The organism is Colwellia sp. SU-HH01217, assembly GCF_057543495.1.
In genome coordinates, this window is record NZ_BAAJLX010000004.1 from 173,014 (window position 1) to 230,684 (window position 57,671).

40 protein-coding genes and 1 tRNA gene (1 of these 41 running past the window's edge) are annotated in these 57,671 nt (G+C 37.9%); 16 read left to right on the forward strand and 25 right to left on the reverse strand.

Translation table 11 applies throughout. The annotated features are described in order from the left end of the window. Positions 1-649: 649 nt before the first annotated feature. Positions 650-725 (forward strand) — tRNA-Ile (locus AC27G3_RS07425). Between the two features lie 126 nt (positions 726-851). After that, complete coding sequence (locus AC27G3_RS07430) at positions 852-2,714, forward strand: group II intron reverse transcriptase/maturase (RefSeq protein WP_487120234.1); 1,863 nt, start codon at positions 852-854, stop codon at positions 2,712-2,714. Between the two features lie 486 nt (positions 2,715-3,200). Here AC27G3_RS07430 and AC27G3_RS07435 read toward each other — a convergent pair whose 3' ends face one another. The 5 genes from AC27G3_RS07435 to nhaC all read right to left on the reverse strand — a co-directional run bounded on the left by AC27G3_RS07435 (position 3,201) and on the right by nhaC (position 13,109). After that, a complete protein-coding gene (locus AC27G3_RS07435) occupies positions 3,201-4,313 on the reverse strand; it encodes a Fic family protein (protein ID WP_487120236.1) in 1,113 nt (370 codons plus the stop codon). 326 nt (positions 4,314-4,639) lie between these two features. Beyond that, a complete protein-coding gene (locus AC27G3_RS07440) occupies positions 4,640-5,935 on the reverse strand; it encodes a hypothetical protein (protein ID WP_487120238.1) in 1,296 nt (431 codons plus the stop codon). A gap of 46 nt (positions 5,936-5,981) precedes the next feature. Continuing rightward, positions 5,982-8,345, reverse strand: coding sequence for a TonB-dependent receptor (locus AC27G3_RS07445; protein WP_487120240.1), 2,364 nt, complete (start codon positions 8,343-8,345; stop codon positions 5,982-5,984). A 522-nt stretch (positions 8,346-8,867) separates the two neighbouring features. After that, entirely contained in the window at positions 8,868-11,432 is a 2,565-nt protein-coding gene (gene glnD, locus AC27G3_RS07450) for a [protein-PII] uridylyltransferase (RefSeq protein WP_487120242.1), read from the reverse strand. A gap of 213 nt (positions 11,433-11,645) precedes the next feature. Beyond that, positions 11,646-13,109, reverse strand: coding sequence for a Na+/H+ antiporter NhaC (gene nhaC / locus AC27G3_RS07455; RefSeq protein WP_487120244.1), 1,464 nt, complete (start codon positions 13,107-13,109; stop codon positions 11,646-11,648). A gap of 267 nt (positions 13,110-13,376) precedes the next feature. Here nhaC and lacZ point away from each other — a divergent pair, with 267 nt between their 5' ends. After that, entirely contained in the window at positions 13,377-16,601 is a 3,225-nt protein-coding gene (gene lacZ, locus AC27G3_RS07460) for a beta-galactosidase, LacZ type (protein ID WP_487120246.1), read from the forward strand. A 26-nt stretch (positions 16,602-16,627) separates the two neighbouring features. Then, on the forward strand, positions 16,628-18,955 hold the full coding sequence (locus AC27G3_RS07465) for an aminotransferase class III-fold pyridoxal phosphate-dependent enzyme (protein ID WP_487120248.1): 2,328 nt from the start codon (positions 16,628-16,630) through the stop codon (positions 18,953-18,955). A 111-nt stretch (positions 18,956-19,066) separates the two neighbouring features. On the opposite strand, the gene AC27G3_RS07470 is transcribed toward AC27G3_RS07465, so the two are convergent. Continuing rightward, on the reverse strand, positions 19,067-19,783 hold the full coding sequence (locus AC27G3_RS07470) for a FadR/GntR family transcriptional regulator (protein ID WP_487120250.1): 717 nt from the start codon (positions 19,781-19,783) through the stop codon (positions 19,067-19,069). A gap of 449 nt (positions 19,784-20,232) precedes the next feature. On the opposite strand from AC27G3_RS07470, the gene AC27G3_RS07475 reads away from it, so the two are divergent. Beyond that, positions 20,233-23,040, forward strand: a complete 2,808-nt coding sequence (locus AC27G3_RS07475; protein WP_487120252.1) for a bifunctional aconitate hydratase 2/2-methylisocitrate dehydratase — start codon at positions 20,233-20,235, stop codon at positions 23,038-23,040. Positions 23,041-23,170: 130 nt separating this feature from the next. Here the strand turns inward: AC27G3_RS07475 and AC27G3_RS07480 are convergent, their stop codons facing one another. From AC27G3_RS07480 to ampD, 7 genes are all read right to left on the reverse strand, one after another. Next, positions 23,171-23,554, reverse strand: coding sequence for a hypothetical protein (locus tag AC27G3_RS07480; protein WP_487120254.1), 384 nt, complete (start codon positions 23,552-23,554; stop codon positions 23,171-23,173). Positions 23,555-23,725: 171 nt separating this feature from the next. Next, positions 23,726-25,159, reverse strand: a complete 1,434-nt coding sequence (gene lpdA / locus AC27G3_RS07485; protein WP_487120256.1) for a dihydrolipoyl dehydrogenase — start codon at positions 25,157-25,159, stop codon at positions 23,726-23,728. A gap of 176 nt (positions 25,160-25,335) precedes the next feature. After that, positions 25,336-27,018 carry a dihydrolipoyllysine-residue acetyltransferase gene (gene aceF, locus AC27G3_RS07490; protein WP_487120258.1) on the reverse strand — a complete coding sequence of 561 codons (1,683 nt, stop codon included), beginning with the start codon at positions 27,016-27,018 and terminating at the stop codon, positions 25,336-25,338. Between the two features lie 17 nt (positions 27,019-27,035). Beyond that, entirely contained in the window at positions 27,036-29,714 is a 2,679-nt protein-coding gene (gene aceE, locus AC27G3_RS07495; RefSeq protein WP_487120260.1) for a pyruvate dehydrogenase (acetyl-transferring), homodimeric type, read from the reverse strand. Between the two features lie 196 nt (positions 29,715-29,910). Beyond that, positions 29,911-30,705 (reverse strand): pyruvate dehydrogenase complex transcriptional repressor PdhR, encoded by a 795-nt coding sequence (gene pdhR, locus AC27G3_RS07500; RefSeq protein WP_487120262.1) that lies wholly within the window; start codon positions 30,703-30,705, stop codon positions 29,911-29,913. A 601-nt stretch (positions 30,706-31,306) separates the two neighbouring features. Next, entirely contained in the window at positions 31,307-32,269 is a 963-nt protein-coding gene (gene ampE, locus AC27G3_RS07505) for a beta-lactamase regulator AmpE (RefSeq protein ID WP_487120264.1), read from the reverse strand. Between the two features lie 78 nt (positions 32,270-32,347). Then, complete coding sequence (gene ampD / locus AC27G3_RS07510) at positions 32,348-32,893, reverse strand: 1,6-anhydro-N-acetylmuramyl-L-alanine amidase AmpD (RefSeq protein ID WP_487120266.1); 546 nt, start codon at positions 32,891-32,893, stop codon at positions 32,348-32,350. Positions 32,894-33,003: 110 nt separating this feature from the next. On the opposite strand from ampD, the gene AC27G3_RS07515 reads away from it, so the two are divergent. The 10 genes from AC27G3_RS07515 (at position 33,004) to yacG (ending at position 41,899) form a co-directional block, all read left to right on the forward strand. Further along, positions 33,004-33,522 (forward strand): retropepsin-like aspartic protease family protein, encoded by a 519-nt coding sequence (locus AC27G3_RS07515; RefSeq protein ID WP_487120268.1) that lies wholly within the window; start codon positions 33,004-33,006, stop codon positions 33,520-33,522. A 101-nt stretch (positions 33,523-33,623) separates the two neighbouring features. After that, complete coding sequence (gene nadC / locus AC27G3_RS07520) at positions 33,624-34,532, forward strand: carboxylating nicotinate-nucleotide diphosphorylase (RefSeq protein ID WP_487120270.1); 909 nt, start codon at positions 33,624-33,626, stop codon at positions 34,530-34,532. 313 nt (positions 34,533-34,845) lie between these two features. Further along, positions 34,846-35,265, forward strand: coding sequence for a pilin (locus tag AC27G3_RS07525; protein WP_487120272.1), 420 nt, complete (start codon positions 34,846-34,848; stop codon positions 35,263-35,265). A 169-nt stretch (positions 35,266-35,434) separates the two neighbouring features. Next, positions 35,435-35,845 carry a pilin gene (locus AC27G3_RS07530; protein ID WP_487120273.1) on the forward strand — a complete coding sequence of 137 codons (411 nt, stop codon included), beginning with the start codon at positions 35,435-35,437 and terminating at the stop codon, positions 35,843-35,845. Positions 35,846-35,993: 148 nt separating this feature from the next. Then, entirely contained in the window at positions 35,994-37,700 is a 1,707-nt protein-coding gene (pilB, locus tag AC27G3_RS07535) for a type IV-A pilus assembly ATPase PilB (protein ID WP_487120275.1), read from the forward strand. Positions 37,701-37,857: 157 nt separating this feature from the next. Beyond that, on the forward strand, positions 37,858-39,132 hold the full coding sequence (locus tag AC27G3_RS07540) for a type II secretion system F family protein (protein ID WP_487120277.1): 1,275 nt from the start codon (positions 37,858-37,860) through the stop codon (positions 39,130-39,132). Positions 39,133-39,135: 3 nt separating this feature from the next. Beyond that, positions 39,136-40,026: a prepilin peptidase gene (locus AC27G3_RS07545; protein ID WP_487120279.1), complete on the forward strand. Its 891-nt coding sequence runs from the start codon at positions 39,136-39,138 to the stop codon at positions 40,024-40,026. Between the two features lie 50 nt (positions 40,027-40,076). Beyond that, positions 40,077-40,700, forward strand: a complete 624-nt coding sequence (gene coaE, locus AC27G3_RS07550; protein WP_487120281.1) for a dephospho-CoA kinase — start codon at positions 40,077-40,079, stop codon at positions 40,698-40,700. Positions 40,701-40,805: 105 nt separating this feature from the next. Beyond that, a complete protein-coding gene (gene zapD, locus AC27G3_RS07555) occupies positions 40,806-41,552 on the forward strand; it encodes a cell division protein ZapD (RefSeq protein ID WP_487120283.1) in 747 nt (248 codons plus the stop codon). A gap of 110 nt (positions 41,553-41,662) precedes the next feature. Next, positions 41,663-41,899, forward strand: a complete 237-nt coding sequence (gene yacG, locus AC27G3_RS07560; RefSeq protein ID WP_487120285.1) for a DNA gyrase inhibitor YacG — start codon at positions 41,663-41,665, stop codon at positions 41,897-41,899. Positions 41,900-42,202: 303 nt separating this feature from the next. Here the strand turns inward: yacG and mutT are convergent, their stop codons facing one another. From mutT to AC27G3_RS07575, 3 genes are all read right to left on the reverse strand, one after another. Beyond that, entirely contained in the window at positions 42,203-42,598 is a 396-nt protein-coding gene (gene mutT, locus AC27G3_RS07565; RefSeq protein ID WP_487120287.1) for an 8-oxo-dGTP diphosphatase MutT, read from the reverse strand. Positions 42,599-42,752: 154 nt separating this feature from the next. Then, complete coding sequence (gene secA, locus AC27G3_RS07570) at positions 42,753-45,428, reverse strand: preprotein translocase subunit SecA (RefSeq protein ID WP_487120289.1); 2,676 nt, start codon at positions 45,426-45,428, stop codon at positions 42,753-42,755. 143 nt (positions 45,429-45,571) lie between these two features. After that, complete coding sequence (locus tag AC27G3_RS07575; RefSeq protein WP_487120291.1) at positions 45,572-46,438, reverse strand: M23 family metallopeptidase; 867 nt, start codon at positions 46,436-46,438, stop codon at positions 45,572-45,574. An 84-nt stretch (positions 46,439-46,522) separates the two neighbouring features. Between AC27G3_RS07575 and AC27G3_RS07580 the strand changes: the two genes are divergently transcribed. Next, a complete protein-coding gene (locus AC27G3_RS07580; RefSeq protein ID WP_487120293.1) occupies positions 46,523-46,990 on the forward strand; it encodes a DUF721 domain-containing protein in 468 nt (155 codons plus the stop codon). A 310-nt stretch (positions 46,991-47,300) separates the two neighbouring features. Here the strand turns inward: AC27G3_RS07580 and lpxC are convergent, their stop codons facing one another. From lpxC to murD, 9 genes are all read right to left on the reverse strand, one after another. Further along, positions 47,301-48,218, reverse strand: coding sequence for a UDP-3-O-acyl-N-acetylglucosamine deacetylase (gene lpxC, locus AC27G3_RS07585; protein WP_487120295.1), 918 nt, complete (start codon positions 48,216-48,218; stop codon positions 47,301-47,303). Between the two features lie 239 nt (positions 48,219-48,457). Further along, positions 48,458-49,627: a cell division protein FtsZ gene (gene ftsZ / locus AC27G3_RS07590; protein WP_487120297.1), complete on the reverse strand. Its 1,170-nt coding sequence runs from the start codon at positions 49,625-49,627 to the stop codon at positions 48,458-48,460. 83 nt (positions 49,628-49,710) lie between these two features. Next, on the reverse strand, positions 49,711-50,946 hold the full coding sequence (gene ftsA / locus AC27G3_RS07595; RefSeq protein ID WP_487120299.1) for a cell division protein FtsA: 1,236 nt from the start codon (positions 50,944-50,946) through the stop codon (positions 49,711-49,713). A 32-nt stretch (positions 50,947-50,978) separates the two neighbouring features. After that, a complete protein-coding gene (locus tag AC27G3_RS07600; protein ID WP_487120301.1) occupies positions 50,979-51,752 on the reverse strand; it encodes a cell division protein FtsQ/DivIB in 774 nt (257 codons plus the stop codon). A gap of 1 nt (position 51,753) precedes the next feature. After that, positions 51,754-52,719 (reverse strand): D-alanine--D-alanine ligase, encoded by a 966-nt coding sequence (locus tag AC27G3_RS07605; RefSeq protein ID WP_487120303.1) that lies wholly within the window; start codon positions 52,717-52,719, stop codon positions 51,754-51,756. After that, positions 52,719-54,191: a UDP-N-acetylmuramate--L-alanine ligase gene (gene murC, locus AC27G3_RS07610; protein WP_487120417.1), complete on the reverse strand. Its 1,473-nt coding sequence runs from the start codon at positions 54,189-54,191 to the stop codon at positions 52,719-52,721. Before murC ends, AC27G3_RS07605 begins: the two co-directional genes overlap by 1 nt. Positions 54,192-54,199: 8 nt before the next feature. Then, a complete protein-coding gene (gene murG / locus AC27G3_RS07615; protein WP_487120305.1) occupies positions 54,200-55,300 on the reverse strand; it encodes an undecaprenyldiphospho-muramoylpentapeptide beta-N-acetylglucosaminyltransferase in 1,101 nt (366 codons plus the stop codon). Next, on the reverse strand, positions 55,293-56,561 hold the full coding sequence (gene ftsW / locus AC27G3_RS07620) for a cell division protein FtsW (RefSeq protein ID WP_487120307.1): 1,269 nt from the start codon (positions 56,559-56,561) through the stop codon (positions 55,293-55,295). The genes murG and ftsW overlap by 8 nt, the downstream gene beginning before the upstream one ends. Then, positions 56,561-57,671: the 3' portion of a UDP-N-acetylmuramoyl-L-alanine--D-glutamate ligase gene (gene murD, locus AC27G3_RS07625; RefSeq protein WP_487120309.1), read on the reverse strand. It continues 350 nt past the right edge of the window; the window shows 1,111 of its 1,461 coding nt (coding positions 351-1,461); its start codon lies off the right edge, out of view; the stop codon is at positions 56,561-56,563. Before murD ends, ftsW begins: the two co-directional genes overlap by 1 nt.

The following is a 57,671-nucleotide window of genomic DNA, read 5'->3' on the forward strand; positions in this document are numbered from 1 at the left end:
TATCAGCTCTTGATAACGTTAAAGCAATGGAAATGGCCCCTTAGCTCAGTTGGTTAGAGCGCCCGACTCATAAGTACGCCATTGTGGGCGTAACAACGTTGGTATCATTGGATACCCATCCTATAACTTCGGATGTAAAACCCTGACTTAGTTTTGATTTAATATGGAAGATATTATATCAAGGCGACACCCGAAAGCGAAAGTTCTAGGGGACAAGAGTATGTTAGGAAAAGGCTAGTGAAAGTTGGTCGCTCAACTTGATAGGTTAGTCAGTTAGAAAATATATGGTAAAAGCTTGATTGCTTGAATCCTAAACCGAGATGCTTATTAACGGCTTCGAATTGTCACAGCGAATAACGGCAATTTAAACTAGCATTAGTGTACGATTATGAGCCACTGATGAGTTATCTAGTTTACATCGCTTCCAAGTAGGAAGTTAAAAGGTTGAAAGGGATACCTAAGTATTTTAATCACGTTGTTATTGTCAACTATGGGATCGCCTAAGGCAAGTAATTGCTAATTAGGGATTGACATGACATACGGTGTGTTTTAAAATGCGCACCCAGTAAATAGTTGAAGCAATTCATATATTTACAACCAATTCATGAAGGTCTCGGTGACAGAGTTATCGTAGTACCCCACATATATTGGGCCTATAGCATAACGGTTAATGCATACGACTCATAATCGTCAGAGTCTTGGTTCGAATCCAAGTAGGCCCACCATCTTCAGTTCTATCAGGTCTAATTAACCGCAAAACTATTACCCTACTATGAATACGCTTGTCGTAACTGACAAGGAAGGGAAAGGATAGCAGGTAATCTGTTTCTAAGGAAAGGATAGTTATTCGTATGAATAGTAAAGGTATCCACAGAATTGAAACAATCAGAAAGTTAAATAGTGATAATCCTGATTGGGTCAACCAAGATTTATACCGCCTACTGTATAGCCATGAGTTATACGTAATCGCTTACGAGCGCATTAAAAGTAAAGCGGGAAATATGACGGCTGGCTCTGACGGTACAACCATTGATGGTTTCTCTAATGATGCTATTTATAACATCATTGATAGTATGAGGAATCAGAGTTATAGATTTAACCCAGCCAAAAGGGTAGAAATACCTAAGGCAAATGGCAAGAAGCGTCCCCTTGGGATTGCTCCTCCAAGAGACAAAATTGTTCAAGAAATTATTAAGACAATTTTAGAAGCCATTTATGAACCTAGATTCTCGAAAGATAGTCATGGATTCAGGGAAAATCTAGGTTGCCATACAGCATTGAAGGAATTTAGAGCTAATTGGAGCGGAGTTAATTGGATAATTGAGGGTGATATTAAAGGTTTCTTTGATAATATCTCGCATGTAAAACTGATTAATATACTTCGCAAAAGAATTAATGATGAAAGATTCATCGATTTGATCCAAAAGGCGTTAAAAGCTGGATATCTGGAATTCGGTGTTTTGCACAATACAATTGTTGGTACACCTCAAGGAAGCATTGTCTCTCCTATTTTGGCTAACATATACTTACATGAATTCGATATTTTTGTGAATGAAGAGATTGTTAAGAAACACTCAAAGGGTGATAGTAAAAAACTTAATCCTAAGTATAGAAGTTTAGCTAGTAAAATTTCATATCGAAAGAAAAAACTAGAATGTACTGAAGGTGCTGAGAGGGATGATTTGCTCTATGAAATCAAAACACTTAGCAAAGAATTATACGATACACCTGCGTCAGCTAATGATGACTCTTACATAAGGGTTAAATATATCAGATATGCTGATGACTGGATGATTGGAGTGAATGGTTCTCAGGAACTTGCTACTACTTTTCGACAAATGTGTGCTGATTTTTTGAATCAGGATTTAAAGCTAGAACTTAGCTTTGAGAAAACACATATTAGACACGCCAAAAGCGAAGAAGCTTTTTTTCTTGGCACAAGGCTGAAAGTCGGTTCAGATGGCGGAACTAAAGTTGCCACTGTGAAAAGAGGAAGCTCCACATTTAGAAAACGAGTTACAGGTTGGACACCAATTATGAAAGCTCCTATCGACAAGATAATTAAAAAACTTTTCGAAAAAGGCTTTTGTACTCATGATGGCAAACCTAAGTCTAAAGATGGATGGATTGGTTTCGATGATATTCAAATTGTAGAACTATACAATGGGGTATGGAGAGGACTACTCAATTATTATTCATTCGTGGATAATAAGAATAGTCTTAGAAACGTACAATACATCTTACATCACGGGGCTGCAAAAACTCTCGCTGGGAAACACAGATCCAGTGTGAGAAAGATATTTAAAAAGCATGGTAATAGCTTAAACATAAATGTGTTTAACGATGAGAAAAAAGTTATTAGGAAAACCAAATTCCATTTGGCAAAATCTCTTAATAGAGAACCTAACTCTTTTATGATCAATAGTATAGGCGCTAATATGGGTGGTAAGATTGATTACCACCAAAAGCTCAGAACTAGAAGCAAATTAGACAGTCCCTGTTGTATTTGTGGAGCTACAGAGAATATCGAGATGCACCACGTAAGACATGTTAGGAAAATAGGTGAAAAACTGAAAGGTTTTACCAAAATTATGTCAATCATAAACAGGAAGCAAATTCCGGTTTGTAGAGAATGCCATAATAAGATTCATGCTGGTAAATATGACGGAATTAGCCTTAAGGATTTTAAGTTAGTACACACTGCTATGGCTTAAAGTTCATATTTAAATTTAATCAGTAATGTGATTACTGGAGAGCCTATTGCTCGGAAACTTGCACGATGGGTTCGGAGGAAAGTTATTGTATCACCTTTGGTTAACAGACAAAGGTAACGGTAGCTGATCCTATTCGGTAGGTCCTGTGTTCAAATCACAGAGGGGCCACCATTTTATAAAACCTATCTAGTAAGTAACTACAAACATATATTTTATGGGCCACTCATGGGCCACCTTATGCTATGCTTTATCCGCATCCCTACTCTTAGCTATGACTTCTAAGAAAGTTATCTAGATGAAACTGTCTATTATATTCAGCATTAATTAGTTGACGTGTTTTTATGTGATTTTTAATTTGCAATTGACTACATCGTTTTGTGGAGTCTCCAAAACAACCGCCCTACAGTTGCAGAAAACAAGGAAAAAACTAAGTGTTCCTCGCATTCATAGGGCTAAACCTCTTTAGAAGTAGAGAGTAATGCGAGCTTACGCAATAAAGTACCTATAGCTTCTTCCGCCGCCAGATGTAGTTAATATCTGTTTATCTACTAAGTCAGCCAAATCTCTTATTGCAGTAGCATCAGAGGTTTTTACTAAGGCTTTATATTTATTACGTGAAACCCCCTCACTGAAGTCAGATGTTTCTAATAGTCGGTTAATCAATTTTTGCTGCCGAGTATTGAGTACGGTTTGCTGATGTTTTTGCCAAAACCGAGTAGTTTGCATTACCCGTTCAAATTCACATTTGGCATCAAGTGCTGATTTTTCTACTTTTGATAAAAACCAAATTATCCATTGAGTTAAGTCTAATTCAGCGGTCTCGTTTAGCTTGCCTTGGTGTAACTCTAATTGTTGGTAATATTCAGTTCTATCCACTTCAAATACTGAAGAAAGTGAAAATAAACGTAAAGTGGTATTTTCTGCTTCAGCTAAACACCGCTCTGCTATTATGCGAGATAATCGTCCATTACCATCATCAAAGGGGTGAATGGTTACAAACCAAAATTTAGCGATAGCGGCTCTAATATAAGCCGATCCATTGTAATGTGAATTTAGCCAATTAAAGAATAACGTCATTTCATGACTAACTTCCGCTAGGTTTTTACTTGGAGCCAAATAATGAAGTTTTTGCTTACCGTATTTTCCAGAAAGAATTTGCATTTCATCATTACGATACTCACCAATAGTCATTGGAGTAATTAATGGTTTTACAGGGAATAATAGCTGATGCCAAAACTTGATGGTGTTGTCGTCTATTTTTTTATCAACAAAACGTATGGCACGTAATAACAACTCAACCATAGAATCACTTTGTTGATTAAATTTATTTTTATGAGCAGCGTCAACATGCAAGCCTAGTTTATTCACTATGCTTGAACGAACAGAGTCACGATCAAAATTTTCACCTTCAATTTTAGCAGAGGCTAAGGTTTCATCTAATAAGATAGACGCTTCCCAATCTAATCTTTGCTCAGTGGTGAGTAACTCACTTAATTTTTTAAGCGGTGAAACGGCTTGTATACACTTTTCTAATGCAGGCATTACGCTCACATTATCATAAGTAAAGTTAGGCCAGTTTGAGCTTTCCCATATCCACATAATCGCTCCTGAGTTAAATAAAAACTTAATCAACTCATATTATGAGTTGATTAATGCATTTAAACAACTTAAATGTAAAGATACTTGTGAATCGCTATAGTGCAAAAATGAAATTCAGACTTCAAATATACGTAATTATAACGAGCCATCAACTAACGTTGAACACAAGGCAGACTAATGTTTATTTTGCTAAAAATAGTTAGTAATACTTTTGCATACGTCACCTCAATAAAGCTAAAAATAAAATAAGAATAAAGGTAGTTAGTAAAAAGTCCGAATATTGCTATTCGGACTTTTTATACTTAAGTGGCAGTTTCTATTTAATCTTAATGTTCGTGCTCGTCTTCATTAGCAACGCCTAACCATGCAGCTTTACCTGGTATGAAATTAAGATCGAAATGACCAACCACTTCGCCATCATGTAGATCAATAGTGGTGACTTCTTGACCGTTAACAATATATACAAGCTCATGCGCTTTTGATGAAACGATTAACGGCTTTGCGTCTGCTGCCAAAGATTCAAACACTTCAATATGCTGTTCAAATTCCCAGTCGCTTTCAGCTGAATACACGTTTAAATGGCCTTCGTTATCAAGTATTAGCATATGTTCTTTATGACCATCAAAACCATAAGTGACTGACGTTAAGCTTTCTTCTTGTTGCCAGTTAAATGGTGTTATATCTTGTGAGATTAAGTCTACTAAAAATAAATTTCCAGCAGCCGAACCTATCATGACATTACTTTCTTCGCTACCAAATAACGAGCCAATGCGAGCGCCGTCTATGAAATCAGTAGGGTTAGTAATTTTTTGTACAGTAAAAGTAGAGTCTTGCTGCTCAATAGCTAATACGCCATCTGAACAGGCAAATGCAATGTGGGTTTCAGTTTGGAAGCTGCCATGTAAAGCAGGACAAGTTGTATCAAAAACTTGCTCTTGGTGAAAATGATCATCATGTATTTCTAGCACTGCAACTTGCTCTGGTAAGCTGCTTTGTGCATTGACATCTCGCAATGTAGTTAGAACATAATCACCCCGTATTTCTGCGGTACCGTGCATATAGGTATCAAAATGATGCTCTGCAATAATTTGTTCTTCACTAATACTTTCGTCGCTTAAAATACTTAAACTTGCATTAGCATTGCTATCTTTATTACCATCAAAGAAAACAGCAACTTTATCGCCTCGCGGTACATAGTGTGTAGGCTTTACGTCATTTAAGCTAAAGCTTGTAAGGTTTGGTGAATCGTTATGTTGATCATAATGATCGCCATGTAATTCTTGCCATAGGCCACCATCAATAAATTCCACCACATCAAAAGAACGCTGTACAGCTACAGCATATCTATTTTCAGGGCTCGCATATAAGTATTCAGCAGGATGAGTAATTGATATAGATTCGATTAAACTGCTATCTTCTAAATCAAAAATATGAACAACAGCTTGGTCTACTTCTGCTATCGCTAAACGTCCTTTGCCAAGCTCTTCATCATGATCGTGATCGTCTTCAATAGGCGTCGGGGTTGGCTCAAGTTCGGTTATAGTAGTTTCATTGTCACCACAACCAACTAACGCGGTGGCGGCGCAAGCGATAACTAATGCTTTTAGAGTAAAATTTTTCATATTATTCCTTCGTGTGTTTATTAGTTGTTTTAGTTTTAGAGATTAATTAAAAAGATCCGCGAATGCCCAAAGCAATAGAGCGTCCTGCCAATGGTGTTAAATCTTTTAGAAATGATGTATGAACTTGAGCGTATTCATCTGTAAGGTTTTTACCTTTTAGATAAACCGCTAAGTCGTGTTGACCTAAATTGAAGTGGTAGTTAACGTTGGCGTCCATCATTATGTAGCCATCGGTTGATGTTTCCATAGCTGCGGTATGCGTCTGTTCAAAGTAATAACTAATAAATAAATCTGACGAAATTCGATCGCCTTGATAATTAAATTCAGATGTTAGTCTCGCAGGCGGAGTACGCGGTAAATCTCCTCCAGATTTTAACCGAGCACGAATAATATCTCCTTGTATTCGCCAAGCAAACTCTTCAGTAACTTGCCAAGCGACTTGCGCTTCAAAGCCATGCAAAGTAACGTCTTGAGCAGAAAAGACATACAAAGGCAATGTAAACGATTCTTCATCATGTTCACCGTGATCATGTCCACTATGATCATGTCCAGCATCCGCTGACAAGCCTGTTGCCTGTTCGTAATAATAATCGTCAATTTCGTTATAAAAAGCATTGAATATAAAGCCAAAATCACCTTTAAATTTACGTAGGCTTACATCGATATTATTCGATGTTTCTAAAACAACATCTTCATTAGTTAACGTAAAATGGGGGACTTCACCTTCGTCATTATGCAAAGAAAATAATGCGCCAACTTCATATGAGCCTGTACCAATATGGGGGCCAAAAGAAAGTAGTTCAGAAGCAGATGGTGCGCGTTTTGAATGCGATAATGATAGTCCTAGATTATATCCATCCATAAAATCCCAAACGATACCAGCAGAAAGGCTCGCAGGCGAAAAAACATGAGAAACCTCAAAATTACGTGTCATTCCTTGTGAAGTATGATTGCCATGATCATGATGTTCGTGTTCATCAGTATTTGCATTAACGAGCTCAAGTTCAGGTAAGCGTACTTTATTCGCTTCAATTTCAGTACGCTCAATCCGAGCACCTAGTTGCAATAATACATCACCAAAGTGGCGCTCTTCTATCCAAGCCAATGCAATTGAACGAGTTTCAGAAGGCGGAGTAAAAGCCTCTGCGCCAACAGCCGTAAAATCACTCTGCTTATAATGTACACTTACACCACCGCGCCAATCCCAAAAATCTTGATGTAATAGCTCAACGCGTGCTTCTAAGCTTTCGTTATCAAATGTAGTGCCCACTATGCCAACTTCTAGCTCACTATGGCGATAATCAGTATAAGCAACCTTTGTATTAACCGACTTGATTAGACTACTTTCCACATTAAGTTCACTAAGTAACTGCCAGCGTTTTTGTTTTAAATCGGCAAGCACTGCTACATCTTCATCACCATGGCTATGACCTGGAATGCCATATTCTTGATCTAAAACTTGATAAGAAACACCAATAAAACCGTTATCCAACAAATAACTCGTACCTAAAGTAAACCCGCTCGATTCAGCCGCTGAGTTGGCAATTTCATCAACGCCATTTTTTTCGGGCGCATAGTAATTACCGCTATCTCGATAAAAACCATCGGCATGTACTGCAAAACTGCCTGTACCACTATTAATTGAACCCGAGACTAAACTTTGATCATTGTTATCATTATATTCTGCCAGCCACTCCCCTTTTGTATCGTTAGTTTGAGGAATTCGTTCATCAACAAGGTTAACAACGCCACCAATAGCACCACTGCCATAAAATAGTGTGGCAGGACCTCGTAATACTTCAATTCTTTCTGTTGTCGACGTTTCTGCTGAAACCGCGTGGTCAGGTCCAACGCGTGATGCATCACCGGCATCTAAACCATTTTGAGTCACTAAAACTCTTGGGCCATCTAAGCCGCGAATAATCGGTGTGCTAGCTACTCCCCCATGAAAATTGCTATGCACCCCTACTTCTTTATTTAATGTATCTCCTAACGTATTTTCTTGACGCATCCGCAAGCTTTCACCTTGCAATACAGTAATGGGTAAGGCTGACTCGATATTCGAGCTATGAAAAGGAATAGCGCTCACATCAATAATTTCAATCGCAGACTTATCAAGTAATACACTCAGCTGAGCATTTAAATTTTCAGTTACTGTGACATTGACATTTTCGTGAACAAAATGCTTCGCCACTACATGTAATTCATAACGGCCTGGCTGTACCTCTAAAGTAAATAAACCTTGCTCGTTGGTTGTTGTCACTTGATTTGTGCCTTTAACTGCAACTGTAGCGCCAGCGACAACAGTTCCTTCCTTATTTGTGACATTGCCTTGTATTTGCTCAGCGTATAATGGGTGACTTGCTGATAAAACAAGTAATGCACTCATAATTTTCGATAATTTTCTCATAACGTCTCTTAGTTGCACACTTCAAAGTGTTACATTATAACAAGCGCAAGATGTTATAATGTAACAAATCAGTTTACAAGTGTTATAAAGAAATTAATGAGTTAACAGTATATCTTTTATTTTATTTAACAGCTGAAAAGTCAACAAAAATGGGAGGGTTAAACATTATTACAGACAATAACACCTAACAAAAAAATGATAAAATCAATTGAATAAATAGGATAATTTGTAAAAGAAACAACATATCACTTGTAACTTATAACAATAGAATATTACTCAACATTCTCACTAGCAGGACATTGATTTAGTGTATGAGTCGAATAAATGGACTTAATAATACTTAAAGAATTATTACAGAAGTATCAAATAATGATGAACAGAAAATAAAACAGTTAATTATGAAATGATATATTGTAACAAAAGCAATGTGAGTTTTGGCATTAAGCAGGTTATCTATCGAAGTAGAACATATTAGGCGAGTATAAAATCAACCTTATTGGTTAAAACACTAATAGCTTAATGCTAAGCTATTTCTTCTTCGAGTAAACCAATTAACTTGTCTTGTTCTATAACTTTATCTTGAGCATGAGAAACTAAAAACACATTTTCTGTGGTTTCGCCTAACGTACTTATTTTAGCTGAGTGAATAAAATAGTTATGCTTTGAAAATAAATGACAAATTTGTTCAATATAATTAGGATCGTCTAAGGTATTAACCTTAAGTAATATCTTATTTTTGCTGGTGGTTTTAAGCAGCTCAATATTAGGGGTATGATCAAAGTTCCTTACTGACAAAGGGGTACTTAACGAAGAAGGTGTAAATTCATTCGCTAAGGTTTGTTTCACACGTTCAATAACTGATTTTAAACGATACTCATCGTCTATGGGTTCATCGTTTTGATCCAATAACTTAAATATCTCTAGCGCATAATCATCTTTAGTTCGCATTATTTGCGCGTCTTTCACTCTTAATTTTGAGCTAGTGAATGTTTTAAATAAATCCGAAAAAAGATTAGGCCTGTCTTTTGTATAAACCACTAAAGTCGTGATATTTTGCTCGCTATTGTCGATAGTAAAAACAGGACTTTCGCTTGCTTTATCAATAACTACCGAACTAATACGTACAATGTCATGTAATAGATTATTACTAAAAAAGCTATTAGGAAGTACGGCCCAACGGTCAGTGATTTTTTGTTGTTCGACGCCAGATTCTATTAATAATTGTTTAGCATCTTGCTTATTTTCACGGATAACTTGTCTGGCTTCAAAAATATTTTCCAACCCGTGATTCAACGCTTCTCGAATAAACATATAAATTTGATTTAACTGATATTCATGCCAATCATTAAAATAGTTTTCATTAGTCGCCAGCATATCGGCCATGGTTAAAATATAAAGCGCATTCAGTTTTTCTTGAGAGTTAATAACTTGAGCCAGTCGTTTAATTTCTTCAGGCTCATTAATGTTCATGGTTTGAATTGCAGATATTAACAAATCTTGATTAGTGATTAACCATTGAATTCGTTTATTAGTAGAGTTTTTTAGGAGGTGTAAGTCAGCTATTTCTTTGGCTTGCATCGCACTTAGCATGTTTTTATCAATGGCTTGCTTACCCGATAAATGATGTAACAACGCGGCAAGCTTTAAGGCTAATTCGTCTTTTACACTACGATAAACAGAATAAGCTAAACTGGTTTTATCTTTTGAGTGCTTAAAAGAGTCGATAAATTGTAGTGTTTTGAACGAGTGCTCATCAACAGTGTAGGCATTGTGCATATCAAACTGCATTTGCCCCTCAATATAGCGCCACTGAGGGAAATATGACGCTAAAATGCCATAACGATGCATTAAGGCTAATGCTTTTTGAGTGCCGCTTGGGTGATTTAAAATAGCAATAAACTCTTCTCGACAGCCTTGGTAGTCTTGCAATTCGCCTAACAAGCCTCTTCTAGTGTGTCTAAGCAACCTCAGGGTTTGTGGCGCAATACCGTCAATGTCTTTACTTTGAGCAATAAGCTTAAATAATCGAATAACTTGTTGTTTGTTAATAAACACATGTTCAAATTGTGCTTCTATTAAATTATTTTTAACCATAAAATATTCATCTATTATGGTATTTTTTTCTGCTGCCCTTGCGTTAAGCGTGTCGAGTTTGAATGAATCACTGATCATTTGATTTAATTCACGAACCCTAGTCATAGCACGGTATAACTGCTTCATCATGCGTTCAATAGCGGTTTGGCTATTATCACCACTGCCAAAATGCATAAACTCTGCGACCTCAGCTTGGTGTTCAAATAACAGCACCTCTTGTGCACTGTTTTTTACCGAATGCAATGCCCAGCGCACGCGACATATAAAATCATAAGATTCAGTTAATTCTGCTAATTCGTCTTGCTGTAAAAACCCTGTACTTTTTAATGCATTGGCATTTTCTACAGAGAAGTGCTTTTGCGCTATCCACATAATGGTATGAGCATCTCGCAAGCCGCCAGGATTGTTTTTTAAATTAGGCTCTAGATACAAAGCAGTATCTTTTGCCTTTATATGACGCGCATCTTGCTCAGCGATTTTAGCTTGGTAAAAAGACTGACTAGACCATAATTTATTTTTATATAAATTCTCCCTAATCACATCGGTATGAGTTTGATTACCAATTAAACAGCGAATATCCAACAAATTAGTCGCAATAGTTATATCGCCTTTTGCCGCTTTAACTGACTCATCGATTGAACGAACAGACTGACCAATATCAACGCCAAAATCCCACAATTTAGTTAAAAACAATGACAGTTTTTCTTGTTGCTCACTTGATAACTTACCGTTAAAAATAATTGCTAAATCAATATCTGAATGAGGATGCAGTGCTTTTCTGCCATAGCCACCAACCGCATTTAACGAAATATTATCATTATCAAACTCGTACTGTTGCCACAAGTTAATCAGTAATTGATCAAAATGCTTAGCTCTTTCTTTCATTAACATTTGAATGGAATGCGTTAAGAAGCAGTCGTTTAACTGATCTGACATTTGCTGAATGCTGGATTTTATATCTGTACTTGAAGGGAGCTTAATTTCAATATTCACATTGTTTCCGTTTTAAGGCATTTCACCGTGTCTTTAAACTTTATAGTCTTTTGATAAGGATGTGCGTTGGTCAATGCTATTAGTTATTTAGCGAATAAATAATATCAACACTAACTAATTACTTCAACTTTATGGCTTCTACCACACTTTTTTGAAAGCATGAAACATGCGAAAGGGTTTCAAATAAGCTCAAATAGTGAGAGTAAATATAGGTTATAAAACAGCAGTAATGCTCTTAGAAAGGGTTTTAATTTTGAAGCCGATAAAGGCGAATATAATACCTATAATTGGCGTTATCCAATTAAAAAAACAAAATATAGCGTACTCTAATGGATTAACGAGTAAAACAGATTGCATATAAGCGCCACATGTATTCCAAGGAATTAGCGCCGAGGTAACAGTGCCACCATCTTCTAAGGCTCTAGAAAGATTTTCAGGCGCAAGTGAGCGCTCTTCATACGCTTCTCTAAACATACGCCCAGGCATTACTATCGATATATACTGGTCTGCTGCGATACAGTTAGTACCAAAAGCAGTAAAAATAGTCGTAGTAATTAACGAGCCGACACTATTTGAAAATCGCAGTAAACTTTGAACAACTCGCTGCAATAATCCTACCCTCTCCATTATCGAACCAAATGTCATCGCAGTAATAATCAACCAAATAGTATTGAGCATGGAGCCCATCCCTCCTCCACTTAGTAAATCATTGATCATTGCGTTATTGGTATGTAGTTCAACGCCTTTGAACATAACTTGCCAAACAACTTTCACATTAGTATAAAAATCTGACAAATTGTGATTTCCATAACTAAGAATTAACTCTTGTTGAAATAATATCGCGCAAACTGCACCGCATATAGCCCCAATCCCAATAGCAGGAAATGCTGGTACTTTTTTCATAGCCAATCCTAGCGTTATCAACAAAGGCAGCAATAAATACCAAGCGATTGAAAATTCCTGCTCTAAATTAACGAGTAATAAATCAATATCTTTTATGGAGGTTTCCGCCTCAGAGGTAATACCTAAAACAAAAAAAATGAGCAATGCGATTATAAAGCTGGGTATCGTGCTTATCATCATATAGCGAATGTGGCTAAATACATCAGTACCTGCAACTGCAGGAGCAAGATTGGTCGTGTCTGAAAGCGGTGAAAGTTTATCACCAAAATACGCGCCACTAATAATAGCGCCAGCGGTAATGGGTGCAGACGCAGCTAAACCAGTCGAGATTCCCATTAAAGCGACACCGATAGTCGCCGCAACGGTCCAACTGCTACCAATACACAATGCCACCAACGCACATAAAATACAGCAGCTTACATAAAAAAATTGTGGTTCAAGTAGCTGTAAACCAAAGTAAATCATGGTCGGTACAGTACCAGACAATAGCCATGTACCAATAAGCGATCCGACGGCAAGTAAAATTAAAATAGCTCCTAAAGTAATACTAATTCCTTTTACAATACCCTTCTCTATATCTTTGCCTTGATAACCATTTTTCAAACCAATAATACAAGCGACACCTGCACATAACATTAAAGCAATTTGATTGGGACCTGACGAAGAGTCATCACCAAAAAGATAAACAGCTAGAAATAACAAAATCAGCAGAAGAACAAGCGGAATAAGTGCATCGAGCATGCTAGGATTTTTTCTAGTTGAAGGTAATGGCATATATTCCAGCTTATTTTTATACGATTTTGGATCGTTTTTTATTCATGGAGAGTTTTAGATACTATCTGCGAAAAATAATTTTTACAATATTTATAATACAAATAATATTTTATTTTAAACTGGTTTGTCATTCACCTTTAATGCTTTATATTTGAATAGCAAACAGGGTAGTTGATAACTGATGTTAAGTGCATAAGTAAAATTGCTTGCATTCTTCACCCTCAATTGTATTATAAATAGTATTCAATATAATATACTTAAAATACCATGTTAAAAATTAAAGCACTCACGTTAATCGCATTAGTATTCTTTTCATTATTTTCCCTAGCAGCTTCGGCAAGAGAGCCGTGGGAGAACCATCAAGTTTTTGCCATTAATAAAGAGGATCCTCGCGTTAGCTTTTTCTCTTATTCCTCGCCTAACGCAGCCTTAAATCATGGAAAAGAAAATAGTAGTAACATTATGTTACTTAATGGTTTATGGAAATTTAACTGGCAGCGCTCTCCAAAAAATAAACCTGAAGGATTTGAGCTATCAACTTATGACGATAGTCAATGGTCTGAAATACCAGTTCCGGGTAATTGGGAAACAGAAGGTTTTGGCTATCCAATCTATTTAGATGAACGCTTCCCGTTCAGTACAACATGGCCTGATGCTCCTAAAGATTACAACCCTATAGGCTCGTATAGAAAACCTTTTTCGTTACCTAAAAGTTGGAAAAACAAGCAAGTATTCCTTTATGTTGGAGCGGCAAAATCATCACTAGATGTATGGCTTAATGGCAAAAAAGTCGGTTTTAGCCAAGGTTCAAAAACCCCTGCTGAATTTGATATAACACCTTACATCAAGCGTAATGATAATCTACTTGCCTTTCAAATTCGCCGCTGGACAGACGCTAGCTACCTTGAAAGCCAAGACATGTTACGCATTTCAGGAATCGAACGTGATGTATACCTTTATGCCACGCCAAAACAACGCATTAAAGACTTCCACGCTAAACCAACACTTAATGCCAGCTTTAACGAAGGACAACTCAGCCTAGATATTGAATTAAAAAACCATCAATCTTCGTCCACTAATAATTTAATTGAATTTCAATTACTAGATCCACGTGCGGATATGCAAGTACTGCATAGCCAAGAAAAGTCGATTACTTTAAATAAAAACAGCGTACAGTCAGTTAATTTATCAGGAAATATTAACTCGCCTGCCTTATGGTCTGCTGAAACGCCGAACCTTTATACCTTATTAATCAATTTAAAAGATGAACAAGGGAATGTGATTGAATCAACACGAAACGAAATTGGTTTTAGGCATCTAGCTGTTGTTAACAGTCAACTAACGATTAACGGTAAAGCGATCACCATTCGCGGTGTAGATCGCCATGAAACCGACCCACAGCACGGGCATGTTGTTACCAAAGCGTCAATGGAGCAGGATATTCGATTAATGAAAGAGTTTAATATCAATGCAGTGCGCTCAAGTCATTACCCTAACAATCCTTACTGGTATGAACTTACAGACAAATATGGGTTATATGTTATTGATGAAGCGAATATCGAATCACATCCGCTGGCTATTAATAAAAAAACACAAATAGGCAACGAACTAAGCTGGTTGCCTGCCCATTTAGATCGCACAAAACGTATGTTTGAGCGTGATAAAAATCACCCATCTATTATTATTTGGTCATTAGGTAATGAAGCTGGCGAAGGTAGTGTATTTGAAGCGACCTACCAATGGTTAAAAGAAAATGATAACAGCCGTTTAGTACAGTACGAGCCTGCAGGCGAAGCGCATTACACCGATGTTTTTGCACCTATGTATCCGTCAATTGAACGTCTTGTACAATATGCAGAATCTAACCCAAGCCGCCCAGCGATAATGATTGAGTACGCCCATGCCATGGGTAATTCTGTTGGCAATTTAAAAGATTACTGGCAAGCCATAGACAAATATGATGTTTTACAAGGCGGCTTTATTTGGGATTGGGTTGATCAATCACTAGAGTATACAAATGCCGATGGCGTAAAATATTGGGCCTATGGTAAAGACTTCCACCCCGACTTGCCTAGCGATGGTAATTTTCTCAATAATGGCTTAATGAACCCAAATAGAGAGCCACACCCTCATGCTTTTGAAGTTAAAAAAGTTTATCAAGCCATACGCTTTAGCGTAAACGATCTTGAAACAGGCAAATTTGCTATTGAAAACCGTTTTGATTTTATTGATATCAATAAATATCAACTCACTTGGGCAATTGAAGCCGACGGTGAAGCCTTTGCTAGCGGCATAATGGCGCTTCCTTCAATTAAACCAACAGAAACTGCTATTGTTGATATCGATTTACCGGCATTGCCTTCAAATGATAATAAAGAATATTTCATTACGTTAAATGCTGTGTTAATTCAACCTGAAAGTCTTTTAAAGGCAGGTCATGTCATCGCTTATGAGCAATTTGAGCTAGCAAACAACACTAAGAATAAAAACCTAACAGTAAAAAGTTCAACCTTACGTTCAGGACAAGCATTTACCCAACAACGTAGTTCAACCAATATTATTTTTAAGAATGATAAAGCTGAAATTGTTTTTGATCAAAAAACAGGTTGGTTATCTCAATATACAATTAACAACACGGCATTAATTAACACCCCGTTAACTGCTAATTTCTGGCGTCCACCTACCGATAACGATTTAGGCAACGGCATGCAAAAGTGGGCTAAAGTTTGGCAAGATGCAGCAAAAAATTTATCTTTAACTGGTCTAGATGTTAAATCGGTAGATTCAGGTTTTATGGTAAAGTCACACTATAAAAGTGCAGCGTTTAAAGGTAGCTATGTTGTTAGTTATCAAATCAATAACCAAGGACAAATTCATGTTAATAGCCAGTTAACTATTGCTGATGGCCAAAATTTGCCGAATATTCCTCGTTTAGGTATGCAATTAACTATGCCTGGTGATTTCCAACGTTTTTCTTGGTTTGGTAGAGGCCCACACGAAACCTATGCCGATCGGAAAACGTCAGGAGAAATATCGTTTTATAGCAATTTGGTTAAAGAACAAATCCATCATTATGCGCGCCCTCAAGAAAATGCTAACCGAACCGACGTAAGGTGGTTAGCATTGAAAAACACTGAAGATACAGGGTTACTTATTGTCGGTGATAAACCATTAAGTGCTAGTGTTTGGCCATATAAACAAAGCGATATTGACTTTTTAGATGGTAAAGACGGAAGCGCTTCAGCATCGGGTTTAGTGCCTGTAACAACTAAGCATGGCGCAGAAGTGCCAATCAGAGACTTAGTTACTGTTAATATTGATAATAAACAAATGGGCGTAGGTGGTGATACATCTTGGGGACGTTTAGTTCATGCACAATACACTATTCCAGCTAAAAGCTATCAGTACGGGTTTACGTTATCCCCTGTTGAAAACCTAACAACTACGCTTTCAGATGTTGCGCGCACAATAAAAATTAACAACAAGCACTAGTGCTGACTTAATAAAAGGAGACCACCATGATTAACGAAGTAACGCCTAAGTTTACAAATAGCGAGATTCTTAATTTACTTGAGCAAAAATATAATCTAAGTGGCGAACTTAACGAGCTTCCAGGGTATTGTGATCAGAACTTGCGCTTAACAACAACTGATCACCAGCAATATATTATTAAAATCGCGAATATTGCTGAACCAGCACAAGCATTAGCTATGCAAAATAGTGCGATGGCACACTTAACAGAAAAAAAACTGGCGGTTCCTCATGCCATCACCAATGATGACGGCGAACTTATCAGTGCAATTAGTGACAAATCTGGGTTAGCTTTCTCTCTGCGTGTACTTACCTACATTGAAGGGAAGTTTTACGCAGAGGCTTCAAGCGACAAACATAACAAACAACTTTGGCAAAGTTTAGGGCAATTTATTGGCCAAGTAGATGTTGCGCTTAGCGACTTTCAACACGCTGGCGCTTATCGCTACTTAGACTGGGATCTTGCGCATGGTTTTGCCATTTGCCAAAGTAAAAAGTCGCTGTTAACTAGCGAACAACAAAATATAGTGAATGAATTTTTAACGCACTATCAAACACACACGTTACCGCTTGTATCCCAATTACCTCAAGGGGTTATTCATAACGATGCCAACGATTACAACTTACTCATAGACAATATAGAGCAACCTCTACATATTTCAGGGTTGATCGACTTTGGCGACATGGTTTATTCACATGTCATCAATGAGTTGGCGATATGTTGTGCCTATGCCTTAATGGGTCAAGAAAACCCACTAGAAACGTTAAAAGTAATTGTTGCAGGTTATCATCAGCAACGAAAACTATCGGATATTGAATTAGAAGTCTTGTTTTCATTAATTGCTTTACGGTTATGTACCAGTGTGTGTAATTCTGCCCTAGCGATAAAAGAACAGCCAGATAATGAGTATTTACTGGTATCAGTTAAACCTGCATGGCAATTACTTACACAATTAAAAGCATTAAATCCGTTTTCGGTGTTATGTCAATTACGTTTAGCGTGCCAACTACCTATTGATAACGGTGCCTCAAAAGAGAGTATTATTAACTTTCGTCAAAAGCATTTAGGCAAAACACTCAGTTTAAGTTACCAACAACCTTTAAAAATTGTCAGAGGACAAGGCGCTTACCTTTTTGATGAACAAGGAAGTCCTTATTTAGATATGGTGAACAATGTTTGTCATGTCGGGCATTGCCACCCAAAAGTAGTCGCAGCCGGTCAAGCACAGTTAGCTAAACTCAATACCAACACCCGCTATTTACACGATAATATTGTTAACTATGCTGAAAAATTGCTAGCAACTATGCCAGACGAACTTTCCGTTTGCATGTTTGTTAATTCTGGCAGCGAAGCCAATGAATTAGCATTTCGCTTAGCACGTTGTCACACTCAAGCAAAAGAGCTGCTAGTTGTAGAAGGCGCTTATCATGGCAACACTAACGCATGTATAGAAGCAAGCCCTTATAAATTTGATGGTCCAGGTGGTGAAGGCAAACAATCCCATGTCAGCGTTGTAACCTTACCTGATCCCTACCGTGGCGAGTTTCAACACAACACTATTGAAACAGCGACCGCCTACGCCAACAATGTTAAAGACACCATCAAGAATCTTGCTAAACAAGGTAAAAAACCCAGCGCGTTTATTTGCGAATCTTTACAAGGCGTTGCCGGACAAATCATTATGCCCGACGGTTATTTAACTCAAGTCTATCAGCATGTTCGTGATGCTGGTGGCGTTTGTATCGCCGACGAAGTTCAAGTAGGTTTTGGCCGTGTTGGCAGCCACATGTGGGCATTTGAAACACAAAACGTTGTGCCAGACATTGTTACTTTAGGTAAGCCAATTGGTAATGGTCACCCCATGGCCGCGGTAATTACCACACAAGCAATAGCAGACAGCTTTGTGACAGGTATGGAGTACTTTAACACCTTTGGCGGCAACCCTGTATCGTGCGCCATCGGTTTAGCTGTTTTAGAAACTATTGAAAACGAAAACTTACAAGCGCACGCATTAGCAACAGGTAATTACTTCCAAGAAAAATTAAGGGATTTACAAAATGAATTCGATTTAATTGGTGATGTTAGAGGCCTAGGGTTATTTATTGGTGTCGAACTTGTAGAAGACAGAACAACTAAACAGCCAGCCACCGATAAAACGAGTCAGTTAGTGGAGTTTTTTAAAACGCACAACATTTTACTCAGTACAGAAGGCCCGTTTTACAATATCTTAAAAATTAAACCGCCACTGGCATTTAACAAAAATGATGTTAATGAATTTATCGCGGTACTTCGGCAAGGTTTGTCTGAGCTTTAACTACCTTTATAATGCTGTTAACCAAAAAACGCCAGTAAGCTTAAAACTTACTGGCGTTTTTTATTGTACTTTTTATCTTGCTAAAGTGTTGTAAACGTTAATTACTCTGCTCTATTTTTCTTGTTCTTGCGCCGCTATTTTCTCGTTCACAATTGCCAATGTAGCTCTTTGTGTTTTAAGAGCGCAATCTGAAGCCGCTTGGGCATTACCATTTTTAATATGATTAAAAATATCAACATGTGCTTGATACTCTTCTAGCGTGACCGCTTGCATGCGATTAGTAAAACGAAGATTCACTTGCAGTGCAGTACTAATAAAGTTTTGCAACTGGATAAAAAAAGGATTTTTACTGGCGATTAAAATACTTTGATGAAAATCAATATCCGCTTCATGGCTATCATCTTCACCCGTGGTGGCGCTTTTCATTCTTGCCAACGCTCTTTCAATATTAACTAAATCTTCGGCATCACCATATTCAGCAGCTAAATAAGCCGATTCAGCTTCTATTGGTAAACGCAGTTGTAAAAAGCTTCTAAGCATACGTAAATTCGGTTGACCATTTAATATCCAACTTAGTACATCAACATCAAATAAATTCCAATGTTGTGAATCAAGTACGCGGATCCCTTTTCTAGGTCTAGAGCTAATCAGCCCTTTTGCCGTTAACATTTTTACTGCTTCACGGGTTGCGGTACGACTAATACTATATTGAGCACATAACTCAGCTTCTGAGGGCAAGCCATCTCCAATTTTATACTTTCCTTGCATAATAGCTTGCCCCAACTTATGAGCAAGTTGTTGAGTCAAACTTAAATGTGATGATTCCATAAATCTTTGCTTCTCGAATTAATACTGGTAAACAGCTTGGTATGATAGAGGAGTATTCACTAACTGACTAGCCTTATTTTTGCAGGCTGCTAGCTAATATGTCTAAATACCTTAAAAAACTTAAATATCTAGATTCATGCATAATTGAGCAACACTTGAGATTAGAGTTTATTCAGCTATCTTTGATGTAACTTTGTTAAAATATATTAAAGCTAGCTCGCAATTAAATAGTTCTCCCGATAAAGCTAAATTATTTTATATAACAAAATCAACAAGTAACAACAATAATATAACCATTATAACTAACACAACTATTTCCTATAAATAGTATGAATATTGCTTATTTAACCAAATGATTAGTAGTCAGCAAAAAATCAGGTAAAATAGGCGCATAATTTGTCCTGCTAATTAGAAAAACATTAGCATTTTGTAGCTAGAGAGAGTGTCCTATGAGCCTGTATTTAGAATATATAGCAGAAATTGAAAGTCGTAAGAATGACCTAGGATTAGCGCCTAAACCAATTGACGGTGCTGAACTATTATCAGAAATTATTGAGCAAATTAAAGATCAAGGAAATAAATATCGCGAAGATTCGCTTAATTTCTTTATTTATAACACTTTACCGGGTACAACGAGCGCCGCAGGTGTAAAAGCTAAATTCTTAAAAGAAATCATTTTAGCTGAATCTACTGTTGCAGAAATTACGCCTGACTTTGCTTTTGAACTACTTTCTCACATGAAAGGTGGCGCTTCTATTGAAGTATTACTTGATCTTGCATTAGGTGACGATGCTTCATTAGCCGCTCAAGCATCAAGTGTATTAAAAACACAAGTATTCTTATATGACGCTGACACTTCTCGCCTTGAAGCAGCTTATAAAGCTGGCAATGCCATAGCTAAAGATATTTTAGAAAGCTATGCACAAGCGGAGTTCTTCACTAAGCTTCCTGATGTCGCCGAAAAAATTGAAATAGTGACTTATATCGCTGGTGAAGGTGATATTTCTACTGATTTATTATCACCTGGTCATCAGGCGCATTCTCGTGCAGACCGTGAATTACACGGCCAATGTATGAGCACACCAGAAGCTCAAGCAGAAATAAAAGCACTACAAATTAAACACCCTAACGCAAAAGTAATGTTAATTGCTGAAAAAGGCACCATGGGTGTTGGATCATCTCGTATGTCGGGTGTTAACAACGTGGCACTATTGGCAGGTAAACAAGCGAGCCCATACGTACCATTTATTAACATTGCACCAGTAGTTGCTGGTACTAATGGTATTTCTCCAATTTTCTTAACAACCGTTGATGTAACTGGCGGTATCGGTTTAGATCTTAAAAACTGGGTTAAAAAAGTTGATGCCAACGGTAATGCTGTTTTAGATGACAATGGTGATGTTGTGTTAGAAGAAGCTTACTCTGTAGCTACTGGCACGCTTTTAACTATTGATACTAAAGCGATGAAGTTATACAACGGTGACAAAGAGCTTGCAGATATATCTTCAGCCTTTACACCACAGAAAGTAGAATTTATGAAAGCGGGTGGTTCTTACGCGGTAACATTCGGTAAGAAGCTACAAACGTTTGCCGCACAAACACTTGGCATTGCAACACCACCAGTATATGCAACATCAAAAGAAATTTCACATGAAGGCCAAGGCTTAACTGCCGTTGAAAAAATCTTCAATAATAACGCTGTTGGTGTAACTTCTGAAACACCATTACACGCAGGCAGTGATGTACGTGTAAGAGTAAATATTGTCGGTTCACAAGACACCACAGGCCCAATGACCTGTCAAGAATTAGAAGCAATGGCTGCTTCAACTATTTCACCGCTTGTTGATGGTGCATATCAATCAGGTTGTCACACTGCCTCAGTTTGGGATAGCAAAGCAAAAGCTAACATTCCTAAATTAATGAGCTTCATGAATAAGTTTGGCCTGATAACAGCACGTGATCCGAAAGGCGTTTACTTACCAATGACTGACGTTATTCATAAAGTATTGAATGATATTACTGTTGATGACAGAGCTATTATCATTGGTGGCGACTCGCATACACGTATGTCTAAAGGCGTAGCCTTTGGTGCCGATTCAGGTACTGTTGCTATTGCTCTTGCAACGGGTGAGTCAGCTATGCCAATTCCAGAATCTGTTAAAGTTACCTTTAAAGGCCACATGAAAAGCCATATGGATTTCCGTGATGTGGTACATGCAACACAAGCACAAATGCTTAAGCAATTTGGCGGCGAGAATGTATTCCAAGGTCGTATTATTGAAGTACACATTGGTACTTTATTAGCTGACCAAGCATTTACATTCACCGATTGGTCTGCAGAAATGAAAGCGAAAGCGTCTATCTGTATTTCTGAAGATGACACGTTAGTGCAATCACTTGAGCTTGCTAAGAGCCGTATCCAAATCATGATCAACAAGGGTATGGAAAATGAAGCAAAAACACTTAACGGTTTAATCGCATTAGCAGACCAACGTATCGAAGGTATTAAATCTGGTACTACGCCAGCATTATCGCCTGATGATAACGCTAAATACTATGCCGAGGTTGTTATTGATCTTGACGTTATCAACGAACCAATGATTGCCGATCCAGATGTAAACAATGAAGACGTGTCTAAACGTTATACACATGATGTTATCCGTCCAGTATCATATTACAAAGACAAGCCTGTTGATTTAGCATTTGTCGGTTCTTGTATGGTTCACAAAGGTGATATGCAAATTATCGCGCAAATGTTACGTAACCTAGAAAAGCAAAACGGTAGCGTAGCCTTTAAAGCACCACTAGTTATCGCACCACCAACGTACAATATTGTTGATGAGCTTAAAGCCGAAGGCGACTGGGAAATTTTACAAAAATATTCTGGTTTCGAATTCGACGATGCACATCCAAAAGGTACAGCACGTACTAAATACGAAAACATTATGTACCTTGAACGCCCAGGCTGTAACCTATGTATGGGTAACCAAGAAAAAGCTGAACCAGGTGATACTGTTATCGCTACTTCAACACGCTTATTCCAAGGTCGAGTTGTAGCAGATAGTGCAGAGAAAAAAGGTGAATCACTACTTGGCTCTACCCCGTTAGTGGTATTGTCATCTGTATTAGGCCGTTTCCCTTCAATTGAAGAGTACACAGCAGCTGTTGATGGCATTACATTAACTGACTTTGTTCCACCAAGTGAAGAAATGAGCACTAAGTTTACTGGTCAAGCAGTACCGGTTAAAGTAGTTTAGTTCAGATACTGTCACTTAGTTAATAGAGACAGTAAAAGTAATAATAAAAGGTTACCTTGTAGGCGTGAGTAAGAAAACACTTACCATAACCTACAAATAGGTAGCCTTTTTTATTAGCTGTTTATACACACTAACATTGCACTTCTGCAATTAAAGATCCTCTAATTCTATTAGGCATTGCCATTTGATCAGTAAATAGCTCAATACCGCTGTTCATTTTAAGTGTATAGCCATACGACCCACAAACTTCATAAGATTGACGGATTAAAAAGGTCGCCATGCGGTTAAAATCGACTTTATTAGTTTTGAGCACTTCTAGACGATATTTGTTATTGGCAAGCGACTTTTGCCTGTATTGCAGTTTATGATCAAAATCCCAGACAATTTTACCTTTAGCTGCTTCTATTTTATCTTTATTACTTTTGATGTTATCTACTGCTTGGCTGCTACAAGAACAAAGTAATATAAGTGTGCTTACGGCAAGGGAAACACGGTTTTTCTTATTTTTTAACATAATACCTTCGCTTTATTTTAAAACTTATCTCTTTATACCTGATGCCTAGGTGAGATATTTATGTCAGATACTAACTGACAATACAGAACTATGGAAACCGCTACAACGCTGGCAAAAAAAAACCAGCACTAAATGCTGGTTTTATTAGGGTTAATTGATAGTTAAATCAATTTATTTTTTCTTTTTTACTGCTTTAGCATTAGGTAAATCAGTAATTGAACCTTCAAAAATTTCAGCTGCTAGGCCGATAGACTCATTTAATGTAGGATGTGCATGAATTGTTAAACCAACATCTTCTGCATCCGCTCCCATTTCTACTGCTAAACATATTTCGCCAAGCATTTCGCCAGCGTTAATACCAACAATAGCACCACCTAAAACACGACCTGTTTCTTTTTCAAAAATCAGTTTTGTTTTACCTTCTGTACGAGCAGAAGCAATTGCACGACCAGAGGCAGCCCAAGGGAAGTTAGCTACTTCAATGTTTAAGCCTTCCTCTTTAGCTTCACGCTCAGTTACACCTACCCAAGCCATTTCTGGGTCAGTGTAAGCAATTGAAGGAATACAACGAGGTTCAAAAGTATGTTTCTTACCAGAAATCACTTCAGCAGCCACATGAGCTTCATGAACCGCTTTATGGGCAAGCATTGGTTGGCCAACAACATCACCAATAGCGAAGATATGATCAACGTTTGTACGTAATTCGTTTGAAACATTAATAAAGCCACGCTCATCAACATTTACACCCGCTTTATCAGCATCAACTAAATGACCATTAGGCTTACGACCAACAGCAACTAAAATTTTGTCATAACGTACAGGTTCTGCAGGCGCTTTTTTACCTTCAAACGTGACGTATAATCCATCATCTTTTGCTTCAACAGCAACAACTTTAGTCGACAACATAATGTTGAACTTTTTCTTGTTGAAGTTAGTGTAAATCTTAACGATATCTTTATCTGCAGCAGGGACTAATTGGTCAGCAAATTCCACTACTGAAACATTAGAGCCTAATGCTGAGTAAACTGTCCCCATTTCTAGGCCGATAATACCGCCACCTAATACTAACATTTCATCTGGAACGTCTTGCAGCTCAAGAGCGCCAGTTGAATCGATAACACGTGGGTCATCGTTAGGAATAAATGGTAAGTCGATTACTGAAGAGCCCGCTGCAATAATTGCGTTATCAAAAGTAATGGTACTTTTTTCACCATCGTTACCTTCAACTTCAATAGTTTTGTCTGAAGTGAATTTACCGTAACCGTATACAGTTTTAACTTTACGCGCTTTAGACATGCCGCCTAAACCACCAGTAAGTTGACCAATTACGTCTTCTTTCCAACCACGAATTTTATCTAAATCGATTTCTGGCTTACCAAAAGTAACACCGTGAGAAGCCATAGCCGCTGCATCGTCAATTACTTTAGCAACGTGAAGCAATGCTTTTGAAGGGATACAACCCACGTTTAAACAAACGCCACCTAATGTTTCACGACTTTCAATTAATACTACATCTAAACCTAAATCTGCTGCACGAAATGCCGCTGAATAACCACCAGGACCTGCACCTAATACTACTACTTGAGTTTTGATATCGTTACTCATGCTAACCTCAAAATTAATTTTTGTTTAAAGAATAATAATTTTTACTATTAAAAAATCATTATCAAAATATTTACATTTTTAGTGTGGGCGATTTTACGCTTTGTATACCAAAATCGCCAATGTTAATTAACAAAAGCCGACTAAAGTCGACTTTTATTGATTTGTCTTATAGTTATCTATAAAACCAATTTACGTATATCAGACATTACACCGGCTAAATGCACAGTAAATCGTGCAGCAATAGCACCATCAATAACACGATGATCATATGACATTGACAACGGTAACATTAGCTTAGGTTCAAAGTCTTTACCATTCCACTTAGGTTTCATTTCAGATTTAGACACACCTAAAATAGCTACTTCAGGTGCGTTAACGATAGGCGTAAATGCAGTACCGCCAATACCACCTAAACTTGAAATCGTAAAACAACCACCTTGCATATCAGCTGCTTTTAGCTTGCCGTCACGTGCTTTAATACTAATTTCTAGTAGCTCACGAGATAACTGATGAATACCTTTTTGATCAACATCGCGCACTACTGGCACAACTAAACCGTTAGGCGTATCAACCGCTACACCAATATGAATGTATTTTTTCAAAATTAAGCTTTCACCATCTTCGCTCAAGCTTGAATTAAACACTGGGAATGCACGTAAAGCGTCTGCTGCTGCTTTTAAAATAAACACTAATGGCGTAATTTTAAAACCAAGCTTTTGTTTTTCACAAATTACATTTTGTTCTTTACGGAAAGCTTCAACGTTAGTGATATCAGCTTCATCAAACTGAGTAACATGAGGAATCGTTACCCAATTGCGATGCAAGAATGGTCCTGAAATCTTTTGAATACGTGATAACGGCTTAGTTTCAATTTCACCAAATTTCGAAAAATCAATCGCTTTAGCGCTAACAACTTGCAAACCACCTTCACCAGCGGCTACTGAACTACCCGCATTCGCTTTAGGGCGAGAAAGCTCATATTTCACGTAAGATTGAACATCTTCTTTTAAAATACGTCCTTTAGCGCCAGTGCCTTTAACTAGCGTTAAATCCACGCCAAATTCACGCGCAATTCGGCGAATAGAAGGAGAACTATAAATAGCACCTTTAGATGCCACATTACCAGCTTGTGGATGATGAGGTACAGGTGCAGACTTTTGTGCCGGTGCTGGCGTCGGTGCAGCTTTTGCTGCAGGAGCTTCAGCAGGTGCAGCTTCTGGTTGAGAAGTTTCCCCCGTTGGTGCTTCACCTGCGGTTTCAAGCTTGATAACTACACTGCCTTGTTTAACTTTATCACCTTGTGAAATAAGTACTTCTTTTACAGTACCTGCATGCGATGATGGAACATCCATGGTCGCTTTATCAGTTTCTAAAGTAATAAGGCCGTCTTCAGCTTCAATAACATCGCCAACATTGACTAAAACTTCAATGACATCAACTTCGCCATCTTCACCAATATCAGGCACAGCAACCTCAATAACTTCACTGCTTGTTGCTGCAGAAGGCGCAGACTCAGCTTTAGCTGCCTCTTTAGGTGCTTCTTCTTTTGCAGGTTCTTCTTTCGGTGCTTCTTGCTCAGCAGGCGCAGCTTCTTCGGCAGGCGCTTCTTCAGTACTTGCCGATTCACCTGTCATTTCAGCGATCACATCGCCTTCTTTAATTTTATCGCCAACACTTACCATTAATGCCGTTAACGTTCCTGCCATAGGTGCAGGAATATCCATTGATGCTTTATCTGTTTCAACAGTAATAATACCGTCATCAGCTTCTAATGTGTCACCAACAGCAAAACATATTTCAATAATTTCAACTTCATCGCCACCAACATCAGGGACAAGAATTTTTTGACTATCAGACATATCTTTTCTCCGTCCTATTATGCGTAAAGTGGGTTAAGTTTTTCAGTATCAATATTGAAACGTTTAATGGCTTCTGTAACCACTGAGCGTTCAATGTCACCGCGATTCGCTAATTCAAATAATGAAGCAACCACAATGTAATCAGCGTTAACTTCAAAATGAGTACGTAGGTTAGCGCGACTATCGCTTCGGCCAAAACCATCAGTACCTAAACAGCGATATTCAGTATCAATAAAGGCACGAACTTGGTCAGAGTACGCTTTAACATAATCTGTTGCCGCAATAGCTGGTCCATTTTCTTTGGTAATAACTGTTGAGATATATGCTTGTTTTGTTTCACTTTCTGGGTGCAACATATTCCAACGTGTTACATCTTGCCCATCACGTGCAAGTTCATTAAATGATGTTACTGAATAAACGTCACTTGAAACATTGTAGTCTGCACTTAAAATTTGAGCCGCTTCACGTACTTTCTGTAAAATAGTACCTGAACCCATTAATTGAACATTCGCTTTCGCTTTTTTCTTGGTGGCTACCGTTTCTAATTTATAAATACCTTTAATAATTTGATCAGCAATATCTTTATCTTCAGGGAATGCTGGGTGCTGATAGTTTTCATTCATTAATGTCATGTAGTAGAAGATGTTTTCATTTTCTTCGTACATGCGGCGTAACCCGTCACGTACAATAACCGCTACTTCATAACCATAAGTTGGATCGTAAGTGACACAGTTAGGAATTAAGCCCGCTTGTACATGTGAATGACCATCTTGATGTTGTAAGCCTTCACCGTTAAGTGTTGTTCTACCGGCTGTAGCACCAAGTAAGAAACCACGTGTTTGGCTATCGCCTGCCGCCCAAGCTAAATCGCCCACACGTTGGAAACCAAACATTGAATAATAAATATAAAACGGGATAGTCGTTGCATTACATGTTGAGTAAGATGTACCTGAAGCCACCCAAGATGCCATCGCACCTAACTCGTTAATTCCTTCTTGTAATACTTGGCCTTTTTTATCTTCACGATAATATGCCACTTGGTCAGCATCTTGTGGAATGTATTTTTGACCTTCGCTTGCGTAAATACCCACTTGACGGAACAAACCTTCCATACCAAAGGTACGAGCTTCATCAGGAATAATTGGCACAATACGCTTACCGATTTTCTTATCTTTGAGTAAAGCATTTAACACACGTACAAATGTCATGGTAGATGACACTTCACGTTCACCTGAGCCTTTTAATATTGCATCAAAAACTTTCAGTGGCGGTACTTCAATTACATCTTCAGATTGTTCTCTTCGTGCAGGTAATGAACCACCCAATGCTTCACGTCGAGCCTTCATGTACTTGTATTCTTCACTGTCTTCAGGGAATTTATAAAACGGTAAATCAGCAATATTTTCATCACTTACTGGAATATTAAAACGGTCACGATAGTGTTTAATCGCTTCAACATCCATTTTTTTCACGTTGTGCGCGATGTTTAAAGCTTCACCCGATGCACCTAAACCAAAACCTTTTACTGTTTTCGCTAAAATAACAGTTGGACGCCCTTTAGTGTTCATTGCTTTTTCATAAGCAGCATACACTTTAACTGGATCATGACCACCACGGTTTAAACGCCAGATATCTTCATCCGACATATTCGCAACCATAGCCGCAGTTTCAGGGTACTTGTTAAAGAAATTTTCGCGTGTGTACTTGCCACCTTTCGCTTTACAGTTTTGATATTCGCCATCAACGGTTTCATTCATTAACTGCAGTAATTTACCTGATGTATCACGAGCAAGTAACGCATCCCAGTATGAACCCCAAATCACTTTTACCACTTCCCAGCCTGCGCCACGGAATGTGCCTTCAAGTTCTTGAATAATTTTACCGTTACCACGTACAGGACCATCTAAGCGCTGTAAGTTACAGTTAATGATAAACGTTAAGTTATCTAACCCTTCGCGAGACGCTAAACCAATAGCACCTAACGATTCTGGCTCATCTGTTTCACCATCACCAAGGAAACAATAAACGCGTTGGCCTGAACAATCTTTAATACCGCGATCAGTTAAGTACTTTAAGAAGCGCGCCGTATAAATGGCTTGCAAAGGACCTAAGCCCATTGAAACCGTTGGGAACTGCCAAAAATCTTTCATTAAATGTGGATGAGGATATGAAGATAAACCTTTACCGTCACACTCTTGACGGAAATTATTCATTTGTTCTTCAGTTAAACGACCTTCCATAAACGCGCGAGAATATATGCCCGGAGAAATATGACCTTGTGCAAAAATAAAGTCGCCACCATCTTCAGGCGTTGCCGCTTTAAAGAAGTGATTAAAGCCTACATCGTACAAAGTAGAAGAAGACGCAAAACTACCAATGTGACCGCCAAGCTCTAAATCTTTTTTAGAGGCTCTAAGTACTAATACCAAAGCATTCCAACGAATAGCAGCACGAATGCGTGACTCTAAAGTTTGGTCGCCTGGCATGTTTGGCTCTTGCCCTGGAGGAATAGTGTTTACATAAGCAGTTTTAGCGTCAAACGGTAAATGTGTGCCGCTGCGACGCGCTTGGTCAATGAGTTTTTCAAGTAAAAAATGAGCGCGCTCTGGGCCTTCATTTTCTAATACAGCTTCCATTGACTCGATCCATTCTTGAGTTTCTAATGAATCAATATCTAATTTTGGGAGTTCAGACATAGTAATTACTCTTCTCCAGTTGTTGGTATATGTTGGTCTATGAATGTTATAGACAATTAAATTGCTAAAATTAATTTGTTAAAACTAAATTTTTAAAATTATAGGACGGAATTTTATCCGCCGACTGTTTTGTTTACTGTTTACTGTTCATTTGCCACTTATTTAATAAATATTTAATCTTTACTATTTTAGTGAGTTAATACTCACTACGCTGCATACGTCTCATAGAGCGTTGCATACGTGAATTTTCTTGAGAAGTTTTCAATAGCACTTCTTCAATAAAAGCAAGGTGACGATGACTCGCCCCCCACGCCTTTTGTGGTTGCCCGCTGATAATGGCATCAAGCAAACGCGTACGGTAGTCTGCCATTTGCGAAAATATATCGGGTCGTTTTGCTAGCACACGTAAATTTTGTTCAATGTTATCAACTAACAAAGACGACATACTGCGCGCTAAATGCAAAATAATAACGTTATGCGATGCCCCACAAATAGCTAAATAAAAGTCAAATATCGCTTCAGCTTCTAAGCGGTAGTCATTGTCTAATTGTGCTAAACCAATGTTGTCATGTTTATTTTGTATTTCAGTAAAGTCTGCTTCCGTACCACGCATAGCCGCATAATAAGCTGACATCCCTTCAATACCGTGCCTAAATTCTAATAAATCAAATTGAGATTCTTTATTTTGTGCCATTAAATCAAATAATGGATCAGCCAAGCCTGCTAAAATATTATTACTTACAAAAGTGCCCCCACCTTGTTTACGCGTAACAAGTCCTTTAGCTTCTAATTTTTGCACAGCTTCTCGTAATGAAGGACGAGAAACCTCAAACTGTTTAGCTAACTCACGCTCTGGTAATAATTTTTCACCGGGCTGTAAACTGCCTTCTAATATCATTTCTTCTAATTGCGTTAATATCACCTCTGAAAGCTTTTTAGGCTTCAAAGTGTTTGCTGCACTTAGCGTTTTATTTGGCTGTTCACTATTCATTTAAAGATTCAATTTAGTTATCAATGCTAGCTAGCAATATTTGTGATTAATGTTAGTTAGTAATGTTTATTATTACCAATCAAACAATGGTAAATTGGTCTTACCATTACTTTTTCGAGCATAAAAATAGCAAATATGACGACATTTGTAAATAGAATTTAGACCATTTCGAGGGGATTTCCAACTTAAATATTACGAATAAATTAGAGTTACAGCTTCAAACAGTTGTTTGTTTTGGTTAAAATCAGATTGGTCTGACCAAGGGTTTCAGTAAGATTAAATCCACTGTATTTGATGAGTATAGCGGTTTAATTGTCGGTTTAAATGATGCCTACAATTAAATAACCTGAACTCGGCTTAACAAATATTTCTCTAGCAGCTATTTTTCCTTACTTCTTCGTTAAATTTCTTGCAATAGACCAGCTATTGACGCGAAATTTGCCTTGAATTAAGGAAAACTATCAAGCTAGAGTGGAGTAAAATAATTATTTACCTATTTTTCAAACTGTTAATCATCTCTTAAACCGAGTTCAGGTTAAGAATGCATTAAAGGATATATCTTAAATCAAGCTGTAAATTAAGCTATAAATTAAGTAATTAGTTAAGAAATAACACCCGATAACGTTAATACAGCAATAACAGCGAGCAATAAAAGTAAATTACGCTTTGCTAAACGTACTAACAAACAAGGCTCTGCAGTACAGTCTTGATCATCTACCATCATATCTTCAGATTTTTTAGCAACGTCTCCTAATATTTGCGCTGCAGGCTTTTCAAATTCAAAAAAGCTTTCTAGCCAAACAGGCAGTGCTTTAGAAAAATGACCGACCATCATATAGCCAAATGTGGTTAACCTCACCGGCAACCAATCAAGCCAAAAAAGTAGCTGTTGTAATGCTTGAAACACTTCGGTTGTCATTTTAGTAGGTAAATCATTTACCGCGCTAATGTTTTCGGTTTCATCATCTGCTTCGTTAACATCAATTGTACTGCTAGCACTCACTGAATCCTTGCTATCATTCGAGCTATTTGAATTAGCAGCGCTCGTTGCATCGTTATCTTGTTTTTCATTTAAGGTAATAACTAAGCGATAAAACACCACACCTGGCGCACCAAATATTATAAAAAACAACATAATGGCAACGTAATAGCGATAGTTTAACCAAATAAGGGTTTGACCAAAGCCCATTTCAGGTAAATTTTTATCTTGGAGCAATTGTGAGTGATGCAACTTACAGGTGGTTAACTCACCACGAAATGCTGCCATCAAGTAGCTTTTATAAGTATCTCGCGTGGCAACACTACCAAAACATACAATTAATATAACGGTTGAAAACACCAAATGAAGAACACTATCGTCAATAAGCATTAGCAATAAATATACGGCTAGCACGGGCGCTAAAATTAGCATCGACACACCTAAAATACTTAACCACGATTTCTCTAAACAATTAAACCTTTGTAATAAAGACAAATACTGTTGATAGTAGGTTTTAAATTGCCATAAAGGTGAAGACAAATATTTTTCAGCAGCTAAAGCAATTAATAAACTAATTAAACTCATTGGTGGTCCTGTTTATCTTGTTATGTTGTTATTTTGTTGTGTTGTTATATTGCATAGATTTAGTTAGCTAACATTTAACTAGCAAGCATCCATGCATTGACGAAAATACTGCCAGTTAAACGATGAACCCGGATCGGTTTTTCGTCCCGGTGCAATATCACAATGCCCAACGATATTATTATGACTAATTAACGGGTAGCTTGCTTGTAATTTTTTCACTAATAAAGCCAATTGTTGATATTGCGCTTGGGTGTATTCAATATCGTCCGTACCTTCAAGTTCAATTCCGATAGAAAAGTCATTGCATTTGTCACGTCCTTCAAAATTAGAAACTCCCGCATGCCATGCTTTATCATTAAAAGATACATATTGAATAATGTTGCCATCGCGACGAATTAAACAATGAGCTGATACTTTTAAATGCGCTATTTCTTTAAAGTAAGGATCGGCATCAGCATCAAGTTCACCTAAAAATAAATCGGAAATATAATCGCCACCAAATTGTGCCGGTGGTAAAGAGATATTATGAACGACTAATAAACTGACTGGCTCATTTTGATCTCGCTCACTAAAGTGTGGCGACTGTTGGTGCTTAACACCTGTTAACCAACCCGCTTCGATCATTCTTTTATCTCCTTTATTTTTAAGCTACAAAAACCTAGAAAAAACTCCACAAAATTAAAATATTATCTGTAGAATTAACCGTATAACCTATCAAGCTCACTATTATCATTATGACTCAAGAAGATGCAACTAATAAAATGGGAAAAACTTTCGTTTGGTTTGCTTGGGTAATCGCCTTTGCACTTTTGGTATTTGTCTTTCAAAACGCATTAGATAATCAATGGAACCCAAACACAGATCCTAGCTCTAACGCTACCGTTAACGGCAAAACTGAAGTGCATTTACAGCAAAATCGTCAAGGTCACTATCTAGTACAAGGTAAAATAAACCAACAAAATGTTGTATTTCTTCTTGATACAGGCGCCACTCAGGTTTCTATTCCACAACATATCGCCAACGATTTACATTTACCTAAATTCGGCCAATACCCTGTACAAACAGCCAATGGCACCGTAAAGGTAACGCAAACTAAAATAGCGCAATTAAGTATTGGTGACATTGTTTTATCCGATGTAGCTGCGCACATTAACCCCGGAATGAAAAGCGACGAGATTCTATTAGGTATGAGCGCCCTAAAAAGAGTAGAATTCAGTCAGAGGGGCAAACAGCTTACCTTAAAAACGTACTAATATTAGCTTGAGCCTATCAAAGCTCTTTATTAATGAGCTATAGATTCAAAACAATTTATAAAAAATTCCATTTATTTCATCAAGACAACAAGAGAAGACAAATGCTTTCCACTGCACTTTTACAAGACATTACTACCACAGTCGCTTGGGCACTTAACGAAGACTTAGGTCAAGACTTAAGTACAGTTGTTAAAAGCCAAGTAAGTGAACTAGACATTACCGCCGCCTTAATTCCAAAAACGAATAAAGCCGTTGCCACTATTATAAACAGAGACGACTGTATTGTTTGTGGCGTTGCGTGGGTAACCGAAGTGTTTAAGCAATTGGATAAAGCTTTAGGATTTGATGAAAACGGCCTTGAAAGTGAGCAAACTAAAATTACATGGTTTGTTAATGACGGACAAATGGCTAAAGCAAATACCGTTTTATGTGAATTGTCTGGCAATGCAAGAGCCCTACTTACTGGCGAACGTGTTGCACTTAATTTTTTACAAACCTTGTCAGGTACAGCCACGTTAACTAGCAGCTATGTTAAAGAACTTGCTGGCAGCAATACCCAATTACTTGACACACGTAAAACACTACCAGGTTTACGTAGTGCACAAAAGTATGCTGTAAGTTGTGGTGGCGGAAAAAACCATAGAATAGGTTTATTCGATGCGTTTTTAATTAAAGAGAATCATATCGCTGCCTGTGGTGGCATAGAAAAAGCGGTTGCAACAGCAAAAAGCAACCACCCCACTATTACCGTAGAAGTAGAAGTAGAAAGCCTTGACGAGCTTAATCAAGCAATAAACGCTGGGGCCGATATTATTATGCTAGATAATTTTTCCACCCAGATGATAGAAGAAGCCGTTAAGCTTAACAATGCAAGAGCAAAACTCGAAGTTTCTGGCAACATGACCATTGAAACATTAAAAGAATACACTCGTGCAGGCGTTGATTACATTTCATCAGGTGCGTTAACTAAACACATGAACGCTATCGATTTATCAATGCGCTTTTCTTAAAAGAGTAGCTATAATTAGGGCATGTTACCTTTCAAGTTTTCTTTTGAATAAATGAAGTTCAATAACAGTGTGGTGAAATTTTGATCATTCATCCCTAATTCGATCAAGCGAGTTTTAAAAGATGAGCGTAAACTTCACTAAATTGTTTATTTTTTGTTCTTTTTTTATAAAAAAAGCGTTACGAAGATGTTAATATTTAAAGGATTTACAATAATTTGCCCTTTTTAGTAAAAAAGATCGTTACAAAGTTTTACATTTGCAAAAAAATGTCGCAGTATTCAAATCAGCCCCCGTAAACAAATGGATAAATAAAATGAAAAATTTACAAACTATGAAAAAAAGCGCACAAAAAGGTTTTACCCTTATTGAATTAATGATCGTTGTTGCGATTATCGGTATTTTAGCAGCGGTTGCATTACCTGCTTATTCTGATTACCAAGCAAGTTCGAAAATGACTGCTGGTTTAGCTGAGATTACTGGTGCTAAAACTGAATTTGAAATTTTAGTAAATGAAGGAAATGCACCAACTGCAGTTGGTGATTTAAAAAGCATTAAAGTAACAACTACAAGTAATTGTATTATTACTGCTACATCTACAACTATTGCTTGTGCGATACAAAATGCACCATCTCAAATTACAGGTCAATCTTTAACTTGGACACGGGCTGCTACTGGTGAGTGGACTTGTACATCTACTGCAGATAATACTTATACTCCGAAAGCTTGTCGTTAATAATAGTAAGTATAGATATTCAGTAACGTAAAAACTTGTTATATACTGAAATTTAAAGCTCCTTAGGGAGCTTTTTTATTTTCATCTTTATTTATGGAGCAATTCAGTCTAGAATAAATAATTATTGATTCTAATATTAAGTTAAGCTTATTTTAAGAAGGAACGATCTTTGAAGAAATTATCTTTCGGTTTTACCTTAATTGAATTAATGATTGTTATAGCGATTATTGGCATATTAGCAGCGGTCGCCCTACCTTTTTATTCTGATTACCAGAATAGTTCAAAGATGAGTTCAGGATTAGTTGAAATATCAGGTACCAAGACTCAATTTGAACTAATTCTGAATAATGGAGAATTACCCTCCTTAGCAGTAATGACCACCATACGAAATCAAACTACAGAGCATTGCACTATTACTGTTACCAACACTACAATAACTTGCACAATTAGAAATGCATCCGCTTCTGTAAACAACGCTAAAATGACCTGGACTTGGGACACTATAAACCGTCAATGGACATGCCGCTCCCAAGATATTACTGGCGATAACAGTCTCGCACCAGAAATTTGCCCAGTTTAAATAAAAGTAGTGTAATACTTTACTTTTATTTATATTAAGTTTTCCTTATTTTAGAGACTCTTTTTTGTTTTTTACCTTAAAAGTAAGTTACACTCACTAAAGATGTGTTACTAGTTTATAAATTCCATAAGGTTATCGTTAAAAAGTCATGAAAGGAAGTCACCAGCAATCAAGCCTATTATCGGCTTTAACTAAACAACAATTAGTGCCATTAGATCAGGTAGAAGAAGTTAATTCTGGCTTTATCGCGCAAAATAAACCTTTTATCCGCTATTTAGTTGAAGATAAAAAATATCACGGCCCCACCATTGCCAGTATTTTATCGAAAAGCTTTGGTTACCCGCATATCGATTTAGCGACCTTCGATACCACTCTAGTCCCAGAAGGGGTGCGTAACGAAAAACTCATTCGTAAACACAATGCCTTGCCATTATTTTTACGTGGTCGTGTGTTATTTATTGCTATGTCAGACCCGACCAATATTGATGCTTTGGAAGAGATTCAATTTAACACTGGCTACAGTACGGAGCTTATTTTAACCGACGAGAATAGCTTACAAACCTGTATTGAGAAAGTATTAGAAGCCGAAAGCGACGCTTTAGATATTGATGAAATGGACTCTGAAGAACTCGCTGGAATGGGAGTTGAAGAAGACAGCAATGACGATAAAGGTGGCATAACAAGCGATAAAGACGATGCCCCAATTGTTGTTTACATTAATAAAATTTTATTAGACGCCATTAAAAAAGGCGCGTCTGATTTACATTTTGAACCTTATGAAAAAGCCTATCGGATACGTTTTCGGATCGATGGAATTTTAACTGAAATAGCTAAACCGCCTGTTGCGTTAGCCTCTCGAATGGCTGCTCGTTTAAAGGTTATGTCTAAACTCGATATTGCCGAGCGCCGCGTACCACAAGATGGTCGGATAAAATTAGCGCTATCGAAAAAGAAATCTATCGATTTTCGTGTTAGTACACTTCCTACCATGTGGGGAGAAAAAATCGTAATGCGGATCTTAGACTCTTCAAGCGCCATGCTCGGTATTGAAATGCTAGGCTATGAAGCCGATCAAAAGAAAATATACACCGATGCCCTAGATCAACCCCAAGGAATGATATTAGTAACAGGGCCAACGGGCTCTGGTAAAACGGTATCTTTGTATACCGGCTTAAATATACTAAACACCCCTGAGCGCAATATTTCAACGGCAGAAGATCCAGTAGAGATTAATTTAGAGGGCATTAACCAAGTTCAAATTAACAACAGAGCGGGTTTAACATTCCCTAATGCCTTACGCTCTTTTTTACGTCAAGATCCCGATATTGTTATGGTAGGTGAGATTCGAGATTTAGAAACCGCCGAAATTGCTATAAAAGCGGCCCAAACGGGTCACTTGGTATTATCAACATTACATACCAACTCTGCTGCTGAAACCTTAACCCGTTTATTAAATATGGGTGTGCCTGCTTATAACGTTGCAAGCTCGGTAAGCATTATTATTGCTCAACGTTTAGCAAGACGCTTATGCCCGCAATGTAAAACTGAAGAAGTATTAACGCAAAGCCAATTAGAAGAGCAAGGTTTTTTACCTGACCAAATTGATGACATAAAGCTATTTAAACCTGTGGGTTGCGATCATTGTACTAAAGGTTATAAAGGTCGAGTGGGTGTTTATGAAGTGATAAAAATTAGTCCCGATACTGCCCGAATAATAATGGATGGCGGCTCCGCATTAGACATTGCTAAACAATGTCAGCGCGAAGGCTATAATAACTTACGCCAATCGGGTTTAGTAAAAGCAGTAAAAGGGGTAACTAGCTTAGAAGAAATTAACAGGATAACAACCGCGTAGAACTCAACATTTAAAGCAAAACTTATAAACAAGCTTTGCTGTGAAAAATAACACTATAAGCTTAAAGCTAGAAAGATAGAAAGATAGAAAGCTAAAATAATAAACAGTTTAAAAATTTGAAATACCGTCAACATAAAAAGAATTAACAGAGGCACACATGGCAGTAACCAGATCATTAGGCGGCGCTAAGGCAGCTAAAGACAAAGATAAAAAACCTAAAACTAAAGCCCTTGATGTTTTTACTTGGGTCGGCGTTAACCGTAAAGGTAAAAAAATTAGTGGTGAGTTATCAGCCAAAAGTGCCATGGATCTTAAAGCGCAACTGCGTAAACAAGGCATTACACCAGGTAAAGTAAAGAAAAAAGCTAAACCTTTATTTGGTGCTAGTGGCGAAAAAGCCATTACTCCTGGTGATATTGCGATAATGACACGCCAAGTTGCGACCATGCTTACGGCTGGTGTGCCCCTAGTGCAAACCATCGAGATGATAGGCTCTGGTCACGACAATCCTAAAATGCAGCGTTTATTAGGTGATATAGGTCATCAATTACAATCAGGTATTCCGTTATCGCAATGTTTACGAGAGCACCGCGTATATTTTGACGACCTTTACTGTGATTTAGTTGAGTCAGGCGAGCAATCGGGCGCATTAGAAACTATTTACGATCGTATTGCTACCTATAAAGAAAAGGCTGAAGCGTTAAAGTCGAAAATTAAAAAAGCCATGACTTACCCTATTGCCGTTATAGTTATTGCCGCTGTGGTTACCTCCATCTTATTAATATTTGTGGTCCCTGTCTTTGAAGAGATATTTGCTGGTTTTGGCGCTGAACTGCCCGCGTTTACACAATTTGTTATGCGCATATCTGAATTTATGCAAGCTTATTGGTATTTAGGTTTAGCGGGAATTATTGGTGGTATTTATGGCTTTAAACAAGCTCACAGAAAAAGCCAAAAATTACGTGACCAGGTTGATAGACTTATTCTAAAACTACCTGTTGTCGGTATGATTTTAGAAAAAGCTGCAGTTGCTCGCTATGCTCGAACCTTATCAACCACTTTTGCTGCAGGTGTGCCCTTACCCGATGCCTTAGGATCTGCTGCAGGTGCTTCGGGTAACGCGGTATTTAGAGATGCAATTACCGAAGTTCGTGCAGAGGTAATGTCCGGCATGCAAATGAACTTAGCAATGAGAAACTGTCAAATATTTCCTGATATGGTGATTCAAATGGTTGCCATTGGTGAAGAGTCTGGTGCAGTTGACGATATGCTTGCTAAAGTAGCAAACGTTTACGAACAACAAGTTGATGATGCCGTAGATGGCTTAACAGCTTTGCTAGAGCCATTAATTATGGCGGTATTAGGTGTGGTAATTGGTGGGTTGATCATTGCCATGTATTTACCTATCTTCCAAATTGGTAAGATTGTTTAAGGAATGGCTTTGTTAGAACAAGTTGTAGCGGTATTTGATGCCATGCCGATTTTCTTTTTTATTTGTATCGGCTTATTATCTTTAACGGTAGGTAGCTTTTTAAACGTAGTGGTTTATCGCTTACCTAAAATGCTAGAGCGTGAATGGTATGGTGAATGTCGTGAATTTCTAGCTGACGAAGTGAGCGATATTCCGGCAAAAGAATTACCTGAAATGTCACTGTCAAAACCTGACTCCACCTGCCCTAAATGTGGTCATAAAATACGTTTTTATGAAAATATTCCACTGCTTAGTTGGTTATTGCTTTCAGGTAAATGTAGCCAATGTAAAAACCCCATTTCTAAACGTTACCCATTAGTTGAACTGAGTACAGCAATACTGAGTTTGATTGTCGCCCAAGTTTATGGCGTAAGTACGATCACTTTTTTCATGTTGTTATTAACTTGGGGCTTAGTGGCGCTTACTTTAATTGATCTTGACCATATGCTGTTGCCTGATCAAATTGTGTTACCTTTATTATGGTTAGGGCTTTTATTTAACATTCAAAATGGCTTTGTTCCCCTTGAAGATGCCGTCATTGGTGCCGCTGTCGGTTATATGAGTTTATTTAGTGTATTTTGGCTATTTAAATTGCTCACAGGCAAGGAAGGTATGGGGCATGGTGATTTTAAGTTATTTGCCCTTTTTGGCGCTTGGATTGGCTGGCAATTACTTCCTTTATTAATATTAATGGCTTCTGTTGCTGGTGCAATTGTTGGAATATCTTTAATCGTATTTAAAAATCATACTCGTGAGCAAGCGATCCCCTTTGGTCCGTACATTGCTGCTGCTGGTTGGGCTTGTATTTTATGGGGCGAAGGCATTTGGGCTTGGTATTTAGGTTATATAATTTAGTTTAAGTTTTTTTATTACATCTTTACCTCAACACGTTAGATAAATTAACTATGTCTGCATTTATTGTCGGTTTAACAGGTGGTATTGGCAGTGGTAAAACCACCATTGCTAATTTATTTAATGAACTAGGTATTGATATTATTGATGCTGACATAGTTGCTCGCCAAGTTGTTGCACCAAATAGCCCAGCTTTACAAAGTATTGTTGACCGATTTGGTCCAGATTATTTAGATCGCTCTGGCAATTTAAACCGTACGCTACTTCGCACACGTATATTTAGCCATGATGAAGACAAGCGTTGGTTAAATAATTTATTACACCCTCTTATTCGTCAAACACTGCTTGATGAGCTTAAACAAGCCCAAAGCCCGTATTGCCTTTTAGTAGCCCCTTTGTTAATTGAAAATAACTTGCATGCCTTAGTCGATCGCGTGTTGGTGATTGATGTTGACGAAAGTGTTCAACTATCAAGAACCTTAAAGCGTGACGCTAGTAATGAAGCTGAAATTAAAGCTATTATCGCTAGTCAAATTTCACGGGATAAACGATTAGTTGCCGCTGATGATGTCATTAACAATAACAATCCAGCTTTAAATGAAAAACTCGCTAACGCGAAACAGCAAGTGGTTAAACTCGATAGTTATTATCGACAGTGTGTTATAGATAAGTCCTAATAAAGCTTGATTGACAAATAAATTAGCCATTTAAATTAACTGTCGGTAGTATGAGCAACAAATAGGACTAACTTCAATCAAGTCGAGGAATTAATTCACCGCTTTATGTCTAGTATATTATACGAGCACCCGCTTAATGAGCGGATACGAAGTTACTTAAAGCTTGAGCAGTTATTCTCTCAGCTTGATAACTGCGTGCCTGAAGATATTCACTATTATCATCAAGTTTTTTTTAATGCTTTGTTTTCGATAATAGATTGTCTTGAGCGGAATGATATTCGTGGCGATTTAATTAAAGATCTTGAAAAGTTAGAGCGAAATTTGGTGATCTGGTCTAAATCGCCTGAAATTAATAGCGATGCGATTAGCGAAAATATTCAACAAACCGTGCAACTTATTTGTCAATTAAAAGGCAGTAGCCCAACATGGTGGCAACTCAAAGAAGATAAACTCTTGTCGTCTTTAAAACAACGTTTCGCCATACAAGGCGGTAATGCAAGTTTTGATTTACCTCAATTGCACTTCTGGATTAATCAGCCAGTAAACACGATAACAAACGATTTACATCAGTGGTGTGCGTTACTAGACCACATTCGTCGTGCATTATTTTTAATTCTTAAGTTTATTCGTCAACGTGATAATTTTAAAGCTATTGACACTGAAAGTGGTTTTTATCAAGACAGCGGCGAAGGTATTAACTTACTTCGAATTAAAGTACCACAAAATGCGCATTACTACCCGAGTGTGAGTGGTAATAAATTTAGATACTCCATTCGTTTTATGTTGCCTTGCGAAGAAAATGGCCGAAAATACTCTAACCAAGCAACACATTTCCAACTAGCGCGTTGTTAACTTTTCTTCTTACTATTTGGTTGTACAATTAATTTAGTGTCAATTTAATTGGGTGTCGATTTAATTTTGTATATAATATCGCGAGTTTTAAATATTATAAAAGTAGCGTTATGACTTTAAAAGTTGCCTGCCCACAATGCCAAAAAGAAGTTATTTGGCAAACTGAAAGTACCCATAGACCTTTTTGCAGTGATCGATGTCGATTGATTGATCTTGGCGATTGGGCGGAAGAAAATCACAAAATATCTCAACCAGCTCAAAGTGTAGAGCCTTTATCTGAAGAAATGCTTGATGCTTTAGAAGACGAGTTTTTAATGAATAATAAGTTTTTTGTTGAGCCTGAATAACAATTGTCTTATTAGCTGATTTCTCAAGCATTATTTATTTAACCTGAACTCGGTTTAAGAGATGGTTAACAGTTTGAAAAATAGGTAAATAATTATTTTACTCCACTCTAGCTTGAGAGTTTTTCTTAATTCAAGGCAAATTTCGCGTCAATAGCTGGTCTATTGCAAGAAATTTAACGAAGAAGTAAGGAAAAATAGCTGCTAGAGAAATATTTGTTAAGCCGAGCTCAGGTTATTTAGAACGATCAAGCTACATTCTTTTTGCCTTGATTGAGGTTTTTTCAATCATTCCGGAGGCGAACTTTAAAGATCAACACGCCCTAGTAAAGCAATTATTTCTTTATTAGCTTCTGGAAACTCTAATCCTGATAAGTCTTTTATTGCATACCAAGCTTCTTCTTGGCCTTCTAATGCTTTGGGCTCATTAGAAAAGTTATCGACAAGAAAAACCTCTAAACACACTTGTTTATCACCATAATCGTGAGTAATAACGGTGAGCGGTTGGCAAGCTAAGACTTCTATATTAACTTCTTCATTAAGCTCTCTAGCAAGTGCTTGATGAACAGTTTCGCCCTTTTCCACCTTACCGCCTGGAAACTCCCACTTGCCTCCTTGGTGTGCGTTTAAGGCACGCTTGGTTAAGAACACTTTTTGATCTCGATAAATCACCCCAACAGCGACGTGAACAGTTTTTTTCATCTCGTTTCCAATGTAGTTAATTACTATATTAAATTATCTGTTATTTATATGTTAGCTATATGACAGGTCTAGGGTAAGTAAGCCGTACAAAAATACGTTTTGTTAAAAACAAAAAAGCGGCATATTAAGCCGCTTTTTATCAATTAGGTAAAGCTTACGACAGTTTACCGTGACATTGTTTGTACTTTTTACCTGAACCACACGGACAAGGATCGTTACGCCCTACTCGCGGATACTCAGGTTGTTTGTTACCATCAGCGCTTTCATGAGTGAACTCTTTCGGTGCTTCTGATTTACGATGTTGTTCTTCAACGGCTTCAACATCTGATTCCGTTTGAATTTTAACTTTACTTAAAATACCAATAACATCATATTTTAAGTTTTCTAGCATCTCGCTAAATAATTCAAAAGATTCGCGCTTGTATTCTTGTTTAGGGTTTTTCTGAGCATAACCACGTAAATGAATACCTTGACGTAAATGATCCATCGCAGCTAAATGCTCTTTCCAATGAGAGTCTAAGCTTTGTAACATCACTGCTTTTTCAAATTGACGAATAACATCCGCGCCTACAGAGTCTTCTTTATCTTTGTAAGCCTGTTCAAAGTTAGCGATTATTTTGTCACGCAAACTTTCTTCGTGGAGTTTGTTGTCTTCATCTAACCAGTTTTGTAATGGGAGCTCAGTTGTAAACTCACCTTTTAAGCGATCTTCAAGGCCGCTAATGTCCCACATTTCTGCAAGAGATTGTGGCGGAATATGTTGATCTATCACACCATTAATAACATCAGTGCGAACCGCTTGAATTACATCGCCAATTTCGGCTTCATCTAATAATTCATTACGTTGCTCGTAAATAACTTTACGTTGATCATTAGCCACATCATCAAATTCTAATAACTGCTTACGCATGTCAAAGTTTCGACCTTCAACTTTACGTTGTGCATTTTCAATACTGCGTGTTACCCATGGGTGTTCAATTGCTTCACCATGTTCCATACCTAATTTACGCATCATATTCGCAATACGTTCTGAGGCAAAGATTCGCATTAATGAATCTTCCATAGACAAATAGAAACGTGTAGATCCCGCATCCCCCTGACGACCAGAACGACCACGTAACTGGTTATCAATACGACGAGATTCATGACGTTCTGTGGCTATAATATGTAAACCACCTAGCGCCAATACTTTTTCGTGCTCTTCTTGCCATTGCGCTTTAACTTTATCGATTTGTTCTTGGCTTGGATTAGTTAATTTTTCTAATGCCGCACCTAAATTACCACCTAACACGATATCAGTACCACGACCTGCCATGTTGGTGGCAATAGTAATAGCGCCGACTTTACCTGCATCAGCTACAATTTCAGCTTCTTGCTGATGGAACTTAGCATTAAGTACTTTATGTTTTATTTTTTCTTTCTTTAAAAGATTAGATAAAAACTCGGAATCTTCAATGCTAATGGTACCCACTAGCGCTGGTTGGCCTCGCTCGACACAATCTTTGATATCTTCTAAAATAGCTTCGTATTTTTCTTGTGCGGTAAGAAAGATTAAATCTGACTTATCGTCACGAATCATTGGTTGATTCGTTGGAATAATAACCGTTTCTAAACCATAAATGTGTTGGAATTCAAATGCTTCAGTATCAGCTGTACCTGTCATACCTGATAAGCGGTTATATATTCTAAAATAATTTTGGAAAGTAATAGAGGCAAGCGTTTGGTTCTCATTTTGAACTTTTACGCCTTCTTTGGCTTCTACTGCCTGATGTAAACCTTCAGACCAACGACGCCCTTCCATTGTACGACCGGTGTGCTCATCAACAATGATAATCTCATCGTCTTTTACAATGTAGTCTACGTCTTTTTGGAACAACTTATGTGCGCGTAATGCCGCCATAACATGATGCAATAAGGTAATGTTAGCCGCAGAAAATAACGAGTCGCCGTCTTGGATTAACCCTTTTTCTTGCATAATCTCTTCAACACGTACTTGACCACGCTCGGTTAAATAGATTTGCTTGCTTTTTTCGTCGATGGTGAAGTCACCAGTACTTTCTTCGTCTTCTTTATCTTCTTCTTCTTGTTGTTCTAATGTCGGTACTATGGTGTTCACCATATGATACATCTCAGAACTGTCTTCTGCTTGACCAGAAATAATTAAAGGCGTACGAGCTTCATCGATTAAAATGGAGTCAACTTCATCAATAATGGCGAAGTTTAACTCTTTTTGTGCACGTTCTTCAGGTGAAAAAGCCATATTATCTCGAAGATAATCAAAGCCAAATTCATTGTTAGTACCATAAGTAATAGATGCTTGGTAAGCCGCTTGTTTGTCTTGTGGTGTCATTCCTGCCACATTACAACCCACGGTAAGTCCTAAAAACTCAAATAACGGACGACTCCAATCAGCATCACGTGTTGCTAGGTAATCGTTCACGGTAATAACATGAACACCTTTACCTGTTAAACCATGTAAGTAAGAAGGTAGTGTCGCGGTTAAAGTTTTACCTTCACCCGTGCGCATTTCTGCAATTTTACCTTGATTTAATACCATGCCGCCTAGCATTTGCACATCGAAATGACGCATCCCAAAGACACGTTTACTGGCTTCTCTTACTACTGCAAATGCTTCAGGTAAAAGAGACTCTAGCGTTTCACCTTCGTCAAATCGACCTTTAAACTCGGTAGTTTTACCTTTTAGTTCTTCATCACTCAGTGCTTCAATAACCGGCTCTAGCGCATTTATTTTATCAACTTCTTTTTTCATTTGTTTCAGTAATCTATCGTTTCGACTACCGAAGAGTTTTGTTATTAACTTTACGAACATCTTATATAACCACTTATTGAAGAAAAACTTCTACCTAAAATTAAATGACCAATAGCTATTGACCACAAAAATATTGTTATTACTACCTCACAGCAAATGCTGTGAACATATACTTTTACCGATTATTAACACTGACTACTTATTTACTTTGCTTTACGATAAACATATTTAGTTGGATTTATTTGTTTGTCATTTCGCAATATTTCATAATGAACATGAGGACCAGTTGAACGACCTGTACTACCCATACGAGCAATAGCTTGTCCTTTTGTTACTACGTCCCCGACGTTTACGAGTAACTCTTTATTATGACCATAACGAGTTTTGTAACCATCGCCATGGGTTATTTCAATTAAATTTCCGTAACCATTTCGACTTGAAGACCAGCTAACAACGCCAGAACCTGTTGCGATAACAGATTCTCCTTCTTTTCCTGCAAAATCAACACCTTTATGCATTGTAGGTCGACCATTAAAAGGGTCTTTTCTTACGCCATAATATGAAGATAACCAACCTTTAGTTATTGGTCTACCAGACAAATAACGTGTATTTTCTATATGGTGCCCGAATGTTAAAGATTCAAGTAGTTTTAATTGTTTTTCTTTATTTGCTAATTCACTTTCTAACGAAGTAATCTCGGTAAGCATTTCTGCTAATGTTTTATGACTAATGTCTTGTGCATTATTACTTTGCAGAATTGGACCACCACTTGGAGGGAGTGTCGCAAAATTAAATTCTTTTTCTGGAATGTTCGCTTCATCAGCAAGGCGGCTGCCTAGTGCATTTAAACGCAACACATGACTTTGTAACTCGGCCATTTTAAGAGTTAACGCTACAACGTTTGCTTCGGTTTGTGGTTCAGATATTTGTTGACTAGCGTCCTGAGAAATTAAGCCGTACTGGCTTTGATCTGGAACAGCATCACGAGCAAAAATTAAATGTATAACACTACCAGAAACAAGCGCAAAAACCGCCAACGCCGACAACCAATGGAACTTATTAAGTTTCATTGAAAATCTAACGTTTTTTCCTCTGTATAGTAGTGTTAAACTCATATTAATTAACTTTTTATTCTCTTAGTAGTATTAGCATTTATGGCAAGAAAACCTAAAAAACCGATTGATATGTCTAGCCTACTAAATTCTTCGTCAGGCACTTTGGCACATATTCAAGAAAAAACCAACTCTTTGGCAGTATTGGCCGACATTGTACGCCAAATTTGCCCTGATCTGCCAGTTAACGCATGGAAAATTGCCAACTTTAAGCAAAATATTTTGATCATTGAAGTAAAATCGCCTGTTTGGGGGCAACGACTACAATTTGAACGTACCCGTATTTGTCAAAAATTGATTGAGGTAACGCAAGGTCAATTTGATAAAGTTGAAATAAAAATTAACCCTTTTGTCGATAAAAAATTTGAAAAAATTCAAGCAGTGACAAGCAGTCGTGGTTCAAACCTTATTTCAAAAAATACCGCTCAGCACCTTGAGGATATCGCCAAAAATGCACCTAAAGGCTTAAGAGAAAAATTATTGAAGCTTGCAAGTCACAGTACAAAATAATATATAATCTGAACTCGGTTTAAGAGATGGTTAACAGACTGAAAAATAGGTAAATAATTATTTTACTCCACTCTAGCTTGATAGTTTTTTCTTAATTCAAGGCAAATTTCGCGTCAATAGCTGGCCTATTGCCAGAAATTTAACGAAAAGAAGTAAGGAAAAATAACTTCTAGAGAAATATTTGTTAAGCCGAGCTCAGGTTAAAAACGACGGGCATAAACTAAAACTGCCAGCGAATTGCTAGCAGTTTATAATTTTACAGTACAAGGGTAAGCTAAAATTCAGAGAATTAACCTAGAATTAAAAGCTATTAAAATACCGACGAGCCAACTTCTTGATATTCTATTGGCGATTTTTCTTCATCTTCATAGGTAATGTACTCCCACGAATCTTTTTGTTTAAACACTTCTCTTAACAATAAGTTATTTAACGAATGTCCAGATTTAAAAGCGTTAAGTTCACCTAAAATACTAACACCGCCCATGTATAAATCACCAATGGCGTCTAATATTTTATGTTTAACAAACTCATCGTCATAACGCAGTTCATTTTTGTTAAGCATGCGATATTCATCTAACACGATGGCATTTTCTAAACTGCCACCTAACGCTAAGTCGTGCGAGCGTAAATACTCGATATCACTCATAAAACCAAAGGTTCTTGCTCGGCTAATTTCTTTTATAAATGAACAGGTAGAAAAATCCATTTGCATTGTTTGTGTGGTATTAACAATGATTGGGTGGTCAAATTCAATAGAAAAGTTAACTCTAAAACCTTCATAAGGTAATAGCTCTGCCCATTTATCACCTTCTTCTACACGGATAGGTTTTTTAATGCGTAAAAATCGTTTCGCTACATTTAACGTTTCTATGCCTACCGACTGAATAAGGTAGACAAACGGCAGTGCACTGCCATCCATAATTGGAATTTCGAATGAGTCAACATCGATAATTAAATTATCAATACCTAAAGCAGCAATGGCTGATAGTAAATGCTCTACCGTAGATATTTTTACGTTTTGCTCGTTGACTAAACACGTACATAAGGTCGTTTCACCAACAGCTTCTGGAGTGGCTTTGATGTCGACGACGGGATCAAGATCCACGCGGCGGAATACAATACCGGTGTTTGCTGGCGCAGGACGGAGAGTAACCTTTACCTTTTCACCTTTATGTAGACCAACACCCATGGCTGAAACGCTTTCTTTCAGTGTACGTTGTTTAATCATATCGAATATTCCTGTTTAACCGTCGTTATCAATTAATATATTAATTTAACGAATGGTTAAGTTATTTACTGACCATCTTAATAACCCACTAACATGTATTACACATAATAGTAGAACAAAGCGATCTGTGCTTTAAAAAGCTAAATGCATGCCGCATAAAGTCTATGCGTGCCGAAATGGGCGCATAATATAACAAAATGTAGCTAAAAAATCAAAATAACCTGTTTTACTTAATAAGCTTAGTCTGCTTGCTTACGTAAAAAAGCAGGAATATCTAGATAATTATCTAAGTCTAATGCTGCAGTCTTCATAGGTGCTTGTTGCGCACTAGCATCAGGCGCTGTTGAAGAAATTGCCGCAGTATCAGGTTGTGCATTTGGTACAAAGTCACCACCAACGACTTGTTGTTCTTGCTGCTGTACTGGATTTACTAAGGTGATATCTGGCTTTATTTCTGCGCCAATTCCCGTTGCAACAACAGTTACACGTAAATCTTCAGTCATTTCATGGTCAATAACAGCACCAACAACTACAGTAGCATTTTCAGAAGCGAATGCTTTTACTGCATTACCAACCGTTTCAAATTCATCAATGCTAATATCCATACCCGCAGTGATATTAACTAAAATACCGCGAGCGCCGGCTAAATCAACATCTTCAAGTAGTGGGCTTGAGATAGCCGCTTCAGCAGCTTCGGCAGCACGGTCTGGGCCAGAAGCAATACCAGAGCCCATCATTGCAGTACCCATTTCAGACATTACTGTACGAACATCGGCAAAATCGACGTTAATTAAACCTGGACGAGTAATTAGCTCAGCAATCCCTTGTACAGCGCCTAGTAACACATTATTAGCTGCTTTAAATGCATCTAATAAACTTGTTCCAGGACCTAAAACCTTTAACAGTTTTTCGTTAGGAATAGTAATAAGTGAATCAACACTTTTTGATAAAAACTCAATACCTTGATCCGCATAACTCATGCGTTTTTTCCCTTCAAATGGGAAAGGTTTAGTTACTACAGCAACGGTTAAAATGCCCATTTCTTTGGCTATTTCAGCAACAACTGGTGCAGCACCTGTACCTGTGCCACCGCCCATACCTGCCGCGATAAAGATCATATCTGCGCCTTGTAGGGTTTGTTTAATCGTTTCACGATCTTCTTCAGCAGCACAGCGACCAATTTCTGGGTTAGCTCCAGCGCCCAGTCCTTTAGTTACATCAGCGCCTAACTGTAGTGTCACGGTTGCTGACGAATTACGTAGCGCCTGTGAGTCTGTATTTGCGGTGATAAATTCAACACCTTCAATTGTTTGGCATACCATGTGCTCAACAGCGTTTCCGCCACCGCCACCAACACCAATCACTTTAATTACCGCTTCTTCTTTATGGTCTTCCATTAATTCAAACATTTTTCTCTCTCCGTTTTATTAAAACGCTATTTATACTTACGACACAAACTAACTCTAATATTGAACTATCAACAATATTGGAATTAAAATTCACCTTTAAACCAAGCATGAACACGTGACCACACATCTTTCACGCCCTCACCCTTTTTACTTTCTTTACTCACTTGTTCAGTTTCTTGCATGCCATAATGCAGTAAGCCAACAACAGTTGCGTATGTTGGATCATTTACATATTCCTTTAACCCTTCAATATTGAGTGGACAAGCAATACGTACTGGCATTTGAAAAACTTCTTCTGCGAACTCAACGACACCTTCCATTTTTGCGGTGCCGCCTGTTAACACGTAACCTGCTGCGATTTGATCTGCCAAACCACTTTCTCTAATCTCTTCTTGAATTAACTCAAATAATTCATGGTACCTTGGTTCAACGACTTCCGATAAAGTATGACGAGACATTGAACGTGCGGGCCTTCCACCAACACTTGGGACTTCAATATTTTCTTCCATGCTTACTAATTGTTTCAACGCACAGGCATATTGCACTTTGATCTCTTCGGCGTGGCTAAGCGGAGTTCTAAAAATTTTAGCTATGTCACTAGTTACTTGGTTACCTGCAACCGGTATTACAGCGGTATGGCGTAAAGCCCCACCGGTAAACACAGCGATATCCATAGTGCCTGCGCCCATATCAATAACGCAAATACCTAATTCTTTTTCATCTTCGGTAAGCACTGAATAACTTGAGGCTAAAGCTGAAAATATCAATTGATCTGCAGCTAAATCACAACGTTCTACACATTTAACTATGTTTTTCGCCATGTCGTTGGCACAAGTAACAATATGTACTTTGGCTTCCATTCGAACGCCCGACATGCCAATTGGACTTTTTATGCCATCTTGACAATCAATACTGTACTCTTGAGGCAGCACATGTAGCATTCTACGTTCAGCAGAAATTGGAACAGAGCGCGCGGTATGAATAACGTTATCAACGTCTTCTTGTGTTACCTCGTTGTCGTTCACTGGCACCATACCGTTTTCATTTTGACAACTGATATGCTTGCCCGAAATGCCTAGATAAATTGAGCTAACACGACAATCCGCCATTAATTCGGCTTCATTAACCGCACGTTGGATAGACTGAATAACTAAATTCAAATCGTTAACGCCGCCTTTGTCCATGCCTCTAGCTGGCTGATTGCCTACACCAATGATACTTAATTTATTATCAGGCGTGATCTCGCCGACAGCTACCGAAATCTTTGAGGTTCCGATATCTAATCCGACAACTAGGCTTCTTTCTGTTATTTTTGACATATTATTTCAATTAATCACTTGCGATAAACGCATTAAGCTCTTTGTTTTTTATTCTTTGTTTCTGCCGTTTTCCAACCGACAGCAACGCCCGTATCATACCGTAAATCAACATAATTAACTTGCTGATTATCTTCTTTATTTTCTTTCAGTGTTGGATAGACATCCATAAAACGTTGTATACGTTCAATGCGATCTTCTCGACCTAAATTCAACATCACTCCGTCGTTTAACGTTAACTGCCAAGAAAAACGTTCTGATAACACCAATTCATCAATCGCTAAATCGCTAAAGTTAAGCAAACGATTTAGGTTGTTAAAATTTTCTAATGCTACATTTTCAGTACCTTCTGGCCCAAAAAACTGAGGTAAGCCTTCCTTTATTCGCGATAAGTCCGCTTGAAAAGTTTTCCCTTCAGTATTGATCAAAAACTCACCATTCCATTGTGCTACTGGTGATTGATCAACCACATAAATTTTCAATTCGTTCGGCCAATGTTTACGCACTGACACTGAGTACACCCAAGGAAGTTGAGCCACTTGCTGTTGTACTTCATTAACATTAACTTGAAAAAAATTACCTAAATCAATGTTCTCCACCGCTGTTTCAATATCTTCTCTGATGGTAAATGGCATTTCGCCACTAATCACTAATGAAGTTACTGGAGCACCTTCTTCTGCAATAACTTTTTCGGTAATTAACCAACTGCCTACGAATAAACTGATGATAACTGCTACAAAAAAGCTGACCCCTAGCCAAAATGACCAGTGTACTTTTTCGTTATCAGTTAAAGCATCGTTAGTCGTCATACTAATTAACACCTTGCTTATAGTTACTTTTGCTTTGTTGACTAAGTCCAATAATTTCACAAACTAGTTGGCAAAAATTCAAGCCATAAACTTTTGCGGCTTTGGGCACTAATGACGTTTGAGTCATACCCGGTACCGTATTAATTTCTAGAAGTTGCCAATCACCTGCTTGATTACGCATAATATCTACACGACCCCAGCCTTTTGCACCTGTTGCTTTAAATGCTTGTAAAGCGAGTGTTTGAATAGCTTGTGTATCAGCAGCATTTAAATCACAAGGGCAATGATATTGCGTTGTAGTCGACTGATATTTCGCTTGGTAATCGTAAAACTCTCTTGGCGTTTCCATATGAATAACAGGAAGCGCATTATCGCCTAATATTGCTACGGTATATTCAGGGCCAGTGATCCACGCTTCAACGAGTACTTCACTGTCAAATTTAAAAGCTTGCGTTAACGCATCAAACAATTGTTCAGGAGTTTCTGCCATTGCCATGCCGATACTAGAACCTTCATTCGCAGGCTTAACCATAACCTTACCCTGCAATTCACTTAAAATTTTCACGGTGTCAGCTTGCACAAAGCTTGTTTTATTAACCACTTTAAAAGGCGCTGTCGGTAAGTTAAGCGCTTGAAATATTTGCTTACTGCGCGTTTTATCCATTGATAACGCTGAGCCTAATACATCAGAACCAGTATAAGGAATACCTAAATACTCTAATGCACCTTGAATACAGCCATCTTCACCGCCTCTGCCGTGCAGCGCAATAAACACTCGATCTATATCTTGGTTTTTTAGTTCGGTTAATTCGAAGTGTTGAGTATCAAATAACACAACATCAAATCCAGCTTCACGCAAACCTTCAGCCACCGCTTGGCCTGATTTTAAAGAAATCTCTCTTTCAGCGGAATTTCCGCCGTACAATACCGCAATTTTTTCCGATGTTGTATAAGCTGCGAGAGTCATTATTGTACTTCCTTCGATTTATTGGTTGTTAATAAATCATCTTCAATTAATTCTCGTGCAACAGTTCCAATATTTCCTGCACCTTGGGTAATCACCATATCGCCATCTTGTAATTGAGCTGATATCAGTTGAGGGAGTTGTGCGGTATCGCTCACATAAATAGGCTCTACTTGACCACGTTGGCGAATAGAACGCGCTAAACTTTTACTGTCGGCTGACACAATAGGCGTTTCTCCTGCTGCATAAACATCGAGTAAAAATAAACAGTCCACTTGTGATAACACTTCAACAAAGTCTTCGTATAAGTCACGAGTTCTAGAATAACGATGAGGCTGAAACACCATCACTAATCGTTTCTCGGGCCAACCATTTCTCATGGCGGTTATGGTTGCTTTGACTTCACTAGGGTGGTGACCATAATCATCAACTAGAATCATCTGCCCAGCATCTGTTGATAACTCAGCTAATTGTTCAAATCGGCGACCAATGCCAGCAAACCCTTTTAACGATTGTTTTATTGCTAGATCTGAAACTCCTTCATCTTTTGCAACGGTAATCCCCGCTAGCGCGTTTAATACATTGTGTTGCCCAGGTAGGTTTACGCTCAACTCTAAAGGCTTCTCTCCAGCCACTTCAACGGTAAAGTAACTTACTCCACCTTTTTGTTTGTACTGTGTGGCTCGTACATCGGCATCTTCTGAAAAACCATAAGTGATCACGTGTCGAGCTATTCTAGGTAATATTTCTCTCACAATGGGATTATCGATACACATAACCGCAAGACCATAAAACGGCAAGTTATGTAAAAATTCAATATAGGTATCTTTTAATTTTTCAAAGTCACCTTGATAAGTTTCCATATGGTCAGCATCAATATTGGTCACTACTGCCACCATAGGTTGTAAATGTAAAAATGACGCATCACTTTCATCGGCTTCTGCAATTAAATAACGGCTAGTGCCTAAACGTGCGTTTGTGCCAGCACTATTTAATAAGCCACCAATAACGAAAGTAGGATCGAGTTTATCTTCTGCAAAAATACTGGCGATTAAACTGGTCGTTGTTGTTTTGCCATGAGTCCCCGCAATGGCTATGCCGTGTCTAAAACGCATTAGTTCAGCTAACATTTCGGCACGTCTTACCACAGGAATACGGTTTTCATTAGCTGCGACTAATTCTGGGTTGTCTTGGCTAATTGCCGTAGAAACCACAATAACACTTGCGCCTTTAACGTTGTCACCCGAATGGCCAATGACAATTTCAGCGCCTAAACTTGATAAACGTTTAACCACTTGGTTTTCGCTTAAATCTGATCCAGAAACTTGATAGCCTTCATTTAATAAAACTTCTGCAATGCCACCCATACCTGCACCACCAATACCAACAAAGTGAATACGCTTGACTCGACGCATTTCTGGTATTTTAATTGGGCCGGTTGTATTACTGGCGATTTTTTTACTAAATATAGACATTACTTCACTCATTTTTTCACCACACTTTGACAAATTTGTGCAACTTTCATCGTTGCATCAGCATGGGCTGCGTCATGTGCCGCTTTGGACATAGACTGGATAACTTTATCTGAGACAAACAAACTATTAAGCATTTGGGCTAAAGTCGTTCCATTAAATTCTTTTTGAGACAATAATTTAGCCGCACCACAATTGACTAAATACATGGCATTTTTAGTTTGATGATCGTCAACAGCGTGTGGCAAAGGTACAAAAACAGCAGGTTTGGCCGCCATGGCTAATTCAGACACAGTTAATGCACCTGCTCGACAAACGACAACATCTGCCCATTGATACGCGCTGGCCATATCATCAATAAACTCACTTACTTTTACTCGCTCACCTAACAGACCATATTGTTCGTAGCTGGCTAAAACTTTCTCTTCATTTCCAGCACCCGTTTGATGCCAAACATCAATATTCTGGCGCTTAATTTGATTCATTGCTTGTGGGACAACTTCATTTAAAATTTGCGCTCCTAAACTGCCACCAACCACTAAAACTTTTTTACTTACTGCAGGCTGTGTTGGCGCAACATTCTCTATGGCAATAATATTGCTACGTAAAGGGTTACCGACAACTTGGTATTTAGTACTCGCTTTAAAAGCACTGGGAAACGCTGCCAACACTTTCGTGGCTAAATACGCCAAATATCGGTTTGTCATGCCCGCAACAGCATTTTGTTCATGTAACACTAATGGAATACTTAATAACCAAGCAGCTACACCACCAGGTCCACTTGCGTAGCCTCCCATTCCTAAAACAACATCAGGTTTTATTGCGCGCAATATTTTAATAGACTGCACAATAGATTGCATTATTTTAAATGGTATTTTTAACCATGTTTGCCAACCTTTATTTCTAAAGCCCGCAATATTAACGAACGAAATAGGATAGCCATACTCTGGTACTAATTCTGCTTCCATCCGCTTTTCTGTGCCAAGCCAGTGAATATTCCAGCCTTGCTCTTTTAAAGCTTGGGCAACAGCAAGCCCAGGGAAAATATGTCCGCCTGTGCCACCGGCCATAACCAATAATGTTTTTTTATTTTCAGAGCTTGTGTTACTCATTAACAAGCTCCTGTGCGGTAATATTTTGTGTTGATTCTAATAATTTGCTCTTTGATTTTTTGCGGCCTTTTGTACTAGTTGCTTGAATACTTTGTAATCGTAATTCGTGATCAATTCTGATTAAAATAACCACGGCTATTGTCATAATGATCATAGAACTGCCACCATAACTAATTAATGGCATGGTTAAACCTTTAGTTGGCACCATACCTGCACTTGCGCCAACATTAACTGCAGCTTGGAAGCAGAACCAAATTGCGATTGCGTAAGCAAAAAAACCTTCAAAATATTTCTCTTTAGATAAAGCCTTTCTGCCAAGCACTAACGCTTTGTAAACCAAAACAAAACTTAACAGTAAAATAACGGCGATGCCGACAAAACCAAACTCTTCAGCTAATACCGCCATAACAAAATCAGTGTGCGCTTCTGGTAAGTACTCTAACTTTTGAATGCTATTACCTAAACCTTGACCAAGCACTTCGCCACGCCCATAAGCCATTAACGATTGGGTTAGCTGATAACCACTGCCAAAGGGATCTTGCCATGGATCCATAAAACTTGTAATTCTACGCCAACGATAGGGTTCGAAAATAGCCAATAATGACAAAGCAGTAACACCAACAGTGGCAACACTGACAAATTGCCATAATTTTGCACCAGCCAAAAACAATAAACCAAATGTTGTCACAAACATCACAATAATGGTGCCTAAATCTGGTTGAGCAAGTAACATAATTGCTAATAAAAAGAACACGATAAGTGGCTTAATAAAACCTTTTAAGTTTTCCATTACTTCATCGCGTCGACGCACTAAATAAGCAGATAAATAACAAAAGAAAAACAATTTTGCAGGTTCTGCTGCTTGAATAGTTATCGGGCCGATGGCAATCCAACGGGTCGAGCCATTGACTGAGCGACCAATAAGTAACACCACTAATAATAAAAACATGCCTAACAGTAGCAATGCACCGCTATTTTTTTGCCACCAGCTCATCGGAATTTGCAAGGCGATAGCTGCAATGCCAATACTTAAAACAATATAAATTCCATGACGGAGTACAAAGTGAAATGGATTGCCAAATAAGCGCTCTGCTACTGGCATTGACGAAGTCGCAACCATCACTAAACCAATCATGTACATAGCAATGGCAAGAATCACAAAACTTCTATCAAATGTGGCGACTTTGGCGTGCTCATTTGCTAGCCACTCCGATAAGTTAGGAATTTTAGTAAAGCGTAAAGTATCAGCTAAACTATTCATTAGCCCACCGCCTTAAATTCTTGAACTGCATCAATAAAAACCTGACCGCGTTGAGCAAAGTTTTTGAACATATCTAAACTTGCGCAAGCAGGTGATAACAAAACTACATCTTGTGAGCGAGCAATTTTTCGGGCTTCAATAACTGCTTGTTCAAGTGATGAGACTTGAATACTATTTTGACAAAGATTAGCTATTTTATTGCCATCTTTTCCTATGGTTATCACATGATTTACATGCGCTGAAATAGCCGCTTGTAATGGTGTGAAGTCTGCGCCTTTACCTTCACCGCCAGCAATCAGTATTAACTGCTCTGTTGGTTGCATTATTTTTGAAAAACCAGTTATCGCCGCTAAAGTAGCGCCAACATTGGTTGCTTTTGAGTCGTTAATCCAAACAATATTGTCTGCACTTTCTATTTTTTGGCAACGATGTGCTAAGCCTATAAAGCCGCTTAAGTTATCGACCATAGCGGTTAACGACCAACCTGCACTGTAACCCAAAGCTAAAACAGCAAGATAATTCAAGGCATTATGAATACCTGCCAGAGGCAAATCATTTATCGCAATTAATGGTTGATCGCCAAACATTAAGTGATTTTTTTGCTCAATTATCGCAATACCAAAATGACCTTGTTCAGGTGTATCGCTGCCAAATGAAAGCACCTTAGTTTGTTCGTTAGTCGACTCCGACTTAGCGTTTAGATCTGCCATTAAACCTGGCATTAAGTAAGTCGCGCTATCATCACGATTAAAAATAGCGGTAGCACTTTGTAGGTAAATACTTTGTTTAATGGCTTGATAGTTTTTCATCGTTAAATGACGATCTAGGTGATCGTCACTCACATTGAGCACTGTCGCTGCAATGGCTTTCATGCTTTTAAGGGTTTCGAGCTGAAAGCTGGATAACTCTAGCACTAACATTTCAATATTTTGTGTCGATGTGTTCGCGGTATTTATATCATCGCCATCAACACTTTTTGTTAGGTGATCTAACACTGGTACACCAATATTGCCGCCTAGTTCAGTTTGATGTCCCAATGCTTTACCAAGGTAAGCAAGTAACGACACTACTGTTGATTTACCGTTTGAGCCGGTTACTGCCAAAATAGGT

Excerpts from the sequence above, each read along its gene's own strand:
- AC27G3_RS07430 (WP_487120234.1), top strand. The coding sequence starts at position 852 with ATGAATAGTAAAGGTATCCACAGAATTGAAACAATCAGAAAGTTAAAT.
- AC27G3_RS07435 (WP_487120236.1), bottom strand. The coding sequence starts at position 4,313 with ATGTGGATATGGGAAAGCTCAAACTGGCCTAACTTTACTTATGATAAT.
- AC27G3_RS07440 (WP_487120238.1), bottom strand. The coding sequence starts at position 5,935 with ATGAAAAATTTTACTCTAAAAGCATTAGTTATCGCTTGCGCCGCCACC.
- AC27G3_RS07445 (WP_487120240.1), bottom strand. The coding sequence starts at position 8,345 with ATGAGAAAATTATCGAAAATTATGAGTGCATTACTTGTTTTATCAGCA.
- nhaC (WP_487120244.1), bottom strand. The coding sequence starts at position 13,109 with ATGCCATTACCTTCAACTAGAAAAAATCCTAGCATGCTCGATGCACTT.
- lacZ (WP_487120246.1), top strand. The coding sequence starts at position 13,377 with ATGTTAAAAATTAAAGCACTCACGTTAATCGCATTAGTATTCTTTTCA.
- AC27G3_RS07465 (WP_487120248.1), top strand. The coding sequence starts at position 16,628 with ATGATTAACGAAGTAACGCCTAAGTTTACAAATAGCGAGATTCTTAAT.
- AC27G3_RS07470 (WP_487120250.1), bottom strand. The coding sequence starts at position 19,783 with ATGGAATCATCACATTTAAGTTTGACTCAACAACTTGCTCATAAGTTG.
- AC27G3_RS07475 (WP_487120252.1), top strand. The coding sequence starts at position 20,233 with ATGAGCCTGTATTTAGAATATATAGCAGAAATTGAAAGTCGTAAGAAT.
- AC27G3_RS07480 (WP_487120254.1), bottom strand. The coding sequence starts at position 23,554 with ATGTTAAAAAATAAGAAAAACCGTGTTTCCCTTGCCGTAAGCACACTT.
- lpdA (WP_487120256.1), bottom strand. The coding sequence starts at position 25,159 with ATGAGTAACGATATCAAAACTCAAGTAGTAGTATTAGGTGCAGGTCCT.
- aceF (WP_487120258.1), bottom strand. The coding sequence starts at position 27,018 with ATGTCTGATAGTCAAAAAATTCTTGTCCCTGATGTTGGTGGCGATGAA.
- aceE (WP_487120260.1), bottom strand. The coding sequence starts at position 29,714 with ATGTCTGAACTCCCAAAATTAGATATTGATTCATTAGAAACTCAAGAA.
- pdhR (WP_487120262.1), bottom strand. The coding sequence starts at position 30,705 with ATGAATAGTGAACAGCCAAATAAAACGCTAAGTGCAGCAAACACTTTG.
- ampE (WP_487120264.1), bottom strand. The coding sequence starts at position 32,269 with ATGAGTTTAATTAGTTTATTAATTGCTTTAGCTGCTGAAAAATATTTG.
- ampD (WP_487120266.1), bottom strand. The coding sequence starts at position 32,893 with ATGATCGAAGCGGGTTGGTTAACAGGTGTTAAGCACCAACAGTCGCCA.
- AC27G3_RS07515 (WP_487120268.1), top strand. The coding sequence starts at position 33,004 with ATGACTCAAGAAGATGCAACTAATAAAATGGGAAAAACTTTCGTTTGG.
- nadC (WP_487120270.1), top strand. The coding sequence starts at position 33,624 with ATGCTTTCCACTGCACTTTTACAAGACATTACTACCACAGTCGCTTGG.
- AC27G3_RS07525 (WP_487120272.1), top strand. The coding sequence starts at position 34,846 with ATGAAAAATTTACAAACTATGAAAAAAAGCGCACAAAAAGGTTTTACC.
- pilB (WP_487120275.1), top strand. The coding sequence starts at position 35,994 with ATGAAAGGAAGTCACCAGCAATCAAGCCTATTATCGGCTTTAACTAAA.
- AC27G3_RS07540 (WP_487120277.1), top strand. The coding sequence starts at position 37,858 with ATGGCAGTAACCAGATCATTAGGCGGCGCTAAGGCAGCTAAAGACAAA.
- AC27G3_RS07545 (WP_487120279.1), top strand. The coding sequence starts at position 39,136 with ATGGCTTTGTTAGAACAAGTTGTAGCGGTATTTGATGCCATGCCGATT.
- coaE (WP_487120281.1), top strand. The coding sequence starts at position 40,077 with ATGTCTGCATTTATTGTCGGTTTAACAGGTGGTATTGGCAGTGGTAAA.
- zapD (WP_487120283.1), top strand. The coding sequence starts at position 40,806 with ATGTCTAGTATATTATACGAGCACCCGCTTAATGAGCGGATACGAAGT.
- yacG (WP_487120285.1), top strand. The coding sequence starts at position 41,663 with ATGACTTTAAAAGTTGCCTGCCCACAATGCCAAAAAGAAGTTATTTGG.
- mutT (WP_487120287.1), bottom strand. The coding sequence starts at position 42,598 with ATGAAAAAAACTGTTCACGTCGCTGTTGGGGTGATTTATCGAGATCAA.
- secA (WP_487120289.1), bottom strand. The coding sequence starts at position 45,428 with ATGTTCGTAAAGTTAATAACAAAACTCTTCGGTAGTCGAAACGATAGA.
- AC27G3_RS07575 (WP_487120291.1), bottom strand. The coding sequence starts at position 46,438 with ATGAAACTTAATAAGTTCCATTGGTTGTCGGCGTTGGCGGTTTTTGCG.
- AC27G3_RS07580 (WP_487120293.1), top strand. The coding sequence starts at position 46,523 with ATGGCAAGAAAACCTAAAAAACCGATTGATATGTCTAGCCTACTAAAT.
- lpxC (WP_487120295.1), bottom strand. The coding sequence starts at position 48,218 with ATGATTAAACAACGTACACTGAAAGAAAGCGTTTCAGCCATGGGTGTT.
- ftsZ (WP_487120297.1), bottom strand. The coding sequence starts at position 49,627 with ATGTTTGAATTAATGGAAGACCATAAAGAAGAAGCGGTAATTAAAGTG.
- ftsA (WP_487120299.1), bottom strand. The coding sequence starts at position 50,946 with ATGTCAAAAATAACAGAAAGAAGCCTAGTTGTCGGATTAGATATCGGA.
- AC27G3_RS07600 (WP_487120301.1), bottom strand. The coding sequence starts at position 51,752 with ATGACGACTAACGATGCTTTAACTGATAACGAAAAAGTACACTGGTCA.
- AC27G3_RS07605 (WP_487120303.1), bottom strand. The coding sequence starts at position 52,719 with ATGACTCTCGCAGCTTATACAACATCGGAAAAAATTGCGGTATTGTAC.
- murC (WP_487120417.1), bottom strand. The coding sequence starts at position 54,191 with ATGTCTATATTTAGTAAAAAAATCGCCAGTAATACAACCGGCCCAATT.
- murG (WP_487120305.1), bottom strand. The coding sequence starts at position 55,300 with ATGAGTAACACAAGCTCTGAAAATAAAAAAACATTATTGGTTATGGCC.
- ftsW (WP_487120307.1), bottom strand. The coding sequence starts at position 56,561 with ATGAATAGTTTAGCTGATACTTTACGCTTTACTAAAATTCCTAACTTA.